Below are 57,671 nucleotides of genomic sequence, written 5' to 3'. Positions count from 1 at the left end.
CAAAAGACTTGTTCAACAGGGGAAACCTGGTTTTATTCTCGCTCACGTGAATCATTATGGCACAAAGGAGAAACTTCAGGCCATACACAAAAAGTAGAGTCTATATCGCTTGATTGTGATCAAGATACACTGTTAATAGAAGTCACTCCAAATGGTCCGGCATGTCACACGGGAATGAAAAGTTGCTTTTTTAATTCAATTCAAGCGAACAGTTCCAATCATAATTATGATGAGGCGATCTTTGAACATGTATTAAAAGAGATTAATGATCGAAAACAAACACGAGTGGAAGGATCGTATACAAATTATTTGTTTGACAAAGGCATCGATAAAATTAGTAAGAAAGTTATTGAAGAAGCTGGGGAAGTGGTAATTGCGGCTAAAAATAATAACCACGATGAACTTGTTTTAGAAATTTGTGATCTTTTTTATCACACCTTTGTTATGATGGAGCAACAAGACATTGCTTTAACCGATATAAAAGGAGAATTATCGAAGCGCTTTTGTAAAAAAGCGAATAGTAAAGGTGACCGGTCAAAAATTGATAAGTGGTAAGCTTTTTGTTAACCGTAATTATATTATGTAAACTAAATAAACGATTAAATAATCGGACAGGTGAGTAACCCGTCCGATTATTTTTCCGACCAATTTTGTTCAATAAATTGATCACGACCAGAGAGGGCGCGGTCCTCTTCATAATCGACTTGATTTTTCTTGTAGTAGTCTTGATGATATGATTCTGCTAGATAGAAGGTCGTACTAGGCAGAATTTCTGTCACGATTGGCTGCTTAAAACGCTTGCTGTCTTCAAGTTTCTTTTTAGACTGTTGAGCAAGTCTTTTTTGTTCCTCATTATGATAAAATATCGCTGTTCGATATTGTGGGCCACGATCATGGAACTGTCCATTTGGGTCAGTAGGATCAATTTGCGGCCAATATAAGGCCAGTATTTGCTCGTAGCTTATTTGGTCAGGATCATATGTAATTTGAACAGCTTCATAGTGACCTGTGTCTCCTTTTTTTACTTGTTCATATGTGGGGTTCGTTACATGTCCGCCAATATAGCCAGATTTAACAGACTCAACTCCTGGCCATTGATCAAATGGTTTTACCATACACCAGAAACACCCACCAGCAAAGGTTGCTATTTCTTTATGATTCATTAGTTAAAACTCCTTTGTTCTTTTTTTATAGATTGACTGACTGCTAGTCCCGATTTTTTCAATTAACACCCAAGGGGACTGAGTGAAGATTCATTTAATGTCATTATCTGTTATCGGATTGTTTGTCTCAAAATAATTAAGTGCAAACTGATAAAATACGTCTTCAGAAGGTGACAATTTCCGATGTTTGGGTGTGATTAGGCCAACACTTCTTTCTAAATTCGGGCTACTTATTGGGATTTTCACGGTATAAGGTGACTTAAATTCTCCGATAGCACTTTCCGGTAAAATGGTAATCCCTATGCCTGTAGCTACCATCCCTTTAACAGCCTCTAAATCTCCACCTTGACTGATGACCTGTGGTTCAAAACCAACTGAATGACAGGCCTCAACAACTAGTTCTTCAAAAACATAGCCTCTCGGAAATAAAACAAAATTCTCTTCTTTTAGCTCTGTCAAGTAAATACTCTTTCTTTTAGCCAGTCGATGTTGGCTAGGAATGAGTAAATACATTTTCTCATAAAAAAGAGTCCGTCCGTTAATTAGAGGGTCATCAGTAATCACTGGGCCAATAAAGGCAATGTTCAATTCTCTTCTTTTTACAGCATCAATTAAAAATTGATAGGTCCCTTGTCGTAATTGGAACTGTATGTCAGGGTAGTTCATTTTAAATTCATTGAGAAGTGGTGGGAGTAGACTCCTTGCTAAGCTAGTAGGAAAGCCAATTTTTATTGACCCTCTTTCAGGATCAATGTATTCATCTATTTGCTTTTTCGCATATTCAATGGATTTGATTGCTTCCTTGGCATGGATTAAAAAGACTTTTCCAATTGGTAATAGCTTAACATTCCGTCCCTTTCGTTCAAACAATTGGACCCCCAATTCTTTTTCTAAATTTGTAATTTGTCGACTAATGGCTGATTGAGCAATACCCAAATGTTCTGCAGCCTCAGACATATGTTCACGTTCAGCTACTTCAATGAAATATTTTAATTGTCTTAATTCCATTTATATTCCCCTCACCATTGACTTTATTCAAATAATATAGCTTGTTGGTGTTCATGACCAAAGTTTCATTATATTATAGCGATATTTTTCCGATTCGACAATGTTTGATCAATTACTTAGGCTAATTGTTTTTTGTATTTTTAGAATTTTCTTATAAAAAAGACCTTGTCAGCTACTATTAAAAAGTAATAGAATAGATATATTAATTATTTATAGGTATTATGAATTTAATTCATAATATATAAAACTTATCAATAGATGAATTGAGGGAAAGGCATGAAATCATTTAATTTTACTGTATCTGAAGTAATGACTAAAAAAACTAAACCAGCAAGTAATCAATTAGCGTTTGGTAAATATTTTACTGATCATATGTTTGTGATGGAATATCATCACAAAAAAGGGTGGTATGATGGACAAATCGTCCCTTACCAACCTCTTACACTCGATCCAGCATCGATGGTTTTTCATTATGGACAAACCGTTTTTGAAGGATTAAAAGCATACGCAACAGCAAATGGGGAGATCCAATTATTTCGTCCTGAAGAGAATATAAAAAGATTGAATCGCTCAAATGTAAGAATGTGTATCCCACCAATAGACCCAGATCTTGCTTTAAGTGCAATTAAAGAATTAGTTAAGTTAGAAAAGGATTGGGTACCAAAGGCTGAGGGAACTTCACTTTATATTCGCCCATTTATCATTGCCACAGAACCTAACTTAGGGGTAGAGGCTGCCAAGCAATATAAATTTGTTGTTATTTTATCACCAGTAGGTTCATATTATAAAGAAGGAATTAATCCTGTCAAAATCGCTGTCGAAAATGACTACATTCGTTCCGTAGAAGGTGGTACAGGAGAAGCAAAAACAGCTGGAAACTATGCTGGTAGTTTGATCGCACAAGAAATAGCGGAAAAGGAAGGTTATGCGCAAGTGCTTTGGTTAGACGCCCATGAGAAAAAGTATATTGAAGAGGTCGGAAGTATGAATGTCTTCTTCAAAATTGATGGGGAAATAATAACGCCGAAGTTAAATGGAAGTATTTTACCTGGTGTGACTCGTAAGTCTGTTATTCAACTACTAGAATACTGGGACCTTCCGATAACCGAAAGAAAGATTTCAATTGAAGAAATCGTAGAAGCTCATCAAGCAGGGCATTTAGAAGAGGCATTTGGTACAGGTACAGCTGCGGTAATTTCTCCGATTGGTGAATTAAACTATAATGGAGAAAAACTGTCGATAAATAATCAAAAGACAGGTGAGATTGCGAAAAGGTTATACGATACAATTACAGGCATCCAGTATGGAAAGATTGCGGATACCTTTGGCTGGATTAATATAATATCATAGGATTAAAGAATGACTCCTTAATAAACTAGCTTAAAAGTTATGATCAGAAATGGCTTATCATGCAACATATAGTTTTTCCTAGATTAACTAGCTCGCTACACCCTACTGAATGAAGATTTACTTAATGATGATGGAGATTTGAAATGAACTGATTTTTCTGATAAATACCTTGACAACCATAGAAAGCTTGTAGATAATAGAATTAATCTCATAACTAGAACAATAGTGATAAAGACCAAGTAAATAAATGATGTAAGCTAAGAGAATGGAATGCACCGGCTGAAACATTCCACTATTACCGCTCTTTATTGAATCCTGTCTTTTGAATTGTTAATCGAATTAACCGCTCAGATAAAGGGCGTTATCAATAATCAAGTGGATAAGTGGGAACTTATCAATGATGGTGGTACCGCGGAAAACTGTTTTTTCGTCCATTACATTGGGTTGTAATGGATGTAAAACAGTTTTTTTATAGTTTGAATTTAATGAGCAATAAGTTTGTTTTTAAAAATTGAAAGAAGGTCATTTTGGTGAAACAGAAGCGTGTTGTTGTAAAAATAGGAAGTAGCTCCCTAACCCAAGCGGATGGGACTTTATCACTTGAAAAGTTAATGGCCCATAGCCAAGCGATTGCACGTTTAATGGATAGCGGGGTTGAAGTAATTTTGATTTCTTCTGGTGCGGTATCTGCGGGTTTTCACCTCTTGGGCTACTCTAGTCGACCAGTTACGGTTGCTGGTAAGCAAGCAGCTGCGGCAGTTGGCCAAGGGTTATTAGTTGAAGCTTACAATTATGCTTTTAAAAAATTTGATTATATAACCGCACAACTATTATTGACTAGAGATAACTTTTCTAATGAGGAACAATTCTCTAATATTTATCAGACAATTACGGAATTATTGAAGCGAAAAGTTTTACCCATCATTAATGAAAATGATTCTGTTTCAATCGAAGAATTAACTTTTGGTGATAATGATATGCTATCTGCACTAGTCAGTGGCCTAATTAATGCTGATGCTCTTATTATGTTAACTGATATCAATGGGATTTACGATAAAAATCCTTACCTTAACCACGACGCCAAACGATATCAGATGATTAATTATATTTCCGATCAACTCATTGAACAAACGAGCCAAGATTCTGGCTCAAAAGTAGGAACAGGTGGAATGAAATCAAAACTAATTGCGGCTAAAATGGCCTCGACATTAGGCGTAAATTGTTTTATCGGTAAGGGCGAAGGAGAAAATACATTAATTAATATCTTAAACGGGGATGGTGATGGCACATATATCGGAAATAAGCATCGACCCCACGTAAGAAAGCATAAACAGTGGATTGCTTTTCATTCCGAAATAAGTGGGAAGATTCTAATTGATGATGGAGCAAAACAGGCTCTTTTATCTGAAGGGAAGAGTCTTCTAGCAGCAGGTATCTTGGCGGTTGAAAAAGTATTTGATTCAGATGATGTTGTTGAAATTTATTATAATAAGCAGCTAGTTGCTAAGGGACAGGTTAATTACTCCTCAGAGCAAATCAACGAAGTAAAAGGGTTGAGTAGTACAGAAGCAATGGCAATAACGGGTTGTAGTAAGCCAGAAGTGATTCACCGAGACAAACTCATTTTGACTATTTAGGAGGCGGAAAATTGATTAGTTTAGAACAAATGGGTAAACAAGCAAAAGCAGCGAGTACAATTTTAGCAAACACCTTAACGGAAGATAAAAATCAGGCTTTACGATTAATTGCTGAACAACTGTTATTAGAGCAAGATGATATTTTAAAAGCTAATAGAAAAGATATTGAGCGTGCAAAGCAAAATAATATTTCAAATGCAGTGATTGACCGTATTCAATTGACACCAGAGCGAATCAAGAATATAAGTGAGGCTTTAATTCAATTAATTGAATTAGCTGACCCTATCGGTCAACCATTAGATAGTTGGCAACTTGAAAGTGGAATTGAGCTGAAAAAACTGGCAGTCCCTATCGGTGTCATCGGGATTATTTATGAAGCAAGACCTAATGTGACAGTTGACGCCGCTGCTCTGTGTATCAAAACAGGAAATGCTGTTATTTTACGTGGGAGTTCCTCAGCTATTGACTCGAATATAGCAATTGTCAATGCGATTCGTTCAGCATTAGGAAAATCAAATATCCCGGTAGATAGTGTTCAACTATTAGAAGATACCAGTCGTCAGACAGCTGAGGAAATGTTCCGTTTGAATCAATATATAGATGTGCTTATTCCTCGGGGAAGTCAGAATTTAATTGAAACAGTTATTGCTAAATCATCTATTCCAGTTCTTGAAACCGGAGCTGGGAACTGTCATATGTATGTTGCCAAAGATGCAGATCAAGAGATGGCGATTAAACTTGTGATTAATGCAAAAACTCAAAGACCATCAGTGTGCAACGCTATTGAAACTGTATTAATAGATAATGGCTGGTTCGATCATTATGGAGAAGCTTTAATCCAAGCCTTACAAAATGAAGGGGTGGAAATTCATGGTGATCAAACAGTCAAATCAATGGACCCAACCGTTATTGTGGCAACAGAAGCAGACTGGGAAACAGAATATTTGGATCGAATTATTGCGATGAAGGTCGTAGAATCTATAGATGAAGCGATTGCTCATATCAATCAATATGGAACAAAACATTCAGAGGCTATTATCACGGAATCAAATGATCGTGCTGTAAAGTTTTTAAATGAAGTAGATGCGGCATGTGTCTACCACAATGCTTCGACACGATTTACTGATGGATTTGAATTTGGATTTGGTGCTGAAATTGGTATTAGTACACAGAAACTTCATGCACGAGGCCCAATGGGGTTACAAGCTTTGACTTCATCAAAATATCAGTTATTTGGTAATGGTCAATACAAAAAATAAATGATATCAGTCGCTTTATCCATAATGTTTATTGTACCCTTGATCGATAATTACCAACAAAAAGTGCTTATGATGCATTTAGTTGGGTAAGGTTAGTCATTTTGTGATTTATATGAACTAAATTGATTATTCTTAATGAAAGAATTGTTTTTTTACGGTAAAATAGGTTCAAGAGATAAAGTGGAATTGAACAGTCAGTAAAAAACCCGATTCGTTCATCTAACACTCAGGGAGGATGAAAAACCCCCTGAGTAAAGATTCACTTTATTGCTTAAATAGGAGGAAAGATATTGTGAGTAAAATATTAATATTCGGACACAAAAATCCAGATACGGACACGATTACTTCGGCAATTGTCTATAGTTATTTAAAAAATCAACTAGGTGAGAATACAGAAGCAGTTGCTTTAGGCGAACCAAATAGTGAGACAAGCTTTGCTCTTGACTACTTTAATGTTGCTGCACCTAGAGTTGTAACAACTGTAGCGAATGAAACTGAAGCAGTTATTTTAGTCGATCATAATGAAAAACAACAGAGTGCAAGTGATATTGATCAAGTCAAGGTAAAAGAAGTTATCGATCACCATCGAATCGCTAATTTTGAGACGGCTGATCCACTTTATTACCGAGCAGAGCCAGTCGGTTGTACTGCAACTATTTTAAATAAGTTATTTAAAGAACATAAGATTGAAGTCCGCAAAGACATAGCTGGCTTGATGTTATCTGCTATTATTTCTGATTCCTTGTTATTCAAATCACCAACATGCACAGATGAAGATATAGCTGCTGCAAAAGAATTAGCAGTCATCGCTGATGTTGATCTTGATCAATATGGTCTTGAAATGCTGAAGGCTGGGGCTGATTTAAGTGGTAAATCGATTGAAGAATTGCTTTCTCTTGATGCGAAACAATTTGAAATGGGTTCAAATGTGATTGAAGTTGCTCAAATAAATACAGTTGATCCAGATGAGTTACTCATGAAAGAAGAAGAGATAAAGGTTGCGATTTCTAAGCAAATTCAAGATAAAAATATTAACCTCTTTGTGTTAATGATTACTGACATCCTATCTAATGACTCTATTGTTATCGGATTGGGTGATCAAGCAAATGCAATCAATCAAGCTTTTAATGTGAAATTAATTGATAATAAAGTAACTTTACCTGGTGTAGTATCACGTAAAAAGCAGATTATTCCTCAATTAACTGAAATATTATCTTAATTCATGTCGGGGCAACTATACAAATGGGTTGCCTCTTGCTTTTGCTTAATGTAATCAACAATATATATTCGTATGATATGCTAAATCTATTTACTTTTTTAAATTTTGTAAAAAGAAAGGATTAATCCCATGAGCGAATCGTTAAAAACAATTGATGTCAAAGATATTATGATTGCACACCAAAAAATAAAAGATGTTGTCAAGAGAACACCACTACAAAAAGACACGATCCTATCTGAAAAGTATAAATGTAACGTTTATCTAAAGCGTGAAGATTTACAAGACGTTCGCTCTTTTAAAATTAGAGGAGCGTATCATTTTATGCAAAGTTTAACGCGCGAAGAATTAAATAAGGGTGTTGTTTGTGCAAGTGCAGGGAACCATGCACAAGGAGTAGCATATTCTTGTCAGGCGATGAAAGTTAGAGGCAAGATCTTCATGCCAACAACAACTCCTAGACAAAAGGTTAATCGTGTCGCTTTTTTTGGTGGTAAATATGTCGATATTATTTTAACAGGTGATACATATGATGATGCAGCTGACGAATCTAAAGCCTATTGTCAAGAACATGATATGACATTTGTTCACCCATTTGATGATTACCGGACAATCATTGGACAAGGAACGGTTGGATTAGAAATATTAGAGGATATGGATCAACCTCTTTCGCATGTCTTTATGTCTGTAGGCGGTGGAGGTTTAATCGCAGGTGTAGGTTCCTATATAAAAGGAATTAGTCCAAATACCAAAGTGGTTGGTGTAGAACCAGTCGGGGCAGCATCTATGCAAGCATCATTGAATGCTGATAAAGTTGTTAAGCTTGATACCGTTGATAAATTTGTTGATGGAGCAAGTGTTAAACAAATTGGTAATCTTACATTTACAATTGCTAAACAAGTTGTTGACTCATTTGCGACAATCCCTGAAGGCAAGATATGTACAACTTTACTAGATTTATATACCGAAAATGCAATTGTTGCGGAACCAGCTGGGGCAATGCCCATTACTGCGCTAGATGACTATAAGGATGAAATTAAAGGGAAAAATGTAGTTGTTATAGTAAGTGGTGGTAATAATGATATTGATCGGATGCAGGACATTAAAGAAAGATCACTTATTTATGAAGGATTAAAACATTATTTTATCGTAAGTTTTCCACAGCGTGCAGGAGCATTGAGGGAGTTTTTAACGCTAGTGCTTGGTAAAAATGATGATATCACTCGATTTGAATATACCAAAAAGAATAATCGAGATCGCGGACCGGTTCTTGTAGGAATAGAATTGCAAAATAAGAATGATTATCAACCACTGATTAAACGAATGGAGGAAAATGGTTTTTCCTATATTGAATTGAATAAAGATCAAGAGTTGTTTCAATTACTTATTTAATATCCGTAATTAACGATAAGTGAGGTGTTTTAAGTTTGCAAAACACCTCACTTATCATTATGGATTAATCACTTAAGGAGGCAAGTATACGAGTGATAGCATGACTAGAAGTTTGCTATGATTAAACGATATAGGTAAAGGAATGGACTTATGTTAAGATCTTAGCAAAGATTTTTTTAAATTGTTTACGATCTTCAATCGTGTAAGGCTGTGGTCCTTTTGTTCGACCGCCATGTTTCCTAATCTGTGCACTTTGATAGCGGGATTCTAACAGTCTGTTTATATTTACTTGGGTATATTGAAATCCCCTTGGGTGAATAACTTGGCAATCTTTTTGTAATGCTATAGATGCTAAGCCATAGTCTTGTGTAATAAGTAAATCACCCGCTTTAATTAGAGCAATAATTTTGTAATCAACTGCTTCTTTTTCACTATCAACATATATTTCTTGCACGTGATCCTCTAATTTTTGCATTGAATGATGTGCATATGTTTTGATTAATTTAACTTGAAGCTTTTTATTTTTAGTCATTGAAACAATTTCTTCCGTAACGGGACAAGCATCACCATCTATATAAATGATCATGAATAATTCTCTCCTAAGTTTAACAATAGTAGTGTAAGCAATTATGAATCCATATTATCATATTTGAAAGGAAGAACATATGATGTCAACGATACAAGTCGGAAATATCGTTCAATTAACTGTCAAGAAGGTTTTAAAGGATGGCTATCTATTAACAAATCAATCAACAGATATTTATTTAGATTGCAATCAATCAGACGATATATATACAGTAGGTGATTTAGTCGAGGTCTTTTTATATCATAATGATAAAGATCAGATCAATGCTACGACTAAGTTACCTCATGTGCGTTTCTCTGTATTCGATTGGGCAGAGGTAGTTGGGGTTAATCAAAAATTGGGCGTCTTTGTCAATATTGGCGCACCAAATGAGATACTTGTTTCTGTGGATGACCTTCCAAAGTATCGATCTGCTTGGCCTATTGCTGGTGATCAGCTCTATGTCACTTTAAAACGTGATAAAAGAAATCGCTTATTGGCAGAACCAGTTAAAGAGGCTGATTTTGAAGGGAATTGGGATCAAGCACCTGATTCGTTATTTAATCAAGATATTAAGGGCAGAGTCTTTCGCTCCGGAAAGGAAGGTGCTGTTTTAATTAGTGAGCAAGGTTATCGTGGCTTTATTCACCACTCAGAGCGTAAAAGAGAACCTCGTGTTGGAGAATGGGTGGAAGGCCGTGTCATAAAAGTTAAGCAAGATGGAAGTTTAAATGTATCATTATTACCAAGAAAGCTAGAAGCACAAGCCCATGATGCAGATATGATTATGACATACTTAAAAGAGCATGGTGGCGAAATGCCTTTTGATAACCAAACAGATCCAGATAAAATTCGTCATACCTTTCAAATAAGTAAAGCTGCCTTTAAACGTGCCATTGGCAAACTCTACAAAGATCAATTAATAAGACAGGAAGACGGAAAAACAATTTTAATTGATAAACATGAAAAGGGATAAAATACATATGGTGATTAGTAAAAAAGTCATTTTATTTATTTTATAAGTTGTATTTCTTCCTATATAAATAGGGATTTCGATTTAAATTGGATTAGTTATATTATTGAAGAACTGCACTATACAAGCTATAATAAATAATGTTTGATACTTTTTTCACGCTATCAGTGACAGATTGTTTTGTCGATGATCGCTAAAAAAAGAATCACCTTTGCCCAAGGGTAAAAGCACAAATGAATTTTTTCTGTCTTTGAATGATGCTTGCTATATGAATGGGGGTGTCAATAAATGAGTGTAACCACAATTGGAAAAGTAAAAGATATCGAGCGTCAAGCAGAGGAGCTTGAACGTGAATATGAAGAGAAACTTCTTGAATTAAAAAAGAATACTGAAAATACAATAAACGATATGAAACAGAAATACGATAGTGAAGTAGACGAATTCAAAGCAAAAGAAACAGCAAAGATGGATGAAAAAATCCAAACTTTAAAAGCTTCTTATCAAAAGAAAGAAGAACAACAAATAAAACAAATTGAAACTCGTTTTTCTGAACAGAAAGAACGACTGGTTGATACAGTTGTTGAGGAGGTTATGAGAAAATATGGCAATAGCTAAAATGAAAAAACTAACACTCATATCTTTCCATGAACAGAAAGACCAGTTATTACAATCTATTCAAGCTTTGCAAAAATTTGAGGTTGTTGACTTACCATCTACTGATTTAGGAAATTATGAAGGATCACCAAATCAGGTTGATGAAATTGAGTCCATTATTAAGGATTATCAGGCTTTAATTGATAAAGTGGAAAATGTTTTATCATTTCTACAATTATATTTACCTAAATCCACGCTCATTGAGAAGCTTCGTGAAAAAAAGCAAGAACTTTCACTTGAGGAATTAGAAGAGGAAATGACTAAATTCTCAGCGGAGGACTTGGTAGAGAATCTTTTAAAAAAGGAATCAGAACTACAAGCAAGTGCTGAACGTCATAAACAATTAAGTGAAGAAGAAGCATTTTTAATGAATTGGAAAAGGCTTGAATTTAGCATAGCAGATGTAAAAAGTATGAAACGCATAACTGGAAGTGTTGGGACAGTACCACAACATGTTCACAATGAATACTTTAATCAATTGATGAATCATGAGTGCATCTTTGTAGAAGAAGTTTACCAAACTAAAGATGAACATGGGGTTATGATTTTTTATGATCGTCACCATGAAGATACAGTGAAGGAAATACTTAATCAAGCGCATTTCGACGATTTAACAGCGAATTTTACCGAAAAGCCAAGTAAATTGTTACAAGCAATTGAGAAAGAAAAAGCAGATATAAAAATTACTGAATCTGAAATCAAATCCGAACTTAAAAAGATGGATAAAGAAGAATGGCAGTTGATGCTTTCAGCAGAATACTATCAAGCCAAGCTTGAGAGAGAGAAAAGTAAGTTATTTCTTCTTGATGAAAAACATTTGTTTATTATGGAGGGCTGGTTAGAAGAGTCACGTTTAGTCTCATTTAAATCCGCCTTAAAATCAACTTTGGCAGATCATGAATATGCTCTACTTGTTGAAGATATTAAAGAAGAGGATTATGATCGTGTTCCAGTTGTTTTAACCAATAAAGACTATATTGCACCTTTCGAGAGTGTGACTGAGATGTATAGTCTTCCTAAATACAATGAGATTGATCCGACACCATTTTTAGCACCTTTTTATGCATTCTTTTTTGGAATGATGGCAGCAGACTTTGGCTATGGGTTAGTTTTATGGTTAGCAACCTTTATCGCTTTAAGATTTTTTAATTTTAACCCTAGCATGATTAAAAATATGAAGTTCTTCCATTTGTTGTCTTACCCAACAATGCTTTGGGGATTAATTTATGGATCATTTTTTGGTGCTGACCTACCATTTGTCCTATTGTCGACAAATGATGATGTGATTACCATCTTAATTCTATCAGTTGTATTTGGTATGATTCAATTATTTCTTGGTATGGGCCTTAGTGTTCATCTAAGCTTAAAAAATAAAGATAAATACGGTGCTGTTTCAGATGGAATGGGTTGGATCGGAATATTCGTTGGATTCATTATCTTAATCTTAGGTCAACTTGTACTTGATAGTGAACTTTTGACAAAGACAGGGGCTATTATATCTGTTCTGAGTGCAGTCGCTATTATCATTGCTACCACATTAGCCACAGAAAATAAAGCACTTGGTGCTGGATTAGGAATATATAACTTGTATGGTATTACAAGTTATGTTGGGGATCTTGTTAGTTATACTCGTTTGATGGCATTAGGTGTGTCGGGTGGTAGTATCGCGGTAGCTTTTAACATGATTGTTGGCTTTATTCCCCCTGTAGGGCGATATACAATTGGAATATTGCTAATCATCGCCTTACATTTAGTTAACATAGGCTTAACCTTTTTAGGAAGCTATGTTCATGGTGCTCGTCTAATCTTTGTTGAATTTTTCGGTAAATTTTATGAAGGTGGCGGTAAAGCACTCAAGCCATTGAAGGCTTCTGAAAAATATATTCAATTAAAAAATCAAAATGAATGATAAGAGAGATGGAGGAATTAAATTATGGAAAGCTGGTTACAATTTTTTATCGAGAATAATGGTGGATACGCTTTTGCAGCGTTAGGTATTGCTTTTGCAGTGATCTTTAGTGGATGGGGGTCAGCTAAAGGAGTTGGCATGACCGGTGAAGCAGCGGCTTCATTAATTAAGGAACAACCTGAGAAATTTGGTAAATCCTTAATTCTTCAATTATTACCTGGTACACAAGGGTTGTATGGTTTCGTTATTGGATTCTTAATTTTCTTGAACATGTCACAAGATATGTTACTAACTGAAGGAATCTATTTATTTATTTCAGCACTCCCTATTGCTTTTACTGGTCTATCTTCAGGTTTTTTACAAGGTAGAGTTGCAACTGCTGGGATTCAGATTTTAGCTAAAAGAGAAGATCAAAACTCAAAAGGGATTATCTATGCAGCAATGGTAGAGACTTATGCGATTTTAGGGTTCGTTATTTCCTTCTTACTTGTTTTAGCATAAGTTAAAAAATAGTGGAAGGATGAGAATTATGGAAGATTTTCAGGCTTTATCCGAACAAGTTTTGACACGAACGAAAGAAGAAGGTCAAAAGAAATTAGATGATTACCAAAAGGTATCTCATGACAAAATAGAAGAAACACGTCAAAAGCTTGTGGAAAATAAAAAGAAACGTGAAGAATCAATTGAATTCAAATTGAAAAGCGACTATGAACGTCAAGAACAAACCTTAGCTAACCAGCAAAGAAATCGAATACTCGCCAAAAAACAAATCCTTTTAAATTCAGTATTTGATCAAGCAATTGATGAACTTACTAACTGGGATGCCAATAAATTTGCTAGCTTTTTAACTGGCGTTTTGGCCCAATTGAATCGAGAAGAGCAATGGACCCTTGTCCCTGGGCAAGTCTCACTTGATCACTTTCAAGCTGATCAAGTCAAAGCTTGTTTAAATGAATATCCGTTTGTGACTCTTTCAAAAGAAGGGCTCGAAGGTAAAGCTGGTTTTATTTTGCAACAAGGTGGGATTGATTATAATTTTTGTTTTGATGTTTTGATAGACGAGCTAAGAAAAGAATTTTCTCCACAACTTGCAACCTTAGCATTTAAGAATAATGAGTAAGGGGGGAGAATAAATGCAAGATACTCAATACAAGGGTATAAATACACTTATTCGTGTCTATGAAACAAGGTTATTATCACAAGATGATTATGAGAAAATGCTTCGGGCTGATGATCTGCAAAGTGCATTAGAGGTTTTGAAGAGTACAGAATATCGCTTCGATGAAGTTGAAGTCTTGAAAAATAAAAACTTCGATCAATTTCTTGTTGCTCATTTGCAGGAGATTTATAAAGAACTCTATAGCACTACGCCTGAGAGTGAAGTTGTTCAGATCTATACCTTAAGATATACCTACCATAATCTTAAAGTTTTATTAAAACAGCGATTTAAAGATTTAAACCTTGAACATTTATTAATTCCGATTGGCAAATACCCAATCGCAACATTGAAGAATTTGGTTAAAACTGGACAGTCTGATATTTTAAATCCAATCATGGTTGAAGGTGTTCAAGAAGCTATTTTGCATTTTCAAACGTTTGGACGAATTGAAGCTGTTGATGTGTTTATGGATACCTATTATTATAAGCATGTACGTGCAATTACAGACAGGCTAAATAATCCTACCATTAGCAAAATTGCTGATGTAATGATTGATTTAGATAACTTATCAACGGTGATTCGAAGTATAAACCAACAAAAATCACGATCATTTTTACACACGGTACTGTCAAGTTCTGGATCAATTTCAAAACAGGCACTTATCGATGCTGCTGATGACAAATCAATGGCTACAATTAATCAATTGTATTCGAGCCAACCTTATGCAGATAAATTAGAAAATGTATGGGCAGATTCGAAACATGAGATTAATCCGATACTTTTAGATAAAATTATCGAAGAAATTATTCACGAACATATGAGAGAAGGCATGTATCAAGCCTTTGGACCAATGCCATTGATGGCGTTTATATTTGCAATTGAAAAAGAAGTTACCAATATTCGTTTAATTCTGGTTGGAAAAGATAATCAAATTGCAGAAGAAATAATCAGAGAAAGGATGCGACCTATTTATGGCTCATAAAATAGCAGTAGTTGGAGACAAAGATTCGGTACTTCCTTTCAAAATAATTGGGTTTGATGTCTTCGCCTCAGAGACACCAAGAGAAGCTAGAGAAATCATTGATACGCTTGCAAAACAAAACTATGGTGTTATCTACTTAACTGAAGCGACAGCAAAGGAAATTCCGGATACGATCAAACGCTATGATGCTGAAGTTCAACCAGCAATTATTTTAATTCCAAATCACAAGGGCTCGCTTAGTATTGGAAAGAACAGAATCCAACATAATGTTGAAAAAGCAGTTGGGCAAAATATTTTATAATTAGGAGGGGACTGATTTGAAAAAAGGGAAAATCGTCAAAGTTTCCGGTCCTTTAGTTATGGCTGAGGGTATGGAATATGCTAATATTCAAGACCTTTGCTATGTTGGGGATATGAAATTAGTTGGTGAGATCATTGAGATGCGTAATGATGTTGCCTCTATTCAAGTATACGAAGAAACCTCAGGCATTGGCCCCGGTGAACCAGTCGAAACAACTGGAGAAGCTTTATCAGTTGAATTAGGACCAGGCATCGTCTCACAAATGTTTGACGGTATTCAACGTCCATTAGATACTTTTAAGGAAAAAACGAATAGCAACTTTTTAGTTAGAGGTGTCAATATTACAAATTTAGACCGTGATAAAAAATGGGCCTTTAAAGCAACAAAGTCAGTTGGTGAGCTTGTTGAACCTGGTGACATTGTTGGTACGATCCAAGAAACAGAAGTGATTGAGCATCGTATTATGGTTCCACACGGGGTGAAAGGGACTATTAAATCAATTGAAAGTGGAGAATATACATTAACTGATATTGTCTATTCAATTGATACAGAAGATGGCATTAAAGAATTAACAATGCTACAAAAATGGCCAGTACGTCGCGGGCGTCCATTTAAGAAAAAACTGAATCCAAATCAACCAATGTTAACAGGACAACGTGTAATTGATACATTTTTCCCAATTACTAAAGGTGGTGTATCTGCTGTTCCAGGTCCTTTTGGTGCTGGTAAAACAGTTGTTCAACACCAAATCGCAAAATTCAGTGATGTAGACCTTGTTGTTTATGTAGGTTGTGGTGAACGTGGGAATGAAATGACTGACGTTTTGAATGAATTCCCAGAACTTATTGATCCAAACACTGGTAAATCATTGATGGAGCGAACCATTTTAATTGCTAATACTTCAAATATGCCTGTTGCCGCTCGGGAAGCATCTATTTATACAGGAATTACAATTGCGGAATACTTCCGTGATATGGGTTATAATGTAGCTATAATGGCTGATTCTACCTCAAGATGGGCAGAAGCACTTCGTGAAATGTCTGGACGACTAGAAGAAATGCCTGGTGATGAGGGTTATCCAGCATATCTAGGAAGCCGAATTGCTGAGTACTATGAACGTGCTGGACGAACAATTGTTGTTGGATCCGAAGAACGCGAAGGAAGTATTACGGCAATCGGTGCCGTATCACCTCCTGGTGGGGATACGTCTGAACCAGTAACTCAAAATACATTGCGTGTTGTCAAAGTTTATTGGGCACTGGATTCCGCCTTATCTCAAAAGCGTCATTTCCCAGCGATTAACTGGCTCACATCATATTCTCTTTACTCAACAGAAGTAGGAGAATACATGAATGATGAACTTAAAGAAGATTGGGCTGGAATGGTGCAGCATTCAATGAATTTATTACAAAAAGAAGCCGAACTAGATGAAATTGTTCGTCTAGTTGGAGTTGAATCACTATCTGAGAAAGATCGGTTAACAATGGTGATTGCTCAATCCTTACGAGAAGATTATCTCCAGCAAAATGCTTTTGATGATGTAGATACATATACTTCTAGAGAAAAGCAATTTATCATGCTTGATTTAATCCTTTCATATGAAAAAGAAGCTCGCGAAGCAATGCGCCTTGGTGCATATTTCCAAGAAATCATTGATGGAACAGAAGAGATTCGCGATCGGATTGCTCGTTCAAAATATTTATCAGAAGATCAATTAGACGAAATCCGAGCAATTAAACAAGATGTTAAAGAACAAATCCATGAAATTGTTGCAGCAGGAGGGATGACAGAAAATGCTGAAGGAATATAAAACAGTTAGCGAAGTCATTGGACCTCTAATGGCAGTTGAACAAGTTGAAGGCGTTAAATATGATGAACTTGTAGAAGTTCAAATGCAAACTGGTGAAATTAGACATGGTCAAGTCCTTGAAGTAGACGGTGATAAAGCGATGGTTCAAATCTTCGAGGGACCGAGTGGGATTAATATTAAAGATACAAAAGTACGTTTTCGCGGGAAACCACTCTCATTGGATGTTTCTGAAGATATGGTTGGACGTGTCTTTGATGGAATGGGGCAACCGATGGATGATGGTCCCAATATTATTCCTGAAGATAGCTTAGACGTGAACGGCCAGGCGATTAATCCAATCGCACGTGACTATCCAGATGAATTTATTCAAACCGGGATATCTTCAATTGATCATTTAAATACACTTGTCCGTGGTCAGAAGCTTCCGGTATTCTCAGGATCAGGTTTACCTCATAAAGAATTAGCAGCTCAAATTGCTCGCCAAGCAACCGTATTAAATAGTGATGAAAAGTTTGCCGTTGTTTTTGCTGCGATGGGGATTACATTTGATGAAGCTGAATTCTTTATGGAAGACTTTCGGAAGACAGGGGCGATTGACCGTTCCGTTATGTTTATTAACTTAGCCAACGACCCTGCAATTGAGCGGATTGCTACACCAAAGATGGCATTGACAACAGCTGAATATTTAGCTTTCGAAAAAGATATGCACGTACTAGTAATCATGACGGATATGACTTATTACTGTGAAGCACTACGTGAAATCTCTGCTGCACGTCGTGAAGTTCCTGGTCGTCGTGGTTATCCTGGTTATCTGTACACGAATCTTTCTACTTTATACGAACGGGCTGGACGTTTAGTTGGTAAAAAAGGATCTGTTACTCAAATACCAATCCTTTCAATGCCAGAGGATGATATTACACATCCAATTCCTGACTTAACTGGATATATTACAGAGGGGCAAATTATCCTGTCTCGAGAATTAGATAATGCAGGTATCAAACCACCAATTAACGTCTTACCATCACTATCTCGTTTGAAAGATAAGGGGACGGGTGAAGGTAAAACAAGAAAAGACCATGCTGCGACAATGAACCAATTGTTTGCCGCTTATGCTAATGGTAAGGAAGCTAAAGAACTAGCAATCGTATTAGGTGATTCTGCTTTATCAAAAACAGATAGATTGTATGTTGAATTTACGGATCGTTTTGAAGAAGAATATATCAATCAAGGTTTTTATACAAACCGTTCTATTCAAGAAACGTTAGATTTAGGTTGGAAACTGCTTTCAATTTTACCTAAATCTGAATTGAAACGAATTAAGAATGAAATGATTGAAGAGTTTATGCCGGAAGGGGAGTGATCGGGTCATGGCTAGATTAGATGTCAAGCCAACTCGGATGGAATTATCCAACCTTAAGGACCGTTTAGCTATTTCAACTCGAGGCCATAAGCTTTTGAAAGATAAACAAGATGAATTGATGCGGCAGTTTATTACTTTGATCCGGGAAAATAATCAGTTACGTGATGAAGTTGAAAAAGAACTTACAGAAGCCATGCGTGCTTTCGTTGTAGCAAAGTCACTTCTTAACGAATCATTTATTGAAGAACTATTTGCAGTTCCAAATAAATCTGTAACCTTAAATATTCAAGAGAAAAATATTATGAGTGTGATCGTTCCACAAATGGATTTTTCTATCGATGAAGATGATAACCAATCAGAAATGCAGTATGGTTTCCTAAATTCTAATAGTGAATTAGATGATGCAATTGAGAAAATCAATCACATTTTACCTAAATTATTAAAGTTATCTGAAATTGAAAAAACTTGTCAACTTATGGCTGACGAGATCGAAAAAACGCGTCGACGTGTTAATGCACTTGAATATTTAAAAATACCCGAGCTAGAAGAAACAATATATTATATTGAAATGAAGCTAGAAGAAAATGAACGTGCTAATATTACCCGAATTATGAAAGTGAAAGATATGGGACAATAAGTTAAATAGCCATTTATCGATTGCAGATAGATGGCTATTTATTTGTCACAAATTCCGGCATGGTGATATAGGGAGTGCTTTCCTTAACCGACAGCAAATGATCCCTCTGATATTTTCTCAATATGATGGCAAAGTCATACTTTAACAAGCTCTAAGGATCCAAATCAGAAATTTGCGCGTCATAAAAAAAGAGGAATAGTTCAAGCGTTTTATTTCAATTGCTAAGCAATATAGTTGACACTATCGTTAATAAGAATTAGAATATCTTATAACATTTATTTAGATGATTCATATTATTCTGTTAATTATATAAAAGGGTGGTGTCAAACATGGGAACTAAGAATAAATTTCAAATTGGGGATTGGGTAAAGCTTCGATCAAGTAAAGGTGAACGAATTCATGGTTATGTTGAAAAAGAAACAGAAAATGATGATAAAATGCAACTTAGAGTTGTAGCAAGTGATAATCAATTACTTTCTGGTCAAAGCATTCAAGTCCAATCAGCAAAAGTTGAAAAAGAGCAAGCATTTGAGCATTTCACAAAAGGTGAACTTGAGCAATTGATTGATCTTGCTTTATTAACAAAAGATCAAGCATGGTTTGACTCATTAATTAAAGATTATCAATTATTACAGTTAAAAGAGGTTAATAAGAATAGCCCTTGTTCCTCAACATCTAAGTAATTAGGGGAACTCACACTAAGCTGTTAATCCGCCAGTTATCATCTGATTGTTTCAACTGGTATAATTGACTCAGGGGGCTCTGGGCAGCGATAAAATAACTACAGCTACACTAGTTTTGTATTATACAAGGCTAGTGTTTTATTTTGTTTTTATTAGTAAAGAAAAGATTCAATTCAATTGACATTACCGCCTGTCTATGTTAAAAAATATATGTTAGCACTCTAATCATTCAAGTGCTAAATTATTTAAGAAAAGGTAGGTATAAAGATGGCAAAACAACAGTTTGAAGCAGAGTCTAAAAGATTATTAGACCTGATGATTAACTCTATTTATTCAAAAAGAGAGGTTTTCCTGCGGGAATTAATATCAAATGCAAGTGATGCAATCGATAAAATGTATTATCGCGCATTGACAGATGAATCAATCACATTTAACCAAAGCGATTATTACATAAGAATTGACCTTGATAAAGAAAATCGTCAATTAACAGTATCTGATACTGGGATTGGCATGACAAAGGAAGAATTAGAGTCTAATCTAGGGATCATCGCTAAAAGTGGTTCGCTTGCTTTTAAAACTGAAAATGAAATTAAAGACGGACACGATATTATTGGTCAGTTTGGTGTTGGTTTTTATGCTGCATTTATGGTTGCAGATGTTGTTAGCGTTAAATCTAAAGCATTAAATGAAGACCAAGCTTATCAATGGTACTCAGAAGGCGCAGACGGATACACGATTGAACCATGTGATAAAGAGACAGTTGGAACTGAGATTACTTTAACAATTAAAGAAAGTTCAGATGAAGATGATTACGATCAATATTTAGATCCATTTCATTTACAAACGATTGTAAAAACATATTCTGATTTTATCCGTTACCCAATTAAAATGGAAGTATCTGAACAAAAACTTAAAGAAGGTACTGAAGATGAATATGAAACAATAATTGAGGATAAAACCATCAATAGCATGGTTCCTATTTGGAAGAAGAACAAAGCTGAGTTAAGTGAAGAAGATTATCAGCAGTTTTATCAAGAAAAACATTATGGATTTGATACACCATTAACTTATATTCATACGAGTGTTGATGGTAATGTTCGCTATCAGGCAATTCTTTATATTCCAGAATCAGCACCTTATGACTATTATTCCGCTGAATACGAGAAAGGGTTGGAGTTATATTCAAGTGGTGTTTTAATTATGAATAAAGCACCAGAACTAATCCCAGATTACTTTAGCTTTGTTAAAGGTTTAGTCGATTCAGAAGATTTATCACTAAATATTTCACGAGAAATGCTTCAACACGATCGACAATTGAAGTTAATTGAAAAAAACTTAACACGGAAAATTAAACAAGAACTTCAAAAAATGCTTAATAATGATCGTGAAAAATATGAAAAGTTTTACTCTGCTTTTGGGCGTCAATTAAAATTTGGTGTCTACAATGATTTTGGCCAAAATAAAGATACATTGAAAGATTTATTGCTTTTTTATTCATCTACTGAAAAGAAACTTGTTTCACTTAAAGAATATGTTGAACGTATGAAAGAAGATCAAACTTCAATCTATTATGCTACAGGTGAATCAAATGCTAAAATCGAACGTTTACCTCAAACGGAAATGGTACAAGAAAAAGGCTTTGAAATTTTATATTTAACTGATGATATTGATGAGTTTGCAATTAAGATGTTAGCTGAATATGACGACAAAGAGTTTAAATCTGTTTCAAGTGGTGATCTTGATTTAGAAGATGACGCAGATGATGAAGCTGAAAAAGTCTCTGAGGATGATCAAGAACTCTTTAATAAAATGAAAGAGATACTAAAAGGAAAAGTTACCGATGTCCGACGCTCCAAACGTTTAAAATCACACCCTGTTTGTTTAACGAATGAAGGGGAGATTTCGATAGAGATGGAGAAGGTATTAAATATGATGCCGGATAATCAAGGGATTCAAGCAAATAAAATATTAGAAATCAACACAAAACATGAGATATTCCAAACCTTAAAAGATAGTTTTACTAAAGATGATCAAAAGATTGAGCAGTATACAAATATATTGTATAACCAAGCTTTACTAATTGAAGGTTTACCAATCGAAGATCCACTCAGCTATACAAATGATGTATGGGAAGTCATGAAATAAATAATGTATAATATTTTCTAAGTATGCCATCCTAATCCCTATGGAGGTGTTAGGATGGAACATATAAAATTACTTAGTATTAAATTTGTCACAACTTTTATATTATTGTATTTAATTTTAGGGATCGGTTATGGCATGTCTTTTGGCCAAACTTTAGCTATTAGTTTGCCTTGTTTTGCTACCTATTATATTGGTGATATTCTCATATTAGAGCGAACAAATAATTTCATCGCAACAATTACTGATTTTCTGATTCATTTCACAGTAATCTATCTATTAATCAATATAATGAATTTCGGTGGCGATGTGCTAATGGCGACTTTTTTATCTTCGTTAGTGATTGCGATATATGAAGCGTTTTTTCATCTATACGTTGCAGAAGATCTCAATTATGATGATAAACACTTCCAGATCAATCATTATGATTATCTAACCGAGCTGTCACAAGAAATCAATCCTTTTGCTGATGACTTTGATGATGACGAAGATTATTAGCAAGCTAAACCTATTATAAAATTATAAAAAAGTTAAAAGATGGGCCACACTCAAACTATATGGGAGTGGCCCCTTGGCTTTTTACAAGTCTATTGTGAAATGATTTGACAAAAATAATCTTAGTCCGTAAGATACATATAGATTTAATTGGGAAGAGATTTTTAAGAGGAGGAAGAATTTGAAGATATTAATGGAGCTATTTTTAACCTTTAGTCGAGTTGGATTGCTCACCTTTGGTGGAGGTTACGCAATGCTACCCATCCTTCAAAGAGAGGTTGTTGAAACAAAAAAGTGGGTGACAGATGAAGAACTGGTTGACTATTTTGCGATTGGTCAAACAACACCAGGGATTATAGCAGTAAATACTGCAACATTTGTCGGACAGAAACAAAAAGGGACCCTAGGTGGGATTATCGCTACACTTGGTTTGGTTTTTCCTTCGTATATTATCATTTCGATTATTGCTATTTTTATGAAGAACTTTTCAGATTCGCCTATCCTACAACATGCCTTTGCTGGAATACGGGTCAGTGTTTATGTACTTATATTAAATGCTGTTATTAAACTTTGGAAGAATTCAATTGTTGATAAGATCGGCTTATTGATTTTTATTCTCGTTTTCACCCTTTCCGTCTTTACTGGACTATCTCCAGTTCTATTCATTGTTTTGGCTGGGTTTATCGGGGTAATAGCTAAATCACAAGAAGGGAGACGGCAAGGATGATCTATTTACAACTCTATTATGAATTTTTTAAGGCTGGTTTATTTGCTGTGGGTGGTGGATTAGCTACTTTACCATTCTTATATGATATTGCGGATCGAACAGGTTGGTATACATATGAACAACTAGCTGATATGATTGCGATTTCAGAATCAACGCCAGGAGCGATTGGGATCAATATGGCAACATACGTCGGACACTTAAATGGTGGGGCAATTGGTGGGATTGTAGCTACAATCGGTCTAGTTTCACCTTCAATTATTATTATTTTGATTATTGGACGTTTTTTAACTAAATTTAGAGAAAATAATTATGTTGAATCTGTATTCTATGGTCTCAGACCCGCTTCAACTGCACTAATAGCCGCATCAGGTTTCTCTGTTGTATGGCTTGATTTATTTGACCTGTCTCGTTTAGTTGAAGCCAATGATTGGATCGGCTTTATCAATTGGAAGTCTTTAAGCCTGGCAATCATTTTATTTCTAGTTATGCGACACAGATACTTTAAAGACCTGCATCCTGTCTTATTTATTGCTTTATCAGCGTTAATTGGAATTTTATTTAAATTTGGATAACAGGATCAACCTGCTTTTTATCATAAATGATGATTTAATTGAAGATGATAAATTGCGGGTTTTTTAATTTTTTTTCATATCCCGATCTAGTTAGACCTGTACTACTTTTGTCGAAGCTAGATTAAATATCCTTAGTGAGGAGATCTACAGGTAATGATTCCATTCGAATATCCTAACTGTTAGGCAACCCATTCAATGATAAGAGGGAAGCCAGCGGATCTTTGTCAAGATTAACTGCTTGTATCATTTTAATAAAAAAATAAGGGTTGGTATCATGCAAAAGAAACTTCTTTATCAGACAAGATTCATTCACGAGAATCATTCATTTACTTTATACAAGACGAATCAAGGCTTAGCGCTAATAACAACTACAATTGATCAATCAAATCAGTTCCATGTCTCTTGGCTAAAAAAGACATTTACAAACTACCAAATCATTGAGGACGAACAAATGTTCAAATTAGAAATAAAGCAGTTAAAAGAGTATTTTGCAGGACAATTAACAAAATTTACGATCCCAATTGATTTGTACGGAACAACTTTTCAAAAAATAGTTTGGCATGCCTTACAAGATATTCCTTATGGGACTACAATCAGCTATAGTGAACTTGCAGCAGCCATTAACCGTCCAACTGCTGTTAGAGCAGTTAGCCGAGCAATTGGGCAGAACCCATTGCTTATCCTTATTCCTTGCCATCGTGTGATAGGGAAGAATAAAAAATTAACAGGATTTCGGGCAGGTTTACCATTAAAACAAGCATTAATTGATCTGGAATTTAATCATAGATAAAAGAAGAAAGCGATATTATAGTAACTTATCGCTTTCTTCCTTTACGTCGGATTAACTGATTGGAAGATCCCCGTTTCAATCAGTTAGCAGAACCTCGATTGATAAGTAGTTGATCAACAGTTAGAAAAGTCCGAGTGGTAGTAACAAATGTTTTCGGTAGGACGAGTAACCGCAAATGTTTCCGGTGGGACGAGTAAACGTAGTCCCAGATCCGGTCCCAATCAGTGGGGACAGGGGAAGTCAGACTAAATCTAGCAGGTTCTATGGTAAGGTCTGCATAACCTAGATCCTATAGGTTCAGTCCCCACTGGTTGAAGTTTCACTTTATCGCAGGGCAACTGTCAGTAAGATTTCCACCTCAAGAATTCCTAGGAATTTAAGCATTGTAAGTGGGAGATCAACGGACATTCTCCATTTTAAATTTTGTCAGAAATGAAGAAATAGGGTGTTTTAGTAAACGGTCGCTGACTTAACGTTCTACAAGCATCGACAGACCTAATCCACCACCGATGCAAAGACTAGCGATTCCTAACCTATTATTAGTTTTATTCATTTCATGAAGAAGTGTAACAAGAATCCTTGCTCCAGAAGCGCCAATCGGGTGACCAAGCGCAATGCCACCGCCATTAACATTAACTTTAAGCGGATCAATACCTAAATCACGTATCACAGGAATACTTTGAGCAGCGAAGGCTTCATTGATTTCAAATAAGTCAACTTGGTTTATATCAAGCTGAGCTTTATCTATTAATTTTTTGATGGCGTGGTAGGGGCTGTAGCCCATGTAATTGGGATCTATTCCTACTTCTGCATATTGTTTAATCGTTGCTAAATGCTTTATGCCACGGGACTCGGCGATGGATTTTTTCATCAAGATTAGAGCAGCGCCACCATCATTGATTCCAGATGCATTACCAGCTGTTACTGTCCCACCTTCCTTAAATGGTGTACGAAGCTTTGCCAAATCCTTCAAATTAACGTTTTTTCGAATATATTCGTCTTGATCAAATAGGAAGGTCTCACCTGTTTCATTTTCTACAGGGATTGGAACAATTTCATCAATAAAACGACCTGTTGCTTGAGCATGTTCAGCTTTATGTTGAGATTCCATTGCAAACTGATCTTGTTCTTTACGAGAGATATTATATTTTTCAGCTAGGATTTCAGCGGTGATCCCCATATGTTTCTGAGAGAATGCATCAGTTAGACCATCGTTGATCATTGAATCAATCAATTGTTTATCATCAATTGACTGGTTCCATCGATAATCTGAGATCAAATGTGGGGCATTACTCATACTCTCAACACCGCCAACAACAACGATTTCAGCTTGATCTAATTGAATCTGCTGAGCACCAAGAATTACAGCTTTTAAACCAGATCCACATACCTCATTGATTGTCATGGCCGGCACTTCATATGGAACGTTTGAATCTATTAGAATTTGACGAGCAAGATTCTGACCAGTTCCAGATTGTAGGACGTTACCAAAAATACCACTATCGATATCCTGAGGTGTTAAGTTTGCACGTTTAATCGCTTCTTTGACAACATATGTACCTAACATTCGTGCTGTTTGATCCTTTAAAGAACCACCGAATTTACCAATTGGCGTTCGGACAGCACTTACGATTACAACATCTTCCATAAATAAACTCCTTTCTTTTATTTAGAAGTTACTTTTTTCATTTTAACAGATTTTTTAAACTTAATCATTTATTACATATAAAAATAGAGGGTTGTTGAAATTAAAAAAATTAATCATTAGTGAATTCAATTCATTCATGTTAAAGTATTAATTGGGAATATAATATATTTAAACTCATAATAGAATTTACAGTCAACCATTATAAAAAGGAAGTGATCGATTTGAAAATAGGAATTAACAAAATAGGTTTTTATACACCGCATATGTACATAGATACTGAAGATTTAGCTATTGCTCGTGGTGTCGAGCCCGGGAAATTTAAAATCGGAATTGGCCAGGATAAAATGGCAGTCGTTCCAAAAACACAAGATGCCGTTACTTTAGCGGCAAATGCTGCATTGAGTATACTCGATCAAGAGGATATTGACGCAATTGATTATGTGATCTTTGCAACAGAATCAGGGATTGATCATTCAAAAGCGGCTGGAGTCTATGTTCATCAATTACTTGGATTGAATGAATATTGTCGTTCAATCGAAGTGAAACAAGCTTGTTATAGTGGAACAGCTGCTATTCAAATAGCCAAGGGGCATATCGCACTTAACCCAGATAGTAAAGTGCTTGTCCTCAGCTCAGATATTTCACGATATGGATTGAATACTGGTGGCGAGATTACGCAAGGTGCAGGGGCAGTTGCTATGCTTATTACGCGCGATCCGAAAGTCATGGTGATAGAAGATCAAAGCGTTTATAAAACAGAGGATGTGATGGATTTCTGGCGGCCTTTGTATTCTGAAGAAGCATTTGTTCATGGAAAATTATCTGTCATACAATATATCAAGCTATTTCAAGATCTTTTTACCGCCTATAAGGAAAAAAACCAGGTAACTCTTGCAGCATTTGATGGACTTTTATTTCATATGCCTTATACAAAGATGGGCTTGAAAGCATTGAAATCAATCCTTGAGAATGAATCGGAACAGGAACAAGAACGATTAATAAAACAATTTAATATTGGGAAATATTATAATGAAATTGTTGGTAACATTTATACGGGATCCTTATATTTAAATTTAATTTCATTATTAGAACAGGACACGGAACTAAAAGCAGGTGCAAGGCTTGGATTATTTAGCTACGGATCTGGTTCTGTGGGAGAATTTTTCACAGGAATCTTACAAAAAAACTATCGTGATCATTTGTTTACTGAACAACATCAGCAGATGCTCCAAGCTCGTGAAAAGATATCAGTTGAACAATATGAGAAAGTCTTTATGGATACCATTCCAAATGGAATAGGTAATATTGAATTCGACATAAGCAATGACCCAGCACCCATTTGTTTTGCTGGAATCAAAGATCATATGCGCCAATATATAAATAAAGAACAATGATAAGTTCACAAAGCTGTTTGGAAAATACCTAATCAGAAAACCGATTTTGAAAATGACTCAAAATCGGTTTTGCTATTTCATCTTATAATCATGATTTTAAAGTCATCTTATTGATCATCTTCGCGTAATTTAAGCAAGATTTCTCTAGCTGTCTTTAAATTCATATGTTTTTCTCTTCTTAAAGCTCTAGCTACTTTTTGAATCTCATCGCCAGTTGCCCCTGAACTAATGGCCAGTGACTTTGCCTGAAGGGCCATATGACCTTTTTGGATGCCATCTGTGACAAGGGCACGAATAGCAGCGAAATTTTGTGCTAATCCAAGTGAGACAATAATCGACTCTAATTGCTTGGCATCTGGAAAACCAAGGATTTGGTGAGTGAATTTTGCTCCGGGATGAATACTAATTGATCCACCAACTGTTCCAACCGGTAAAGGGAGCGATAGTTCTCCTAATAGATCACCATTATCCGCTTTCGTCCACTTTGATAACGAGCGATATTGGCCAGAACGTGCAGCATATGCATGGGCACCCGCTTCAATTGCTCTTGAATCATTCCCGGTTGCAATCACTAAAGCATCGATTCCATTCATAATCCCTTTATTATTTGTCACTGCTCGGTAAGGATCCGCTATCGCGAATTGACTCGCTTCAATTATTCTATCGCGAACTTCGATACCTGATAATCCATGGCGTGCTAAAATATCAACAGGAATATGACATCTTGCAGTCGCTAAACATTCTGTTGCATAATTTGACAGAATCCCCATGATTGCTTTTCCATCAGTAATGGATTCAAGATAAGGTTTAACAGCTTCAACCATCGTATTAATGATATTTGCACCCATTGCCTCTAAGGTTTTAACATGCAAATGGATAACAAGCAAGGAAGGTGTATCCTGTTCTATGTCCTCGTCGATCCAACGGAGCTTTATATTACAAGCTCCACCACCACGTTTTACAATTGAAGGATGTGCTTCATTTGCAATGGTGATGATTTCTTCTTCCGCTGCTTTGACCGCATCAATGGCTTTAACTTTATCCTTTATATCTTTCAAAGCAATTTGACCAATCATCACACGTTCGCTAACTTCTGTCGTAAATCCACCAGCACGTCGAATCGTTTTTGCCGCAAAACATGCAGCAGCAATAACTGAAGGTTCCTCGGTGGCCATCGGTATAAGGTATTCATTACCATCAATCAAAAAATGGAGTCCTAAACCTAATGGTAAATGATATGTTCCAATTTGATTCTCAATCATGTGATTAGCAACTTCTGCAGGCAAAATGAGGGAATCTTTAAATTCAGCAATCGACTGATCTTCAAGATAGTTTTCAGCTATTAACGCTTCAATCCGTTCATCAATTGTTCGTTGATAAAATCTATCTAATTTACTTTTTCTCATCATTATCCTCCTGATCCATATGTATATATTGATTTAAAATCAATGATATGCCATACATTGTACCACAATCTTTTTTTACAAACCCATTATAGGTATGAAAATAGGTTTTAAGCTCAAAATATTTACAGTATTTAAATGTAGAAGAATGGATGATGAAAGATGAAAGAAAAGAGATTAGATTTATTAGCCCTGGCTTCAATTCCGCTAGTTATGACACTTGGTAACTCGATGTTGATTCCGGTATTACCGATGATTGAAAAAGAATTGGATATATCTGAATTCCAATCTAGTCTAATCATTACGATTTATTCGATCGTCGCAATTTTATTAATACCAATTGCCGGTTACTTGTCTGACAAGTTTGGACGAAAAAAAGTTATTATTCCAAGCTTAATCATTACAGCAATAGGTGGAACGATTGCAGCAGTAGCCTCTTGGTTGATGAATGAGCCTTACTTAATCATTTTGCTCGGTCGTTTTTTGCAAGGAATCGGAGCAGCTGGAGCTTTTCCTGTTGTCATTCCAACGGTGAGTGATATGTATAAGGAAGAGGAGGAGGTAAGTGCTAGTTTAGGGATTATTGAAACGGCGAATACATTTGGTAAAGTATTAAGCCCAATCATTGGTGCCTCACTCGCTTTATTTATATGGTATCTACCATTCGTTTTTGTGCCCATTTTTGCGATCATATCACTTTTACTTGTCATTTTCTTAGTTAAAGTACCCAAACACAAAACAGGCACTAACAGCTCTTTTGCTGACTTTTTAATAGACATAAAAAAAGTATTTAAGCAAAGTGGCCGCTGGTTGATCGCAATCTTTTTAATCGGTGGACTCAATATGTTTGTTTTGTTCGGTTATTTATTTCACTTTTCCAATATGCTTGAAAACCAATATCAAATAAATGGAATGATAAAAGGTTTTATCCTCGCGATTCCTTTGCTGCTACTTTGCGGTGCTTCTTATATCTCTGGTAAGAAAATAGGGGATAATAAAGTTTTGATGAAGTGGTTGATTTTCACAGGTAATATCCTGATTGGGATCCCATTATTGTTTATTAATAAGCACTTGAGTTTGACCATGGTGACAATTATACTATCAATTTCCAGTTTGGGTATCGGTATCTCCTTACCATCATTAGATACCTTAATTACTGAAGGGATAGAGAAGGAAATTCGCGGGACTGTCACATCATTATATAGTAGTATGCGTTTCTTGGGTGTTGCTACAGGGCCTCCGATTGTTGCATTAATGGAGGGTAACATAAGGATACTTTACATGACCTTAGCTATTTTAAGTGGAATAGCTGCAATAACAGCATTGTTTGCTGTAAGACCAGAAGATTAAATGAGGTGAAACTTCAACCAGTTGGGGGACTCCATCACCTACTTACAATGCCTACTTTCCTTTGAATGCTTGAAGGGGGAGTCTTACTGACAGTTACACTACAATAAAGATTATTTAAGCTCAAGGGAGATGTTCTTCGACTACCTCTTTTGAGCTTAATTCTTTATTTATTCCCCCCCTTATCGAGGATAACTTAGAAAGTTGACAGCTCTGTTTAAATTGTTTATCATATATATATGAACATATATTCATATACACATACAATAAACGATTAAATAAAATCTAATCTAACAAAGAGGAGCATTTATAATGGATGATCATTTGCAGAAAACAGACCCAGACCGCCAAAATGGATTGGATGAAGAAACACTGTTTATCGTATCGCAAACCTTTAAAGCACTAAGTGATCCAACAAGAATAAAAATTTTGAATTTATTATTCGAGCGAGAACGATCGGTTAATGGAATTGCTGAAGCCTTAAATATTAAACAGTCTACCGTATCGCACCAATTGCGTTTCCTTAAAAACTTACGTTTAGTAAAATATCGCCGAGAAGGCACAACACTTTATTATTCACACGATGATGATCATGTTATAAATATTTTAAAACAAACAATAGATCATGCGAGCCATCAATAAAGTTTATGATTGTGTTTGAATAAAGCAGAAAGAAGGGTTGGGGTAATTACATGGCTACTATAAAAGAGTTATAAAGGCAACTTTTTTACTGGAAAAGGGCAAGTCAACTAATACTAAATTTAGGTAGGTGCTAGATATGAAATGTACTCATGAACATCAAACACACGATAATCATTCCCACACCCATTGTCATGATCATGGGAAAACTCCTCTTATCTTATATTTTATCGGATTGATCACGGCAATAATTGCGCTATTCTTAAATGAAGAATTTGACTTATTAAAAAATATTTTATTTTCAATTGCTATGATAACCGCGGGCTATCATGTTGTTGTTCTAGAGGGGATTGGAGAAACAATTGAAAATACTAAAAGAAGAAAATTCTTCACACCAAATTCCCATATACTCATGGGATTAGCTGCACTTGGCGCTTCAATTTTAGGCAATTTTTGGGAAGGTGCATTATTAATATTTATTTTCTCAGGTGCACATTTCCTTGAAGAATTTGCAGAAGGTAAGAGTAAAAAAGAAATCACTAAGTTACTTGAAATGAATCCAACATCAGCAAGACTCGTCACATCAGATGGGGAGATAAAGCACATTGATGTCAGTGATTTAAAAGTAGGTGATACTGTACAAGTGCTAAATGGGGATCAAGTTCCCATCGACGGGAAAATCATTTCGGGAACAACTTCTATTGATGAGTCTTCGATCAATGGTGAAAGTATACCTAAAGAGAAATTCGAAGGCGATCATGTTTACGGAAGTACCATCAATGGAACAGGAACATTTACGATGGAAGTGACAAAGGAAAATGAAGATACCGTCTTCGCAAAAATATTAAAACTTGTCAGTCAAAATCAAGACAATCAAACGAAAGTGGCCGGTATAATCGAGAAATATGAACCTCGATATGTCAATTTAATCTTAGTTCTAGTTCCACTTATGATTTTAATAGGAGTGACCGTATTTAATTGGCCGTGGACTCAGAGCTTCTACAGAGGACTAGTACTATTAGTTGCCGCTTCACCATGCGCATTAGCAGCAGCAACAGTATCAGTCACCTTATCTGCAACATCTAATCTAGCAAAAAAAGGGATATTATCTAAGGGGAGTGCTTATTTATCTCAATTAGCTTCTATTGAATCAATTGCTTTTGATAAAACTGGTACATTGACAAAAGGTGAGCCAGAAGTAACTCACTATCACTTTTCAGATTCAGTTCATGAAGAAGAAATAATTGATATTATAGTTGCACTTGAAAAGCAATCAAACCATCCGTTAGCAGCGGCGATTTTAGATAAATTTAAAGCAAAAAATCAACTAGATATAGAAGTCAATAATCAAGTTGGTCAAGGTTTGACTGGTGACTATAATGGAGATCATTATCGAATTGGAAAACCATCATCATTCGAAAAAGTGGACAATGAGTATCAAGAATTAAACCAGAAATTATCTATCGAAGGAAAAACAGTTGTCTATGTTGCGAAAAATGAGCAGGTAATCGGTTTAATTGCTTTAATGGACCTTCCAAAAGAACATGCCGAAGCAACGATTAATTACTTTAAACAATTAGGCGTTCACACAACTTTAATTACAGGTGATTCAGAATTAACAGGGAAGGTAGTTGCTGAACAGTTAGGAATAGATGAGGTAATTGCTAATGTGATGCCAGAAGATAAATCACAAATTATTGATCAGCAGAAAGAAAAGTATGGCATCACAGCCATGGTTGGAGATGGTGTTAACGATGCACCAGCACTTGTTAATGCAGATGTAGGCATCGCCATGGGAGATGGTACCGACGTAGCAGTAGAAGTGTCAGACCTTGTTTTAATGGAAAATGATTTGTCAAAATTGATGTACTCACATACAGTTTCCTCAAAGATGAACAAGGTAATCTGGCAAAATATTATTTTCGCTATGGTCATTGTTTGTTGTTTAGTCCTTGTTAGTTTTTTAGGTTTGACAGATATGGCAATCAGTGTCATTATTCATGAAGGAAGCACCCTAGTCGTTATACTGAATGGTCTGCGACTTTTAATGAGTAAATAAATCCTAATTGTTATGATACGCTCCGTTTATTATTAAAGGGAAAGTAAATTCTCTTTAATTATAAATGGGGCGTTTTTTAATGCAATATATCTACTTTCTAACAGAAGTCTTCACCTTCATATTTTTTTAGAAATTAAGTGGTGGGTTGATTAATATGTTATTCATCCAAGTAAATAGGGAATAGTAAGTATAAGGAAAAATATTTTCTAATGTATGAAATAACGATCCATAGGAGGTTCTATTAATGGTACATGAACATGATCATCAGCATAATCCTGATGATCACGATAATAGCCATCATCATCACCATGAGCACAATGAGCACAATGAAGGACATGGGCATCACGGAGACTTCAAAAAAATCTTTTTAATTTCATTACCATTTGCGCTTTTTATTATAGTATTTTGGCCAATGATGGGGATAGAATTTCCATTTACACTTTCATTTCAAGGATCAAATTGGCTTGTTTTAGCAGCGGCTACTTTTCTATACTTTTATGGGGGTAAGCCATTCTTAACACATGCAGTACATGAACTAAAGAATAAACAACCTGCAATGATGACATTAGTCTCATTAGGTATCTCTGTTGCTTATTTCTATAGCCTATATGCCTTTTTTATTAATTATTTTAGTTCATCACAAGAAGAATTGATGGATTTCTTTTGGGAACTCGCAACCCTGATTATCATAATGTTGTTGGGGCATTGGATTGAAAATAATGCTGTAGGCGAAGCAAACAACGCACTAAAGAAAATGGCAGAACTCTTGCCAAAGGAAGCGACTCGGGTAAATAAAGATGGGAGTACAGAAGTCGTTCAATTGACTGACATAACGGAAGACGATGTGATACGCGTTTCAGCTGGAGATCATATTCCGGCAGATGGAGTCATTATTTCTGGCCATACTTCCGTAGATGAGTCACTAGTAACCGGTGAATCTAAACAGGTAGATAAATCTGTTGATGATCAAGTGATTGGTGGGTCAGTTAATGGATCTGGAACGATAAAAGTAAAAGTTACCGCTACAGGGAAATCGGGTTACCTATCTCAAGTTATGGATCTCGTTAGTGAAGCACAACGAGATCAGTCTAGGGCTGAATTGCTCTCGGATAAGGTAGCGGGCTGGTTATTTTACTTTGCCTTAATAGCTGGGATTATTTCCTTCATTATCTGGTATTTATTTTTCACAGGTATTAATGATGCATTAATCCGTTTTGTTTCAGTATTAGTTATTGCTTGTCCACATGCATTAGGTCTTGCCATTCCACTTGTAACAGCGCGTTCGACAAGTTTAGGGGCGCAAAACGGTCTGATCATCAAGAATAGAGAAGTTATGGAGATTGCTCAGCATATCGATATTTTATTAATGGATAAAACAGGAACATTAACAGAAGGAAATTTTGCCGTCAACCATTTCCAATCATTTACCGATCGGTTTTCTAATGATGAGGTTTTAGGATTGATGGCTTCAATAGAAGAGAGCTCCACACATCCACTAGCACTGGGAATCTTAAACAAAGTAAAAGAATTATCGATCTCTTATCCAAAAGCAGATGAGGTCAATAACTTACCTGGTATTGGATTAGAAGCTGTTGTTGATGGATATCACATGAAAATAACAAATGCCTCATATTTAGACAAACATAATATCCCTTATGAAAAAAGGTTATTTGATGAATTAGCAAGCGAAGGTAATTCTATTAGTTTCCTAATCATTGATGGGGAAAATGTAGGACTGGTTGCGCAAGGTGATCAAATCAAACCAAATTCTAAACAATTAATTGATGAATTAAAAGCTCGTAACATTGAACCTGTAATGGTGACCGGTGATAATCGCCAAGTTGCTGAGGGTGTTGCTAAAGAACTTGGGATTAAGACCAGCCATTCGGAAAAGATGCCTGAAGATAAAGAGCAGATTGTCAGGGAATACCAAGACCAAGGGAAAAAAGTTATGATGGTCGGTGATGGAATTAACGATGCACCTAGTCTTGTTCGCTCAGATATTGGTATAGCGATTGGAGCTGGAACTGATGTGGCTATTGAATCTGCTGATGTCATCTTAGTTAAAAGTGACCCGGCAGATATTATGCATTTTCTAACACTTTCAGAAAATACAATGCGGAAACAAATTCAGAATTTGTGGTGGGGAGCAGGCTACAATATTATTGCCATCCCACTAGCAGCAGGTGTGTTAGCGCCATGGGGTGTACTATTCCCGCCAACAATTGCTGGAATCATAATGTCGATTAGTACAATTATTGTTGCTCTAAATGCCATCAATCTTAAATTAGATTAAATGCAAGTAAAGTGCCTCTCACCTAGTGAAGGGCACTTTATTTGTATTATTAAAAGCATTGAAAGGATTGAATTTGGTTTAAATCTATTCCAAAATAAACCCACCTAAAACCCGTCCACCTAAATCCCGCAATTGATGTTCGACCAACAAAGGTTGGATAAAACCAAAAAGCATCTCTTCTTAACCAAATATAGGTGAATCTAAATAAACAGCCTCGGATGCCTCCCGGGTCAATCGCCAAGGTTTGGAACTGCTGTTGTTCTGGTATAAAACTTGGGGGTGGGGTTGTTGGTGGGCCACTTTGTTGTCCACTACCTCCACCGGGAAAAATACCAGGGCTACCAGGGAAGATGGCTGGTCCACTACCTGCCCCGGGGCCTAAAAGTTGACCAAACCAATATCCTGGAAAATTAAATTGTCTTTCATCTATGTCCGACTGATATGGAAAAACTTGATTAGGATCGTCATTATAGTTCATTCAGTTTTCCTCCTTATAACTGATAAAAACGCCTTAATTTACTATATGGGGAATGCGTCTAATATGAGATTGATTTTAAAAGATTGGGCGACCCGTAATTTTCTTGATTGCTTCTGAGGGAATTTTCACTTCATTTTTGTCTGGGATTAAGTAATGGATAGGTCAAATAGTATAAACAAATGATAGATAGGAAACCCTAACGATATGAAGTGTGAATTAGGAGGATTGACTGACCATGACTGATAATAATCGTACAAAAGAGAAACTCCCTGACTACACAACATCCTATTGGACAAAGTCTATAACATTACCTGAATTTCCAAAGTTAGAAAAGGATATCCATGTTGATGCAGTTATTGTTGGTGGTGGAATTACTGGAATAACAGCTGCCTATCTTTTAGCAAATAAGGGTTTAAAAGTCGCTCTATTAGAGGCGGACAAATTACTAAATGGCACTAGTGGACATACAACCGCAAAGATTACTGCCCAACATCATCTAATTTATGATGAATTAATAACAAATATGGGTAAAAGTAAAGCAAGATTGTATTATGAAGCCAATATGACAGCAATGAACTTTATTATTAAAACAATTGATCAGCTTCAAATCGAGTGTGATTTTAGTAAACAAGATGCATGGCTATATGCAACAACTGAAGACTATGCCATAAAACTTGAACAAGAAGCTAAAGCATATGAGGCATTAGGGATTAAAAGTAGCCTTGTTGATGAGATCCCACTTGATATCAAAGTAAAAAATGCTTTGATTATGAAAAACCAAGCACAGTTCCATCCACTTAAATATCTGACAACTTTAGTTAACCAGATCATAAAAGAAGGGGGACAAATTTTTGAACAGACAACTGCGGTTGATGTTGAAACAAGAAATCAACCAACCGTATTTACTCGTGGGGATTTTCATGTCACAGCTGACTATATCCTTGCTTGTACACATTTTCCCTTTTACGAAGGACTTGGTCTCTATTCAACAAGAATGAAGGCTGATCGTTCTTATATTATTGCAGCAAAGACAAACAGTAAATTCCCTGGAGGAATGTATATTAGTGCAGACCAACCTACACGTTCCTTAAGATCAGTTATGATTAATGGTGAAGAAATGGTCTTGATTGGTGGAGAGAGTCACAAAACTGGGCAAGGAATTGATACGAGCAAGCATTATCAAGCACTAGAGGTTTTTGGTGAACATGTTTTAGGACTTGAAGCGGTTTATTATAAATGGTCAGCGCAGGACTTGACGACTCTTGATAAAGTTCCATATGTCGGAAAAATAACATCAGGTCAAGAAAAGATTTTAATTGCAAGTGGCTATAGAAAATGGGGCATGTCTAATGGAACGGCAGCTGCACTTTTGTTAACTGATATTGTCTTGGGCAGGAAAAATAACCTTGCGGACTTGTATACACCTTCAAGATTTTATGCTAGACCAAGTTTAAAAAACTTTTTAATTGAAAATGCAAATGTAGCGGAACACTTAATTAAGGGAAAACTCCAATTATGTAATAAAGACCCTAATACTTTAGCCAATGATGAAGGAAGTGTTTTTAGCATTAAAGGAGAACGTAAGGGAGCCTATAAAGATAAGAATGGAAAACTCCATATCGTAGACACAACCTGTACCCATATTGGCTGTGAAGTAGAATGGAATAGTGGTGAAAGAAGTTGGGATTGCCCTTGTCATGGTTCCAGATTTTCATATACGGGTGAGGTGTTAGAAGGTCCAGCAGAAAAGCCGCTACAAAAATATGATTATAAAATGATCGACAATTTAATATCCGATGATTCTGGTTATTAATATTAAAAAATAAAATAAATTATCATTCAATGCGTTTTTTATCTCATCCAAAAAAACTTATTTGATTAAATAAACAATTATTATACGATAAAAAACGAATAGTTGTCAATGACCAATTTGCAACTTTTTAGAATATATCTCATCTTTGACAGTTAAAACCACAAGAATGCTTATATACTAAGTCTTCTTGTGGTTTTTTTAATGTCTAAAAGTGAGTACTATTTATGTTTTACAACCTGTTTTAAAATTTTTTTCATTTTTTGTAGGCTAACTATCTCAGTATCCGTTCGAAAGCCGAAAACATCATGTAACTTATCAGTTAAATCAGTTCTTGTGTAAATAGGTATATACCCTTCATTGGTAGCCTCAAGTACTTTCATATCTCGTAATGTTTGAATGATTTCACAACACGTAGCTGATCCATCAATTTTTTTCTCAATTATACGGTAGCATAATAATGACAGAAAACACACAAGAAAGTGTGCTTTGATACGCTCATCTTTTTGAAGAAAAACTGGACGTGATCGCATTTCACTTTTTAGAATTCGGAAAGATTCTTCTATCTCCCAGCGTTGTTGATTAATTTTAACAATTTCCTCTGGTGTACTTTCTAAATTTGTACATACGCCATAAAAGCCATCATAAATTGCTTCTTCATTGACACGTTCACAATCGATTGAATGACTGCTTTTTTTAGCAATTTCACCATCATCTGTGACATGAGTGGATTGAATAAAACGGTCTGGATCATTTGCACGGTGTTTATCGATACTAGAAGGGTTGTCGACTTTCTTTTGTGCCCGTTCTATCTGTCTTTCGCGAATTTTAGTCTGATAGCGTTTGTGCTTTGGAGAAAAAGTCACAATAAGTTTCTGTTCCAGGCCATTTTCATGTATCCAACGCTCCTTGTAATACACATGAGAGTCATTTTTAAGGTCAAGATTATTTAGATTAATCGATTCTCTCTTCTTTTTAGTGGTCGCATGAGTTGAATCAGCGATATACCAGCCAGAAGGATCCAGAGCCCACTCTTTCAAATGTTTTTTTAATTTCTTGATGGACTGTGTGGTGACAAAGGCTCGATCGCTTATTGAATTATAAAGTCGGTTTTCATAGGAAGATAGTCCAGCATCCGTGCAGACTACAAATTTAGAGAGTTGGAACTCCTTTAAAATACGCTTTTCAAGTGGCTTCAACGTCGGTTGTTCATTTTGATTCCCAGGATGAATAACAAAGGCAAGAGGAAGCCCACTCCCGTCCATGAACAGCCCCATTTGTACAATAGGGTTTGGTCGATTCTCCTTTGACATGCCATATTGTTTCAAGCCATCAGCTTCCTCTATTTCGAAATAGAAATTCGTGCAGTCATAGTATAGAAGTTCCGTTTCGCGTCCAACAATTGCCGTGCTATTTTTATAGACTGCTTTTTCAATAAAATCAGATTCTTCAGCTAAAATATCTAATGCACGATACATTTGATGATTTTCGATTGAGTGTGACTCCAAAAGATCATCTGCCCTTTCCAACGTTCCTTTTTTAGAAGTTGGATGAAGAATCCGCATATAGATTAGCAGGGATAGAATTTTATTAAGATCGTATTGAAAGTTATGCCGATCTGAGATTTCCTTACAAATGATGTCTAACTTTAATTGGTGATAAATTGATTTTAGGAAGAGGTACCCAACATTAAATGACCGTCTTTTTTCTTTGGATATTGGTTTATTGGGATTGTATTTAATCAAGATCGTTTCTGATTTCTTTTTCTGTTCTTCCGTTAACTTTTTAGCATATTCACGCGCCCATTCCTCGGGATCAACACCTGGATGTTTTCTACGAATTTGTTCTTCATTCCCCAACGCTTCAACGACTTTGGTTGTAGATTTTCCATGGATGTCCCTAACGTTTTCAATAATCGAATAGGAAACAGAATTCTTGGACACACTTTTTTTAATCCGCATAGAAATCCCTCAAATCCTATGTAATGTATTAATTATATCATAGTACTAAATAGTACTCAATAGTTATGTGGAGAATTTGACAAAAAAATAAAGCCATAATAGGCTTTCTAGACATTTTTTTATTATTCAAGTGTCAAACTCCCGTGGTGAAAGAAGTTGGGATTGCCCTTGTCATGGTTCCAGATTTTCATATACGGGTGAGGTGTTAGAAGGTCCAGCAGAAAAGCCGCTACAAAAATATGATTATAAAATGATCGACAATTTAATATCCGATGATTCTGGTTATTAATATTAAAAAATAAAATAAATTATCATTCAATGCGTTTTTTATCTCATCCAAAAAAACTTATTTGATTAAATAAACAATTATTATACGATAAAAAACGAATAGTTGTCAATGACCAATTTGCAACTTTTTAGAATATATGATAAAATGTATATATATTCGTAATCAAGTATTATTTAAGAGTCGTACCAATTTCTTTCAGGTAGAATTTGTGTGCGGCTTTTTTAATAGTATGGTGGATTAAGGAGAGTGGGTTAGTGAATTTAATTAACAAGGAAATAACTCATAAAGTCTTTGGACAAGGAAATATTGTCGATCATGACGAATCTTTTATCACCATTGATTTTGATGATGAGATTAAAAAATTCGTCTACCCTGATGCTTTTGGAAGTTTCATCACCCTAAAAGACCGTGATGTTGCTAAATCCTTAAAGAAAGTTATTTTGCAAGATAAAAAGGAAAAAGCAGCGATGGAACAGAAACATGAGGAAAAAAGAAAGCAACATTTACTTGCCGAACAGCGCAAGAACAAATTGAAGAGACTTAAGATTCATGAAAAGTCACAAATGGTTTTTTGGCTTGATAGGAAGGAACAAGAAAGTATATTTACCAACTGGGAAGTATTTTCCGGCCGTATTCAGAGTGGGAAAAATAAGGGGAAACCGAATAGAGTCACTCGCATACAACCGAATAGTGCTGTTCTTTTAACTGAAAGAGGTTTGGAGGAAGCCGAGACAGATAGACGCATCCTCGGACTCTATATGGTAAATGAATTATTCTTCGGAGATTCTTGTGAAGATGGGGTAATTCCTTCACATACAAACTATCGAATCAAACTAACAGATCAAGAAGTAGATCAAATGCTGTTTTGGAATTACTATATCAATCGAAACTATCCACATCGTACAACCTGGAATTCTGGCAAATATCGTTACTATGATAATATTTGGACTGCGCAAATATTAAAAGATATGATGGCCCTAAAAACAGATCAAAATGAGATTGAAAAAATCAATCGGTTTTTAGCGTATTTTTGTGAAATGAATTTAATAGATATTAATGACATTTCTGAGCCAAGTGGAGCTCTGAAGCAATTGTAAATATAATAAATATTTTTGTATAAGATCCCAATTAAACTCTTTCTTAATTGGGATCTTTTTTATTATCAGAAATCTCATCATCCCGTATATAAAGAATTAAGTTTTTTAATGACCAAATTTACAACTTTTATAATACATGATAAAATGTATTTATATTCTTAATCAAGTAATATTTGGTGGTTATACCAACTTCCTTAGAGGCAAAATTTGTATGCGACTTTTTTAATAGTATGGTGGATTAAGGAGAGGGGGGTTAGTGAATTTAATTAACGAGGAAGTATTTTCAATCATGACGAATCTTTTATCACCATTGATTTTGATGATGAGATTAAAAAATTCGCTTACCCTGACCCTATTGGAAATTTTATCACCCTGAAAGATCGTGATGTTGCTAAATCCTTAAAGTAAGTTATTTTACAAGATAAAAAAGAAAGTAACATTTACTTGCCGAACAGCGCAAGAACAAATTGAAGAAACTTAAGATTCATGAAAAGTCACAAATGGAAAAGGAAAAAGTATTATGTTTGATTTTAAAGAAGATGAACTTGATGTTTTTATTGACTAGTTAAAGTACATGAAAATTGGAGGAATAATTTATGGGAAATATATTAAATAAGCTAATAGAAGCACTAATTGAAGGTTTAGCTAGTATTGGATTAGTATTTTTTTTCTTTATAATATATTCTATGTTTAATGATGATACAATCATTAGTTTCCAAAATAAAAGTAATTATTCCATGCTATATTTTTTTCTAATATGTTTTTGTTTTAGGTTTCTCTTTTATATTATATCCAGTAAAAGAAATACTAAGGAAAATAAGATCTAATCATTATAGAGATCGTCATGCGTGTAAAAATTCACTTAACTCATATAAAGCGAACGGTTTATAAATGAATTATTCTTCGGAGCTTCTTGTGAAGATGGGGTAATTCCTGAGCCAAGTGGAACTCTGAAGTAATTGTAAATATAATAAATGTTTTTGTATAAGATCCCAATTAAACTCTTTCTTAATTGGGATCTTTTTTATTATCAGAAATCTCATCATCCCGTATATAAAAAGAGTTAAGTTTTTAATGGAAACTTAATGATTGACAATATACCCAATAAGGTATATTGTTATTTGTAATAAATTTTATAAAGAAATCAACTTATAATTCTTATTTTAAAAAAGTAGAGGAGTATTTAAATGAATAAAGTCACAGTCTATACAACTGATACATGTCCATATTGTAGTATGGTGAAAAATTTTTTAGATGAAAAGGAACTGACTTATAGTGAAATAAATGTTCAAAAGGATCCGGTTGCTGCCAAACGTTTAATAAAGACAACAGGCCAAATGGGAGTTCCTCAAACAGAAGTAAATGGTGAATGGGTATTAGGATTTGATCCAGAAAAGATTCTACAATTATTAAAATAGAAAACAATCCGATCCCTTCACTAAATATTCGATCTGGATAGGTTACACTAAGTTGGACAGATCGTATAAGGTCAGTTAAGATGAAGTCACTAATCGCTCTAAGGAGACAAAATTATGACAAGAAGACAACGACGAACATTTTCTAAAACATTTAAAGAGCAAATCGTTCAACTTTATTTATCAGGAAAGCCAAGAGCTGAGATCATTAAAGAATACGACCTTACGGCATCTGCTTTTGACAAATGGGTACGCCAACATAGGGAAAGTGGTTCATTTGAAGAGAAGGATAACCGTACGCCGGAACAAGAAGAGCTCATTCGTCTTAGGAAACAGAATCAACAACTGGCAATGGAAAATGATATTTTAAAGCAAGCGGCGCTGATCATGGGACGAAAATAAATGTGATAAGAAACAACCGTCACAAATATTCGGTATCAGCGATGTGTAAATTGCTACAGGTCCCACGAAGCACTTTTTATTATGAAGCAAAAAAACGTGATCATCAAGATGAAGAAATCACAAAATTAATCATTAAAATATATAAGGATAGTCGCCGTATTTATGGACAAAGAAAAATAAAAGAAGAATTAAAGCATTTAGGATTTATTGTTTCAAGACGGCGCATTGGCCGAATTATGAAAGAACAGGGTCTTGTATCAAAGTATACAATTGCCCAGTATAAACCGATGAAATCAACTGTTAATGAAGAAAAGATAAGCAACACATTGAATCGTGAATTTAACCAAAAGGACGAATTAGAAGTCGTAGTGAGTGATCTGACTTATGTAAGAGTCGGGCAACGCTGGCATTACATTTGTGTACTCATTGATTTATTTAACCGTGAGATTATCGGTTATAGTGCTGGTCCTCACAAGACGGCAGAATTGGTTACACAAGCATTTGCATCCGTAAAATATAATCTAAATCGTCTCAAATTATTTCATACAGATCGCGGAAGCGAGTTTAAGAATAAAAGTATTGACCAGGCCCTTGAGGCTTTCGATATTGATCGCTCATTAAGCGCAAAAGGTACGCCGTATGACAACGCTGTAGCTGAATCAACGTTTAAGACACTCAAGACTGAATTCATATTGGGTGAACATTTTGAAACACAGTCAGAATTGGATTTAGCCTTATTCGATTATGTAAATTGGTACAACAACATTCGGATTCACGGCTCATTAGGTTACCTAACACCCAAGGAATACAAGCAATTAAAAGCGAAATTTTAAGTATCTTAAAATGACGTGCACTTTACTTGGAGACGCCCGTATGCGAGCCTGATTGGTAGAGCCAGATATCATTAATAGCTGGCTTCTTGGCTTAAGCGCATACGAGCAAAGGATCCAAGTCAAGTGACAAAAAGTTAATACTGTTTAAATTAGAATTTAAAAATAAATGAGCGATATTGAAAACTCAACACCTTATAAAAATTGTACAGTTTAGTGTTGACATACCAATCAAAGCGTTAACTCTAAAATATAATCATATTTTAGAGTTAAGCGCATTATAAATGGATTAAAGCAGAAGAGGAGGATAAGCATTTCCCGTATTCTTTATTTTTAATATAAACTTTAAGTTGTATGGTGTCCCTTTATCATTTCTACAGTATTATTTTATGAGTTTATTCAATTGATTTATTGAAAACAATAGCTATTCATTTGGTATATTATCTTGTCGTTCTTTCTACTGACCATCTTCTACCTTACCCACAATCGAATCAAAACTTCTCAACGATTGATTATCATTTTATTTAGCGAAAGGAAGCGGATGCTATTATGGGCCTCATTGAAGCAGATACAATGTTGTTGACTGGAATTATTTTAGCTCTCGGTGCAGGTGCACTATCTTTTTTATCCCCTTGTGTTTTACCTATATTTCCAGCCTACTTGTCTTATATTACAGGAATTAGTGTGAAAGATTTACAGAAGGATAAAAGTATAAAAATTCGCGGTCAATTATTAAGTCATTCGTTTTTCTTCTTGCTGGGTGTATCTTTGGTATTTATCAGTCTAGGGGCGGGCGCTTCCGTTCTAGGACAATGGATTAAAAAAATATTAGTTGGAGAGACCGGGTTATTGATCCAAAGAATTGCAGGTATCTTTATCGTAATTATGGGCTTATTTGTTGCAGGCTGGATCACCATACCAGCTTTAATGAAGGAGAGACGAATTAACTATAGCAAAAAGCCAGCCGGGTTTATAGGGAGCTTATTTGTTGGATTAGGTTTTGCCGCTGGTTGGACACCTTGTATAGGGCCAATTTTTGGTTCAATCTTTTTACTTGCAACTACAAATCCTGGTCAGGGTATGCTTTATACAACTTTTTATGTTATCGGTTTTGCTTTCCCATTTATAATCTTAACTTTTTTCCTTGGATCAACAAGATGGCTTACCAAACATAGTGAGCGAATCATAAAAGTTGGCGGTTTCTTAATGGTGGTGATGGGGCTCATCTTATTTTTTGGTTTAATGCCAAGTATATCAACGTTTTTACTTGATTTAGTAGAAGATACTTGGTTATCACGATTAGGATAATAGCTAGAGGACTAAGCAATGAAAAAGTTATCGCTCCATATGGTCATAATCAGGATGCTTGTTTGCTCCCGACTTTGAACGATGAAACTTTAATCAGTGCTTGAATGATTTTAATTTACCAGCTGGGAGTTTTACGGACGGGATGGTTGCGCCGTGATAAAAGATAATGAGATGGGAGGAGGTACTCTAATGAAAAAAGTAGTTCTATCCCTTATTTTATTGGGGATGTTTAGCTGGACAATATATGATTTTTTCACTTCAACAAGTGATGAGTCTAAGCATCAGAGTCTTGAAGAAGACACAGAAAAAGCAGAAATTAAGGAAGGGCGCGAGGAAGATGGCCGGGTAGAGGATGCTGGAGAAAATACAATTGGTTTGGAAATTGGACAGCTTGCACCAGACTTTGTATTAACGACATTGAGCGGTGATGAAGTTTCATTATCAGATTATCGCGGTCAACCCCTTATGCTGAACTTTTGGGCAACTTGGTGTCCGCCGTGTCGTGCTGAAATGCCTGATATGGAAAAGTTTTATCAAAATACAGATGTTGAAATCCTGGCAATAAATTTAACGGATACAGAAGCGGATATAAATGAAGTTCAGGAATTTGTAGATAAATATGACTTAACTTTCCCTATTCTACTAGATGAAGCGATTGAAGTAGCAATGATTTATGCCATTCAACCAATCCCTACTTCATTTATGATTGATTCAGAAGGGATCATCCGATTCAAAACTTCTGGACCCTTGACATATGAACAAATGATGCAAGTTTTAGAAGAAATTGATTGATTTCTATTAATGATATTCGAATAGAAAAAGCAAACGTAAAGAAATAGACTATCCTCACTAAGGGACTTGTGGTTCCCTAAGTTTTCTAAGATTATCCCCTTATAAAATTGCTGTGATATCATCGATTATTGGTATTTCTTTAAAAAAGTAAGATGTTTATCGGAAAATTATGAAAATAGATGATATAATGTTGCATATGTGAAAATAGAGGGGGAAATCGAATGCTTACAAATGCAGTTTTAGTTAGTGTTATCGTCATGGTCATCGTGAGTTTATTGCGAGTAAATGTTTTGTTTGCAATTATTCTCGCATCATTAACAGCTGGTTTAGTGTCTGGCATGGATTTAGTAGAAACAGTAGATTTGATGGTATCAGGCATGGGTGGACAAGCAAACACAGCATTAAGTTATATTCTACTCGGCATCTTTGCAGTGATGATTGGTTTATCGGGAATCACAACCACGCTGGTTAATAAGATGTTGACTGTTTTTAAAGGGAAGAGAACAGCACTTGTCTTAACAATTGCTGGTATTTCCTGTTTGTCGCAAAATATAATACCTGTACATATTGCTTTTATTCCGATATTGATTCCACCATTACTTACCCTATTTAATCAATTAAAATTAGATAGACGTGCCGTAGCAGCCGCATTAACTTTTGGACTTAAAGCGCCTTATATGACGATTCCTGTTGGATACGGATTAATATTCCAAAGGATTATTCGTGACGAAATGGTAGTCAACAATATGCCCATTAGCTTAAATGAAGTAACAATGGCTATGTTGATACCCGGGGCAGGAATGGTCGTTGGTCTATTAATAGCTGTATTTATTACTTATCGTAAGGATCATCTACCTGAGAAAGGAGGAGTGTCAGAAGTCGACTTAGGAATGACACAAATCCAAGGAGAAAAGTGGGGATTTCATCAATGGATGACAATTCTTGCGATTGTTATTGCATTATTCACGCAAATTATCACTGAGTCACTTATTTTGGGGGCAATGGCTGGGATCACCATTTTATTCATTACTGGAGTGGTAAAAATGGATCAAAATGATCATATTGTTCAAAAAGGAATTAATATGATGGGGATGATCGCTTTCGTTATGTTAGTTGCTTCCGGATACGCGACCGTTTTACAAGAAACAGGAGATATTAAACATTTGGTTGAACAAACAACATCTATGATAGGGACTTCACCGATTATAATTGCGACTACATTATTATTGGTTGGTTTATTTATTACGATGGGCATCGGTACTTCTTTTGGAACAATTCCGATCATAGCAACACTATATGTGCCGATTTGTGCAGCTGCTGGCTTATCGCCATTAGCAACTGCGGCGCTAATTGGGACAGCGGGTGCTTTAGGTGATGCGGGCTCGCCTGCATCTGATAGTACGTTAGGCCCAACAGCAGGATTAAATGCGGATGGAAGACACGACCACATATTGGATACCTGTGTTCCTACATTTTTACACTATAATATTCCGCTATTTATTTTTGGGATATTGGCAGCACTCATTTTATAAGAAGTAGAATATGTTAATATTACCAAATACGCTTTTAAAGGATAAATCTACCGATAAATAATGAACAAATTTTATCGGTAGAGGATGATCCGTTCATTATTTGATGCTTAATCTTTTGACGTCAGATATGGCTTATATTAATGGTTTATTAATTAATAAGGCGCACTGAGTACGAAATTTGGAGGAGATTTCATGAAAGGGTATTTAGCAAACGGATTATTTACTATAGGAGACCGAATCGTTAATGATTTAATTTCCGAGCAGATTCGAAGAGACTTTAAGGATATCAAGCTTTATGTGCCACAAGAGAATGATGACATAAATAATAAAGATGCTTTTGCGGATTCGCTAATGATTTTTGAAGCTGATAAAAAAGAGTTAATGGCAAGTGATTTTTTAATCGCTGTTATTGATGGTGTCGAGATTGATAGTGGCGTGGCCGCCGAGCTTGGCATGTTTGCTACGACAGGAAAACCGATCTTTGCTTTATACTCTGACGTTAGACAACAAGGTAGAGAAAATCGAAAGAAAATATCTGCCTTGATCGCCGACGGAACAGAAAATCAATTTGCTTATAGAAATCTGTTCGTGATCGGATTAATTAAGAAGTCTGGCGGAGGAATCTTTTCTGAAATAGAAGACTTGTCTAAAGCCATTGCAGATTTCCTAGATTAAAAGAGGCTGGGACAAAACTCAGATAAAGTGAAAAAGAAATTCAGTTGATACTGGATTTCTTTTTTCTATTATCATATCTTAAATGTTTTTGAGGAGTCACTCCGTAATTTATACTCTGGTGGGTAAAATTAAAGTATTGACACAATAATCTACACATAAAGCTAGTGTTTGGATGATGCGGCTAGCTCATAAAAGCCCGAACACAACGGATACACGAACATTCATTCCAATTCTGGATACGATTGAATGAAAAAAGATAATTTGTAAAAGTAAAATACATAACTTCCGATAATATATATTATGTAAACTAGAATATAAATCTTTTAATAAAATACAAAAACTAGCACAAATTTATCATGTGCTAGTTTTTGATGCCTATAGTCTTATAATTTCAATTTTATAACCGTCTGGATCGATGACGAAGAAATAAGTTGGCTCTCCTTCTGTTAGACCTGTCAATTTTGTTACTTGATAGCCTTTATCTGAGAGTTCTTTATGTTTTCCTTCTAAATCATCTACACCAAGTGCAATATGTCCATAACCATTTCCTAAGTCATAAGGTTTTTCTTGATCATAATTATAGGTTAGTTCCAGTTCATATTCTTCACCTGGTAAGGTTAAATAAACTAAAGTAAATTTAGCATCTGGAAAATCACGACGACGAGATTCCTTATAGCCGAAAGCATCTTTGTAAAACTCAAGCGATTTGTCTAAGTTTTTGACACGTATACAAGTATGTAAACTTTTCATCTCATATTCCTCCCTATTTACTAGTACCCACAGTATACCACGATTAAATAAAGGAACAAATCATTTGAATAAAGACCGAAAAGGCACTTTTCAAATTCATAAGAAAAGCGCCTTCGTTCATTATCATTTATTCGTTTTATTACGATTTATGACTCATTAAATCGGTGATTTTCAAAATAGTGGATATCAAATCTTAATCTGTGAATTGGCTTTGGTAAAGTTCGTTATAGAAGCCGCCCTTTTCCAGCAACTCACTATGATTTCCTTGTTCAACAATTTGACCATTATTCATGACTAGGATTCGATCAGCGTCCTGAATAGTTGAGAGCCGGTGAGCAATAACAAAGCTCGTCCGCCCTTCCATTAAACGATCCATCGCCTTTTGAATTAATATTTCTAACCGTGTATCGACCGAGCTCGTTGCCTCATCTAAGATCAAAATCTTTGGATCAGACAAGAGAGCACGAGCAATGGTTAACAGCTGTTTCTGACCTTGGGAAATATTTGATGACTCTTGATTAATCTCCATATCATATCCACCTGGTAATGTACGAATAAAATGATCAACGTTAGCCACTTTTGCAGCTTCAACAATCTCTTCATCCGTCGCATCCAGGTTTCCAAAACGTAGATTCTCTTTAATCGTTCCTTTAAAGAGCCATGTATCTTGTAAGACCATCCCAAACTGCGAACGATATTGCTGACGTGGTAATGATTGAATGTCCATACCATCGATAGTAATTTTTCCTTGATCAACATCATAGAATCTCATGAGCAAGTTGATCATCGTTGTTTTTCCAGCACCGGTTGGACCAACAATAGCGATTGTTTCGCCTGGATTTACATCAATATTAAATTTTCGAATTAATGGTTTTTCAGGTTGATAACTGAAAGAAACTTGATCAAAGGATACTTCGCCTGTAATTGGCTCGGATATAGTTTGTAAATAAGTTTGATCCTCTTCTTCTTGATCAAGTAGTTCACAGACACGGTTAATAGCGGCTGCAGAACTTTGTATTAATCCTGAAAGCTGAGATAACATCTGCATTGGTTGATTCACTTGCCAAACATACTGTGTAAATGCTTGTAAGTTACCGATTGTCATTCGACCAGCTAAAGTCAAAAGCCCACCAAATAAAGCAATGACAACATATGCACTATGTGCTACAAATGTAATGAGCGGTCGAATTAAACCAGACATAAAACTTGCTTTAAAACCAACATGACTTAGTTTCGCTGTAATTGTACGAAATTCTTCAGTTGAATGATGTTCACGTCCGTATAATTTAATTTCATTAAAGCCCGTTAAGTTTTCTTGTACAAAACCATTCATTCGCCCTAACACATCGGCTTGTTCCTTAAAATAAGTCTGTGATTTGCCAATAATAAATTTAGCAATATAACTCGATAAAGGAATCACAACAAGCACAATTAAAGCAAATTGCCATTGAATCCATAGCATCATAACGACAACAAAAATTAATTGTAAAATAGCATTGAAAACTTGCAATAATGAAACTTGAAATGCATTTGCAATATTATCAACATCATTTGTGATTCGATTCAAGATATTCCCAAATTGATGTCGGTCAAAATATGAAACAGGTATTCGATTCATTTTTTTCGTTATATCTGCCCGTAAATCGAACGTCATCTTTTGAACGGCTTCTGTCATATAGTAGTTTGATCCAAAAGCAGACGCTTGATTAATCAACCCACGTACATAATAGATAATAATCACAGTATATATATATGAATAATTTAAGCCTGCATTTGGGACTCCTTTTATTATATCTAAAACATTGGAAGATACTTCGGTAATGATTAAACCAAAAACAAATGGTTCAAGTACGTTCGTAATAACTTGAGTAAAAACTAAAAAGAGCGCAGTAAACAATCGGCCTTGGTATTTTTTTAAATACGGCCAAATACGTCTGAAACTTTCAAACATCGATTGATTGCTCTTAACTGTTTCATCATTATTCATCGAAATGATCCTCCTGTTCTTCTTTTAGTTGGGATTTGGCAATCGCCTGGTAAATTGCATTTGTTTTCATTAACTTATCATGTGTCCCACGTCCGACAATTTTGCCTTCTTCAAGAACAATGATTTGGTCTGCGTTTCTAATACTTGAAATACGTTGAGCAACAATAATGACAGTAGAATCACCTGTTACTTCTTTCAAACGTCGTCTAACTTCTGCATCTGTTCTATAATCTAGGGCTGAGAAACTGTCATCAAACACGTAAATATCAGGTTGTTTAACAATTGCTCGAGCAATCGATAAACGTTGTTTTTGTCCACCAGATAAGTTACTCCCACCTTCACTCAAATAAGAATGATAATCTTCTTCCATTCGTTCAATAAATTCACGTGCTTGTGCGACATCAGATGCTTTGACCAATTCCCCATCTGTTGCATCATCTTTCCCAAATCTTAAGTTATCGCCAATTGTTCCCGTAAAGAGAAGTGCACGTTGTGGGATAAAGCCAATTTTATTTCTCAAAGCATCTAACTGATAATCACGTACATCAACACCATCGATAATAATCCGTCCAAATGTCACATCGAAAAAGCGGGGAATAAGTTGTACTAGTGTTGATTTCCCACTCCCGGTACTTCCAATAAAGGCTACGATTTCACCGGGTTTTGCTTTAAAGCTAATATCATGCAAAACCGGATTCTCAGTTTCACCAGGATAGGCAAAAGACACATTATCAAATTCGATATAGCCATGTGTTTTAGTTTCGCTCACCCCATCCGGCTTACTTGTAATAGAAATTGGCATATCATAAATTTCCTTCAATCTTTTTGCTGAGACATTCGCACGTGGATACATCATAAATATTTGCGAGAACATTAATACTGAAAATAATGCATGAAAGGCGTATTCAACAAAAGCAACCAATGTCCCTACTTGCATTTCACCCGCTCCAATAGGATCAAGTGAAAATACAAAGATTAATGTGATAACGACAGCCATAATATGATAGAATGCAGGCATAGCTGAACCCATTAATTTATGTAAGGATTGTGCTGTTTCTGCATAATCACGATTTGCTCCAGAAAATTTTTCTTCTTGATACTCTTCCCGAGAAAAGGCACGAATGACACGTAGTCCCGTTAAATTCTCCCGTGAGTATGTGTTTAGTTTATCTAATAATTTCTGCATCTTATCAGATAAGGGTCCTGAGCTTTTAGCAATCCAATAAATAACTAGCATAATCACTGGTAAGGCTGCAGCTAAAATCCATGATAATGATGGACTTGTTTGAATAATTAATACAACACTTCCAATAAACATTAAAGGTGTGTTGAAGCCGATTCTTAGCACCATCTCAACAAACTGCAAGATAACAAAAGCATCATTCGTTATTCTAGTCACCAATGAAGATACACCGATTTTTTCATATTCCTCATGAGAAAAATCACTGATTTTATCATATAAGTCATTACGAATACTTCTAGTCGTTTCATTTGTTAAACGACTGGAGGCATAAGTTAAAATAATGTTTCCCAGTAAACCAAATACAATAATAGCCCCCATTATTGAAACTAGAAAGTACAACCGTCCCTTGTCCTGACTAACGAGCACTTCATTAATAATTCTAGCTAAAATAGTTGGTAAGCCTAAGTTTACAGTTACAAAACATATGGCTCCTAATAAGTTTAAAAATAATAACCATTTGTGTCTTTTAACGTAACTCCATACATATAACACTAAAAGACCCCCTTTCACAAAAATTAAACCACTGCAAAGGCAGTGGCCATCTAACTTTATAATTTTAGCATTTTCAAATAATTAGTCAAGTTTTTTAAAATCCAAACCTGAATTTAGGATTACCCTGTTTAAATGTTAGGAATAGGAACAGTTCGTTTGCTCCGCTTAATTAAAGTCTTCATAGATAGATTTGTAATGATTCCTAATTTCCATTTTAAGAATACATGTAATGAATCAGAAGATATTAGCGAGTAAAAATGAAAACATGATATTAATGGCTTACACTTAAGATCTCACATTTTTCAAAATTTATAACTTACTTTTTACTTTTGCTTACGCATCATATCATAATATTTCAAGGGCTGATCAACTTTTACTTTAACAATCATCATCGCATGTTTGGCACGATCAATCGGTTGGTCATCCTCGTCCCATAATTCAGTAATCGTTTGTTTATAATGATAGAAATTGGGACCAAAGAATTCTACTTCATCACCAACACCAAAATTATTTCTTTGTTGAATGGTTGCGATTTGCAACTTTTCATCGTAAGCCAGCACTAGTCCTGCAAAGTCATATTTAGGGATTCGATCTGGTTTACCAAAGAGTTGATCCTTATGAGTAGGTTCATTGAAATAAAAGCCAGTTGTTAGTGAACGTTGGGCGGCTTTCCAAATCTCATCAATCCAGTCTGGATCAATTTGATAATTATCCGGATCTTCAAAATATGTGTCAATGATTTTTCGGTAAACATTTACCACCGTTGCAACATAATGAATACTTTTCATTCTTCCTTCAATTTTTAACGAATCGACACCCGCTTCAATTAAATCAGGTAAGTGTTCAACCATGCTTAAATCCTGTGAACTCATCGTATATTGTTCATCAGCTTGTTCTGATACAGCTATTTCACCGTCAGTCCCCTCCTCAAATAAATCATATTTCCAACGGCAGGATTGGGCACAGCCGCCTCTATTTGCATCACGAGCAGTCATATGATTGGAAAGCACACAACGACCTGAATAGGAAATACACATTGCTCCATGGATGAAGGCTTCGATTTCAATATCTACTTTTTCTTTCATTTCACGAATTTCTTCAACTGATACCTCTCGAGCTAAAACAACGCGTGGTACCCCTTCGTTTTTCCAAAACTCAACGGTTTTCCAGTTGGCGATTGAAGCCTGTGTACTAATATGGACTTCAAGTTCTGGCGCTGCATCTCGGCAAGCTTGAATAAGCGCAGGATCAGCAACGATAACAGCCGAGATCCCCACCTCATATAATTTTTTGAAATAGTCATGAGCGCCTTCTAAATTTTCATTATGGGCAATAATATTTGTTGCTACATAAACTTTAGCACCATACTTATCAGCAAATTCAACACCTTCCCGCATTTCTTCGAAGGTGAAATTACCTGCTTTTGAGCGTAAGCCAAATTGTTGTCCACCAATATAAACAGCATCCGCACCATAATGAATGGCGAATTTTAATTTTTCTAAATTACCCGCTGGTGCAAGTAATTCAGGTTTTTGTCTAGTTGTCATCTTTCTTACACCTCTTATTAGTAAATCTGTTCTTTAAAATAAAAACCAGTATCAATTTTTCGATCTTTTGGCTGTATCGCATAAATAGCTTGTTTCCAACCTATTTTCTTTACTTGGTAAAGGTTTGGATCTTGACAATATGTGTCGATTGCCTCGCGATATAAAGAAACGATCTTTTCATTATAATCAATCGTTTTTAATAAACCATTGATAAAAAGTCCGTCTATTTGAGCTTCAAGAATTTGATCAAGATGATCAATCATCACGATATCCTCATTGCTCATTATATGCGTCCCATTAACATCTTCAAAAATAGGATAATGTGTTTCTGTTTTTTTACTTTCTTTAATATAGCGTTGCTCGAATTGATCATAGTCTTTATCGATATGATCATAATAATTTCGAATGAGTTTTCGTTTTGATTGAAAGATACAGCTCATCCCATGAATTTGAATTTCAATTGGAAATTGAACCTTCTTTTTAATTTCAATCACAGCATCTAATGACAGCTCATTTGATAAAGTGGCCCTACTCATTCCACGTTTATTCCAATAATTAAGTGTTTGATAATTTGTTGATAAAGTTGCTGGGTTCCATGTCAATGAAAGTGAGCTATTGATGTCACGAAGTATTTGGAAGATTGACTGATCCCCGGCAACAATCCCATCTACCTTAAGATCTTCAAGTTCCATTAAATAGTGAGGCAGCTTCTTTAAATGTTCGTTATGATAAATTGCGTTAACCATAACAAAGACCTTTTTCCCTTCTTTATGTAAAAATTCTGTTGCCTCAGAAATCTCTTCCAATGTAAAATCACCAGGTAAACGATTACCAAAGTGTTGATCACCAATAAATAACGCATCAGCACCTGCAATTGCCAAGCGCTTAACCTCTTCTATGTTTCTAGCCCCAGTCTGTAGTTCTGGTCTATATATAGTCATTACATAATTCTCCTTTAGAATAAATTCACATTCACTCTACAATTATTATGAACGTATCAAACTAAAAATCAGTGATATTTATCACACTTTTGCATACTTTATTTTATCTTTAGATGAAAAACAAAGTGAGTTTGGGCTAAATAATGATTCCCAATGATCTATGAACCAAAGAAGGCTATAAACGAGATTAAATTCTACTCACTGATTTTTTCCATCTTTTTTTAAAAAAATTGTTTGTGGATGATAAGATATGAGCAAAAGAAAAACCGAATACTCAGATTGCCTACTGTGTATTCAGGTTTTATCTAATCAAATGCTTATTTTCGCCAAAATGAAGTGTCATCCACTTTATCGTCTATATTAAATTGAATAATTTCTTTTAGTAATTCATAATCGACTGCTTGATTCCATTTAATTCTGAACAATTGCTTTGTCTGACTATAGCCTGCCTGCTTAATCTTTTCCGTGAATTGATTAATAGTCACAAGTTCAGGTGCAACAGCCAAATGTTGTTTAGCAACACTAAAACCAATAATATAGGTTCCATGATCGATAAACATTGGTTGATTCCACTTGATTTGTGCATCCAATTTCGGAAAAGTCTCCCTAACCCATTTCAGAACTTCTCTTGTCCGTTCACGGTGGTCTGGGTGATCAATAGCTGTTAAAAACTCAGTAAAGTTGTCGATAGTACTCACCTCATTTCTTCAGTTTTGTTTAGTGTATAATACATTTATGAAATAGTCGAATCAAAATACTTTAATGTCTGTTTTTTTTGGGTTTATCACAGATTAATCAGGGTATTGATTATTACATTGTTAAGTGTAGGGGTGGTATGATGTCCAAAGAACGTGTGCATTTAATTGTTTATGGTCGTGTTCAGGGTGTTGGCTTTCGTTTCACAACGCAACTTAAGGCAAATGAAATCGGGGTTAACGGCTGGGTAAAAAATCGGGAGGATGGAACAGTGGAGATTGAAGCTGAAGGCAAAGTGGAGCAGGTTGATCAATTTATTGATGCCATAAAAGCGAATCCCAGTCCAGTTGCAAAGATTGAAAATATTGAACTAACAATCTGTGATGATTTAAAAGGTTATCAAAGCTTTAAAACACTCTATTGATAACAAAGAATTAATAAGCCATTCATCAGTTCTAACTATTAAGAGTGATGAATGGCTTTTCCGTTTATTTAATAAGGATAATTATTGTTCCTGAAAAAAGCGTCGGTTTAATGCGATGTATTCGTGCTCTTCGTCTGGGACTTCATCTTCCATAAAGATTGCCTCTACTGGACATACGGCTTCACAAGCACCGCAATCAATACAAATATCAGGGTCAATATAAAACATCTCTTCCCCTTCTTCAATACAATCTACTGGACAAACTTCCGCACATTCACCATACTTCTCTCCGATACATGGTGATGTAATCACAAATGCCATTTTAATGCCTCCCCAAATTAATTTAATTTCTCCTCTACTACCAAATATGGTGAAGTTGATAAAAATCTTGATCGTGTTCAATCATAAAAACATCTGGCTTCTTCAATAAGCGCCATTGTTTAAATCCATAGTCTCCTTCAAAATGAGCAAGGATTAACATAAGTAAATTTGCATGAGTCACTAAAGCAACTGTATCTGACCTGTCACTCTGTTTAATTTCTTCAATTAATTCAAGGACACGAGCTAAAGCATCATTAGATGACTCTCCGCCTGGTAGGGAATAATCCATATCATCAAAAGAAGTTTCAATCGCATCTAACCAATCATCGACTGGTTCCGCACTTAATATTCGTTCCCTTAGCCTAACATCTGTTTCGATTTCAATTTGCTTATCTCTTGAATAAGGCATGATTGTTTCAACGGCACGCATATAAGGGCTAGAAATAATACGATCAATTTTTAGATCTTGATCGATAAAAAATTCGGCCAATCGTCGGGCTTGGTTCACGCCATTGTTCGTTAATGGTGAGTCCATGTGGTTCCCATCTGCTTGACAATGTCTAATCAGAACGAGCTTCTTCATTGGATCATCTCCTAAACAAGCTTTATGTTTATCATTAGCTATATAGATCAAAGTGAACTACAATGTCTTAAACCAATTCAGAAAAGTAATCTTTTTTATAACCAGCTATTCGATTTGAGTTATCAATAATAAAATAAAATTCATCCGTTTCATTTTTCACAGGATAATTTTTCCCTGGTGTTAGCATATGGTTGACAACAAACTTCTTTGCATCAGCATGCACACACTTGATTGTCTTAATTGTTTCCCTAGTTTCCCACTCTTTATGAATCAATGTGTACACCCCTCCCTCTAGTTGATCATTCTCTTATATATTACCATGTTTTTATAAAAAAAATAACCATTGTCTGCAAAAAAGCAACAAAATATTCGTATAAAACTGTTTAAACGACATCATCTTGTTTAATTATTTGATTTGTCAATTTAAGCTAGACAAATGTGATTCATCGATGTAACTCAAAAACACTTCCAAAGGCGTTCGATAATTTAGTGATTTTCTAGGGATTTTATTTCTCTTGTCAGCTACTG

General features: G+C 35.4%; 52 protein-coding genes and 2 pseudogenes (1 of these 54 running past the window's edge). 37 read left to right on the top strand and 17 right to left on the bottom strand.

Features of this window, described 5'->3' with window-relative positions; genetic code table 11:
- Positions 1–555, top strand: the 3' portion of a protein-coding gene (hisIE, locus tag KQI76_RS03225; RefSeq protein WP_216398868.1) for a bifunctional phosphoribosyl-AMP cyclohydrolase/phosphoribosyl-ATP diphosphatase HisIE. Its footprint begins 99 nt before the window's first position; the window shows 555 of its 654 coding nt (coding positions 100–654); the start codon falls outside the window, past its left edge; the stop codon is at positions 553–555.
- 77 nt (positions 556–632) lie between these two features.
- Here the strand turns inward: hisIE and msrA are convergent, their stop codons facing one another.
- On the bottom strand, positions 633–1,163 hold the full coding sequence (gene msrA / locus KQI76_RS03220; RefSeq protein ID WP_216398867.1) for a peptide-methionine (S)-S-oxide reductase MsrA: 531 nt from the start codon (positions 1,161–1,163) through the stop codon (positions 633–635).
- A 90-nt stretch (positions 1,164–1,253) separates the two neighbouring features.
- Positions 1,254–2,171, bottom strand: a complete 918-nt coding sequence (gene gltC, locus KQI76_RS03215; protein ID WP_216398866.1) for a glutamate biosynthesis transcriptional regulator GltC — start codon at positions 2,169–2,171, stop codon at positions 1,254–1,256.
- A 276-nt stretch (positions 2,172–2,447) separates the two neighbouring features.
- On the opposite strand from gltC, the gene KQI76_RS03210 reads away from it, so the two are divergent.
- The 5 genes from KQI76_RS03210 to ilvA all read left to right on the top strand — a co-directional run bounded on the left by KQI76_RS03210 (position 2,448) and on the right by ilvA (position 9,025).
- Positions 2,448–3,521, top strand: a complete 1,074-nt coding sequence (locus KQI76_RS03210) for a branched-chain amino acid aminotransferase (protein ID WP_216398865.1) — start codon at positions 2,448–2,450, stop codon at positions 3,519–3,521.
- A 530-nt stretch (positions 3,522–4,051) separates the two neighbouring features.
- Positions 4,052–5,158, top strand: a complete 1,107-nt coding sequence (gene proB, locus KQI76_RS03205; protein WP_216398864.1) for a glutamate 5-kinase — start codon at positions 4,052–4,054, stop codon at positions 5,156–5,158.
- An 11-nt stretch (positions 5,159–5,169) separates the two neighbouring features.
- Positions 5,170–6,417 carry a glutamate-5-semialdehyde dehydrogenase gene (locus KQI76_RS03200; protein WP_216398863.1) on the top strand — a complete coding sequence of 416 codons (1,248 nt, stop codon included), beginning with the start codon at positions 5,170–5,172 and terminating at the stop codon, positions 6,415–6,417.
- 292 nt (positions 6,418–6,709) lie between these two features.
- Positions 6,710–7,636 (top strand): manganese-dependent inorganic pyrophosphatase, encoded by a 927-nt coding sequence (locus KQI76_RS03195; RefSeq protein ID WP_216398862.1) that lies wholly within the window; start codon positions 6,710–6,712, stop codon positions 7,634–7,636.
- A 129-nt stretch (positions 7,637–7,765) separates the two neighbouring features.
- Positions 7,766–9,025 (top strand): threonine ammonia-lyase IlvA, encoded by a 1,260-nt coding sequence (gene ilvA, locus KQI76_RS03190; protein WP_216398861.1) that lies wholly within the window; start codon positions 7,766–7,768, stop codon positions 9,023–9,025.
- A 148-nt stretch (positions 9,026–9,173) separates the two neighbouring features.
- Here the strand turns inward: ilvA and KQI76_RS03185 are convergent, their stop codons facing one another.
- Positions 9,174–9,611 (bottom strand): YaiI/YqxD family protein, encoded by a 438-nt coding sequence (locus tag KQI76_RS03185; RefSeq protein ID WP_216398860.1) that lies wholly within the window; start codon positions 9,609–9,611, stop codon positions 9,174–9,176.
- A gap of 82 nt (positions 9,612–9,693) precedes the next feature.
- Between KQI76_RS03185 and KQI76_RS03180 the strand changes: the two genes are divergently transcribed.
- From KQI76_RS03180 to KQI76_RS11945, 16 genes are all read left to right on the top strand, one after another.
- On the top strand, positions 9,694–10,566 hold the full coding sequence (locus tag KQI76_RS03180; protein WP_216398859.1) for a CvfB family protein: 873 nt from the start codon (positions 9,694–9,696) through the stop codon (positions 10,564–10,566).
- A 285-nt stretch (positions 10,567–10,851) separates the two neighbouring features.
- Positions 10,852–11,178: a hypothetical protein gene (locus KQI76_RS03175; protein WP_216398858.1), complete on the top strand. Its 327-nt coding sequence runs from the start codon at positions 10,852–10,854 to the stop codon at positions 11,176–11,178.
- Complete coding sequence (locus KQI76_RS03170) at positions 11,165–13,126, top strand: V-type ATP synthase subunit I (RefSeq protein ID WP_216398857.1); 1,962 nt, start codon at positions 11,165–11,167, stop codon at positions 13,124–13,126. The genes KQI76_RS03175 and KQI76_RS03170 overlap by 14 nt, the downstream gene beginning before the upstream one ends.
- 24 nt (positions 13,127–13,150) lie before the next feature.
- Positions 13,151–13,627 carry a V-type ATP synthase subunit K gene (locus tag KQI76_RS03165; protein ID WP_216398856.1) on the top strand — a complete coding sequence of 159 codons (477 nt, stop codon included), beginning with the start codon at positions 13,151–13,153 and terminating at the stop codon, positions 13,625–13,627.
- Positions 13,628–13,655: 28 nt separating this feature from the next.
- Positions 13,656–14,246 carry a V-type ATP synthase subunit E gene (locus KQI76_RS03160; RefSeq protein WP_216398855.1) on the top strand — a complete coding sequence of 197 codons (591 nt, stop codon included), beginning with the start codon at positions 13,656–13,658 and terminating at the stop codon, positions 14,244–14,246.
- 13 nt (positions 14,247–14,259) lie between these two features.
- Complete coding sequence (locus tag KQI76_RS03155; RefSeq protein WP_216398854.1) at positions 14,260–15,267, top strand: V-type ATPase subunit; 1,008 nt, start codon at positions 14,260–14,262, stop codon at positions 15,265–15,267.
- Complete coding sequence (locus KQI76_RS03150; protein WP_216398853.1) at positions 15,257–15,568, top strand: V-type ATP synthase subunit F; 312 nt, start codon at positions 15,257–15,259, stop codon at positions 15,566–15,568. Before KQI76_RS03155 ends, KQI76_RS03150 begins: the two co-directional genes overlap by 11 nt.
- Positions 15,569–15,584: 16 nt before the next feature.
- Entirely contained in the window at positions 15,585–17,378 is a 1,794-nt protein-coding gene (locus KQI76_RS03145) for a V-type ATP synthase subunit A (protein ID WP_216398852.1), read from the top strand.
- The gene (locus KQI76_RS03140; RefSeq protein ID WP_216398851.1) at positions 17,362–18,738 is read left to right on the top strand and encodes a V-type ATP synthase subunit B; all 1,377 of its coding nucleotides are present in this window, start codon (positions 17,362–17,364) and stop codon (positions 18,736–18,738) included. The genes KQI76_RS03145 and KQI76_RS03140 overlap by 17 nt, the downstream gene beginning before the upstream one ends.
- Before the next feature lie 7 nt (positions 18,739–18,745).
- Positions 18,746–19,375, top strand: a complete 630-nt coding sequence (locus KQI76_RS03135; RefSeq protein WP_216398850.1) for a V-type ATP synthase subunit D — start codon at positions 18,746–18,748, stop codon at positions 19,373–19,375.
- Positions 19,376–19,704: 329 nt separating this feature from the next.
- A complete protein-coding gene (locus tag KQI76_RS03130) occupies positions 19,705–20,058 on the top strand; it encodes an IDEAL domain-containing protein (protein ID WP_216398849.1) in 354 nt (117 codons plus the stop codon).
- A 267-nt stretch (positions 20,059–20,325) separates the two neighbouring features.
- Entirely contained in the window at positions 20,326–22,203 is a 1,878-nt protein-coding gene (htpG, locus tag KQI76_RS03125; RefSeq protein WP_216398848.1) for a molecular chaperone HtpG, read from the top strand.
- A gap of 54 nt (positions 22,204–22,257) precedes the next feature.
- The gene (locus KQI76_RS03120; protein ID WP_216398847.1) at positions 22,258–22,698 is read left to right on the top strand and encodes a DUF2512 family protein; all 441 of its coding nucleotides are present in this window, start codon (positions 22,258–22,260) and stop codon (positions 22,696–22,698) included.
- 178 nt (positions 22,699–22,876) lie between these two features.
- Positions 22,877–23,422, top strand: a complete 546-nt coding sequence (locus KQI76_RS03115; protein WP_253288780.1) for a chromate transporter — start codon at positions 22,877–22,879, stop codon at positions 23,420–23,422.
- Positions 23,419–23,994 carry a chromate transporter gene (locus tag KQI76_RS03110; RefSeq protein ID WP_216398846.1) on the top strand — a complete coding sequence of 192 codons (576 nt, stop codon included), beginning with the start codon at positions 23,419–23,421 and terminating at the stop codon, positions 23,992–23,994. Before KQI76_RS03115 ends, KQI76_RS03110 begins: the two co-directional genes overlap by 4 nt.
- 274 nt (positions 23,995–24,268) lie before the next feature.
- Positions 24,269–24,784 (top strand): methylated-DNA--[protein]-cysteine S-methyltransferase, encoded by a 516-nt coding sequence (locus tag KQI76_RS11945; RefSeq protein WP_216398845.1) that lies wholly within the window; start codon positions 24,269–24,271, stop codon positions 24,782–24,784.
- Between the two features lie 469 nt (positions 24,785–25,253).
- Here the strand turns inward: KQI76_RS11945 and KQI76_RS03100 are convergent, their stop codons facing one another.
- Positions 25,254–26,432 carry an acetyl-CoA C-acetyltransferase gene (locus KQI76_RS03100; protein ID WP_216398844.1) on the bottom strand — a complete coding sequence of 393 codons (1,179 nt, stop codon included), beginning with the start codon at positions 26,430–26,432 and terminating at the stop codon, positions 25,254–25,256.
- Positions 26,433–26,653: 221 nt separating this feature from the next.
- On the opposite strand from KQI76_RS03100, the gene KQI76_RS03095 reads away from it, so the two are divergent.
- Positions 26,654–27,826: a hydroxymethylglutaryl-CoA synthase gene (locus KQI76_RS03095; RefSeq protein ID WP_216398843.1), complete on the top strand. Its 1,173-nt coding sequence runs from the start codon at positions 26,654–26,656 to the stop codon at positions 27,824–27,826.
- A gap of 107 nt (positions 27,827–27,933) precedes the next feature.
- Here the strand turns inward: KQI76_RS03095 and KQI76_RS03090 are convergent, their stop codons facing one another.
- Positions 27,934–29,232 (bottom strand): hydroxymethylglutaryl-CoA reductase, degradative, encoded by a 1,299-nt coding sequence (locus KQI76_RS03090; RefSeq protein ID WP_216398842.1) that lies wholly within the window; start codon positions 29,230–29,232, stop codon positions 27,934–27,936.
- 159 nt (positions 29,233–29,391) lie between these two features.
- Between KQI76_RS03090 and bcbE the strand changes: the two genes are divergently transcribed.
- From bcbE to KQI76_RS03070, 4 genes are all read left to right on the top strand, one after another.
- Positions 29,392–30,579, top strand: a complete 1,188-nt coding sequence (gene bcbE / locus KQI76_RS03085; protein WP_216398841.1) for a bacillibactin exporter BcbE — start codon at positions 29,392–29,394, stop codon at positions 30,577–30,579.
- 309 nt (positions 30,580–30,888) lie between these two features.
- Positions 30,889–31,218: an ArsR/SmtB family transcription factor gene (locus tag KQI76_RS03080; protein ID WP_216398840.1), complete on the top strand. Its 330-nt coding sequence runs from the start codon at positions 30,889–30,891 to the stop codon at positions 31,216–31,218.
- A gap of 136 nt (positions 31,219–31,354) precedes the next feature.
- A complete protein-coding gene (locus KQI76_RS03075; protein WP_216398839.1) occupies positions 31,355–33,274 on the top strand; it encodes a heavy metal translocating P-type ATPase in 1,920 nt (639 codons plus the stop codon).
- Positions 33,275–33,518: 244 nt separating this feature from the next.
- Entirely contained in the window at positions 33,519–35,570 is a 2,052-nt protein-coding gene (locus tag KQI76_RS03070) for a heavy metal translocating P-type ATPase (protein WP_216398838.1), read from the top strand.
- Between the two features lie 49 nt (positions 35,571–35,619).
- On the opposite strand, the gene KQI76_RS03065 is transcribed toward KQI76_RS03070, so the two are convergent.
- Positions 35,620–36,048 carry a hypothetical protein gene (locus KQI76_RS03065; RefSeq protein ID WP_216398837.1) on the bottom strand — a complete coding sequence of 143 codons (429 nt, stop codon included), beginning with the start codon at positions 36,046–36,048 and terminating at the stop codon, positions 35,620–35,622.
- Positions 36,049–36,283: 235 nt separating this feature from the next.
- On the opposite strand from KQI76_RS03065, the gene KQI76_RS03060 reads away from it, so the two are divergent.
- Complete coding sequence (locus KQI76_RS03060; protein WP_216398836.1) at positions 36,284–37,861, top strand: FAD-dependent oxidoreductase; 1,578 nt, start codon at positions 36,284–36,286, stop codon at positions 37,859–37,861.
- Between the two features lie 218 nt (positions 37,862–38,079).
- On the opposite strand, the gene KQI76_RS03055 is transcribed toward KQI76_RS03060, so the two are convergent.
- Positions 38,080–39,819, bottom strand: a complete 1,740-nt coding sequence (locus tag KQI76_RS03055; RefSeq protein WP_216398835.1) for an IS1634 family transposase — start codon at positions 39,817–39,819, stop codon at positions 38,080–38,082.
- 139 nt (positions 39,820–39,958) lie between these two features.
- On the opposite strand from KQI76_RS03055, the pseudogene KQI76_RS03050 reads away from it, so the two are divergent.
- The 8 genes and pseudogenes from KQI76_RS03050 to KQI76_RS03015 form a co-directional block, all read left to right on the top strand.
- Positions 39,959–40,108, top strand: a pseudogene (locus tag KQI76_RS03050) (Rieske 2Fe-2S domain-containing protein); the annotation flags it as partial.
- 254 nt (positions 40,109–40,362) lie between these two features.
- Complete coding sequence (locus KQI76_RS03045; RefSeq protein WP_216398834.1) at positions 40,363–41,205, top strand: malate synthase; 843 nt, start codon at positions 40,363–40,365, stop codon at positions 41,203–41,205.
- Between the two features lie 1,187 nt (positions 41,206–42,392).
- The gene (locus KQI76_RS03040) at positions 42,393–42,623 is read left to right on the top strand and encodes a glutaredoxin family protein (RefSeq protein WP_216398833.1); all 231 of its coding nucleotides are present in this window, start codon (positions 42,393–42,395) and stop codon (positions 42,621–42,623) included.
- A 114-nt stretch (positions 42,624–42,737) separates the two neighbouring features.
- Positions 42,738–43,855 (top strand): IS3 family transposase gene (locus KQI76_RS03035; protein ID WP_216398832.1). Its coding sequence is split into 2 segments (ribosomal slippage): positions 42,738–42,987 and positions 42,987–43,855, totalling 1,119 coding nucleotides; the frame shifts between segments, so codons are not numbered across the junction.
- A 546-nt stretch (positions 43,856–44,401) separates the two neighbouring features.
- On the top strand, positions 44,402–45,160 hold the full coding sequence (locus KQI76_RS03030) for a cytochrome c biogenesis CcdA family protein (RefSeq protein WP_216398831.1): 759 nt from the start codon (positions 44,402–44,404) through the stop codon (positions 45,158–45,160).
- Positions 45,161–45,349: 189 nt separating this feature from the next.
- A complete protein-coding gene (locus KQI76_RS03025) occupies positions 45,350–45,952 on the top strand; it encodes a peroxiredoxin family protein (protein WP_216398830.1) in 603 nt (200 codons plus the stop codon).
- Positions 45,953–46,173: 221 nt separating this feature from the next.
- Positions 46,174–47,484, top strand: a complete 1,311-nt coding sequence (locus KQI76_RS03020) for a Na+/H+ antiporter family protein (RefSeq protein WP_216398829.1) — start codon at positions 46,174–46,176, stop codon at positions 47,482–47,484.
- A gap of 192 nt (positions 47,485–47,676) precedes the next feature.
- Positions 47,677–48,159, top strand: a complete 483-nt coding sequence (locus tag KQI76_RS03015; RefSeq protein ID WP_216398828.1) for a nucleoside 2-deoxyribosyltransferase — start codon at positions 47,677–47,679, stop codon at positions 48,157–48,159.
- Positions 48,160–48,534: 375 nt separating this feature from the next.
- Here the strand turns inward: KQI76_RS03015 and gloA are convergent, their stop codons facing one another.
- From gloA to KQI76_RS02985, 6 genes are all read right to left on the bottom strand, one after another.
- The gene (gloA, locus tag KQI76_RS03010; RefSeq protein WP_216398827.1) at positions 48,535–48,909 is read right to left on the bottom strand and encodes a lactoylglutathione lyase; all 375 of its coding nucleotides are present in this window, start codon (positions 48,907–48,909) and stop codon (positions 48,535–48,537) included.
- A 193-nt stretch (positions 48,910–49,102) separates the two neighbouring features.
- The gene (locus tag KQI76_RS03005) at positions 49,103–50,896 is read right to left on the bottom strand and encodes an ABC transporter ATP-binding protein (protein WP_253288779.1); all 1,794 of its coding nucleotides are present in this window, start codon (positions 50,894–50,896) and stop codon (positions 49,103–49,105) included.
- Positions 50,889–52,631, bottom strand: a complete 1,743-nt coding sequence (locus KQI76_RS12010) for an ABC transporter ATP-binding protein (protein WP_216398826.1) — start codon at positions 52,629–52,631, stop codon at positions 50,889–50,891. Before KQI76_RS12010 ends, KQI76_RS03005 begins: the two co-directional genes overlap by 8 nt.
- A 323-nt stretch (positions 52,632–52,954) precedes the next feature.
- The gene (locus tag KQI76_RS02995) at positions 52,955–54,178 is read right to left on the bottom strand and encodes a peptidase U32 family protein (protein WP_216398825.1); all 1,224 of its coding nucleotides are present in this window, start codon (positions 54,176–54,178) and stop codon (positions 52,955–52,957) included.
- A gap of 17 nt (positions 54,179–54,195) precedes the next feature.
- Positions 54,196–55,119, bottom strand: a complete 924-nt coding sequence (locus tag KQI76_RS02990; RefSeq protein WP_216398824.1) for a peptidase U32 family protein — start codon at positions 55,117–55,119, stop codon at positions 54,196–54,198.
- 317 nt (positions 55,120–55,436) lie between these two features.
- Positions 55,437–55,808 carry an iron chaperone gene (locus KQI76_RS02985; protein WP_216398898.1) on the bottom strand — a complete coding sequence of 124 codons (372 nt, stop codon included), beginning with the start codon at positions 55,806–55,808 and terminating at the stop codon, positions 55,437–55,439.
- Positions 55,809–55,957: 149 nt separating this feature from the next.
- Between KQI76_RS02985 and KQI76_RS02980 the strand changes: the two genes are divergently transcribed.
- Positions 55,958–56,239, top strand: coding sequence for an acylphosphatase (locus KQI76_RS02980; RefSeq protein WP_216398823.1), 282 nt, complete (start codon positions 55,958–55,960; stop codon positions 56,237–56,239).
- Between the two features lie 81 nt (positions 56,240–56,320).
- Here KQI76_RS02980 and KQI76_RS02975 read toward each other — a convergent pair whose 3' ends face one another.
- From KQI76_RS02975 to KQI76_RS02960, 4 genes and pseudogenes are all read right to left on the bottom strand, one after another.
- The gene (locus tag KQI76_RS02975) at positions 56,321–56,560 is read right to left on the bottom strand and encodes a ferredoxin family protein (RefSeq protein ID WP_216398822.1); all 240 of its coding nucleotides are present in this window, start codon (positions 56,558–56,560) and stop codon (positions 56,321–56,323) included.
- 37 nt (positions 56,561–56,597) lie between these two features.
- The gene (locus tag KQI76_RS02970; protein WP_216398821.1) at positions 56,598–57,143 is read right to left on the bottom strand and encodes a histidine phosphatase family protein; all 546 of its coding nucleotides are present in this window, start codon (positions 57,141–57,143) and stop codon (positions 56,598–56,600) included.
- A gap of 67 nt (positions 57,144–57,210) precedes the next feature.
- Positions 57,211–57,417 carry a DUF6501 family protein gene (locus KQI76_RS02965; RefSeq protein WP_216398820.1) on the bottom strand — a complete coding sequence of 69 codons (207 nt, stop codon included), beginning with the start codon at positions 57,415–57,417 and terminating at the stop codon, positions 57,211–57,213.
- A gap of 144 nt (positions 57,418–57,561) precedes the next feature.
- Positions 57,562–57,671 (bottom strand): annotated as a pseudogene (locus KQI76_RS02960) (IS30 family transposase); the annotation flags it as partial.

This window comes from Amphibacillus sp. MSJ-3 (assembly GCF_018919165.1).
Classification (GTDB): domain Bacteria; phylum Bacillota; class Bacilli; order Bacillales; family Amphibacillaceae; genus Amphibacillus.
This window is presented reverse-complemented; position numbering and strand designations above follow the sequence as displayed.

Bases quoted from the DNA above. Each gene is read 5' to 3' on its own strand.
- msrA (WP_216398867.1), bottom strand. From the start codon at position 1,163: ATGAATCATAAAGAAATAGCAACCTTTGCTGGTGGGTGTTTCTGGTGT.
- gltC (WP_216398866.1), bottom strand. From the start codon at position 2,171: ATGGAATTAAGACAATTAAAATATTTCATTGAAGTAGCTGAACGTGAA.
- KQI76_RS03210 (WP_216398865.1), top strand. From the start codon at position 2,448: ATGAAATCATTTAATTTTACTGTATCTGAAGTAATGACTAAAAAAACT.
- ilvA (WP_216398861.1), top strand. From the start codon at position 7,766: ATGAGCGAATCGTTAAAAACAATTGATGTCAAAGATATTATGATTGCA.
- KQI76_RS03185 (WP_216398860.1), bottom strand. From the start codon at position 9,611: ATGATCATTTATATAGATGGTGATGCTTGTCCCGTTACGGAAGAAATT.
- KQI76_RS03180 (WP_216398859.1), top strand. From the start codon at position 9,694: ATGTCAACGATACAAGTCGGAAATATCGTTCAATTAACTGTCAAGAAG.
- KQI76_RS03175 (WP_216398858.1), top strand. From the start codon at position 10,852: ATGAGTGTAACCACAATTGGAAAAGTAAAAGATATCGAGCGTCAAGCA.
- KQI76_RS03170 (WP_216398857.1), top strand. From the start codon at position 11,165: ATGGCAATAGCTAAAATGAAAAAACTAACACTCATATCTTTCCATGAA.
- KQI76_RS03165 (WP_216398856.1), top strand. From the start codon at position 13,151: ATGGAAAGCTGGTTACAATTTTTTATCGAGAATAATGGTGGATACGCT.
- KQI76_RS03160 (WP_216398855.1), top strand. From the start codon at position 13,656: ATGGAAGATTTTCAGGCTTTATCCGAACAAGTTTTGACACGAACGAAA.
- KQI76_RS03155 (WP_216398854.1), top strand. From the start codon at position 14,260: ATGCAAGATACTCAATACAAGGGTATAAATACACTTATTCGTGTCTAT.
- KQI76_RS03150 (WP_216398853.1), top strand. From the start codon at position 15,257: ATGGCTCATAAAATAGCAGTAGTTGGAGACAAAGATTCGGTACTTCCT.
- KQI76_RS03140 (WP_216398851.1), top strand. From the start codon at position 17,362: ATGCTGAAGGAATATAAAACAGTTAGCGAAGTCATTGGACCTCTAATG.
- KQI76_RS03135 (WP_216398850.1), top strand. From the start codon at position 18,746: ATGGCTAGATTAGATGTCAAGCCAACTCGGATGGAATTATCCAACCTT.
- KQI76_RS03130 (WP_216398849.1), top strand. From the start codon at position 19,705: ATGGGAACTAAGAATAAATTTCAAATTGGGGATTGGGTAAAGCTTCGA.
- htpG (WP_216398848.1), top strand. From the start codon at position 20,326: ATGGCAAAACAACAGTTTGAAGCAGAGTCTAAAAGATTATTAGACCTG.
- KQI76_RS03120 (WP_216398847.1), top strand. From the start codon at position 22,258: ATGGAACATATAAAATTACTTAGTATTAAATTTGTCACAACTTTTATA.
- KQI76_RS03110 (WP_216398846.1), top strand. From the start codon at position 23,419: ATGATCTATTTACAACTCTATTATGAATTTTTTAAGGCTGGTTTATTT.
- KQI76_RS11945 (WP_216398845.1), top strand. From the start codon at position 24,269: ATGCAAAAGAAACTTCTTTATCAGACAAGATTCATTCACGAGAATCAT.
- KQI76_RS03100 (WP_216398844.1), bottom strand. From the start codon at position 26,432: ATGGAAGATGTTGTAATCGTAAGTGCTGTCCGAACGCCAATTGGTAAA.
- KQI76_RS03090 (WP_216398842.1), bottom strand. From the start codon at position 29,232: ATGAGAAAAAGTAAATTAGATAGATTTTATCAACGAACAATTGATGAA.
- bcbE (WP_216398841.1), top strand. From the start codon at position 29,392: ATGAAAGAAAAGAGATTAGATTTATTAGCCCTGGCTTCAATTCCGCTA.
- KQI76_RS03080 (WP_216398840.1), top strand. From the start codon at position 30,889: ATGGATGATCATTTGCAGAAAACAGACCCAGACCGCCAAAATGGATTG.
- KQI76_RS03075 (WP_216398839.1), top strand. From the start codon at position 31,355: ATGAAATGTACTCATGAACATCAAACACACGATAATCATTCCCACACC.
- KQI76_RS03070 (WP_216398838.1), top strand. From the start codon at position 33,519: ATGGTACATGAACATGATCATCAGCATAATCCTGATGATCACGATAAT.
- KQI76_RS03065 (WP_216398837.1), bottom strand. From the start codon at position 36,048: ATGAACTATAATGACGATCCTAATCAAGTTTTTCCATATCAGTCGGAC.
- KQI76_RS03060 (WP_216398836.1), top strand. From the start codon at position 36,284: ATGACTGATAATAATCGTACAAAAGAGAAACTCCCTGACTACACAACA.
- KQI76_RS03055 (WP_216398835.1), bottom strand. From the start codon at position 39,819: ATGCGGATTAAAAAAAGTGTGTCCAAGAATTCTGTTTCCTATTCGATT.
- KQI76_RS03040 (WP_216398833.1), top strand. From the start codon at position 42,393: ATGAATAAAGTCACAGTCTATACAACTGATACATGTCCATATTGTAGT.
- KQI76_RS03030 (WP_216398831.1), top strand. From the start codon at position 44,402: ATGGGCCTCATTGAAGCAGATACAATGTTGTTGACTGGAATTATTTTA.
- KQI76_RS03025 (WP_216398830.1), top strand. From the start codon at position 45,350: ATGAAAAAAGTAGTTCTATCCCTTATTTTATTGGGGATGTTTAGCTGG.
- KQI76_RS03020 (WP_216398829.1), top strand. From the start codon at position 46,174: ATGCTTACAAATGCAGTTTTAGTTAGTGTTATCGTCATGGTCATCGTG.
- KQI76_RS03015 (WP_216398828.1), top strand. From the start codon at position 47,677: ATGAAAGGGTATTTAGCAAACGGATTATTTACTATAGGAGACCGAATC.
- gloA (WP_216398827.1), bottom strand. From the start codon at position 48,909: ATGAAAAGTTTACATACTTGTATACGTGTCAAAAACTTAGACAAATCG.
- KQI76_RS03005 (WP_253288779.1), bottom strand. From the start codon at position 50,896: ATGAATAATGATGAAACAGTTAAGAGCAATCAATCGATGTTTGAAAGT.
- KQI76_RS02995 (WP_216398825.1), bottom strand. From the start codon at position 54,178: ATGACAACTAGACAAAAACCTGAATTACTTGCACCAGCGGGTAATTTA.
- KQI76_RS02990 (WP_216398824.1), bottom strand. From the start codon at position 55,119: ATGACTATATATAGACCAGAACTACAGACTGGGGCTAGAAACATAGAA.
- KQI76_RS02980 (WP_216398823.1), top strand. From the start codon at position 55,958: ATGTCCAAAGAACGTGTGCATTTAATTGTTTATGGTCGTGTTCAGGGT.
- KQI76_RS02975 (WP_216398822.1), bottom strand. From the start codon at position 56,560: ATGGCATTTGTGATTACATCACCATGTATCGGAGAGAAGTATGGTGAA.
- KQI76_RS02970 (WP_216398821.1), bottom strand. From the start codon at position 57,143: ATGAAGAAGCTCGTTCTGATTAGACATTGTCAAGCAGATGGGAACCAC.